The 55,486-nt window shown below is 72.0% G+C and carries 56 protein-coding genes (2 of these 56 only partly in view); 34 read left to right on the forward strand and 22 right to left on the reverse strand.

From position 1 onward, the window contains the following. Positions 1-60: the 3' portion of an AraC family transcriptional regulator gene (locus AC27IY_RS35925; protein WP_487180735.1), read on the forward strand. Its footprint begins 882 nt before the window's first position; the window shows 60 of its 942 coding nt (coding positions 883-942); the start codon falls outside the window, past its left edge; its stop codon occupies positions 58-60. Positions 61-253: 193 nt separating this feature from the next. Next, positions 254-814, forward strand: coding sequence for a hypothetical protein (locus tag AC27IY_RS35930; protein WP_344207750.1), 561 nt, complete (start codon positions 254-256; stop codon positions 812-814). Here the strand turns inward: AC27IY_RS35930 and AC27IY_RS35935 are convergent. Beyond that, the gene (locus AC27IY_RS35935) at positions 781-1,881 is read right to left on the reverse strand and encodes a hypothetical protein (protein WP_487180736.1); all 1,101 of its coding nucleotides are present in this window, start codon (positions 1,879-1,881) and stop codon (positions 781-783) included. The two genes, AC27IY_RS35930 and AC27IY_RS35935, sit on opposite strands and share 34 nt — an antisense overlap. Positions 1,882-2,090: 209 nt before the next feature. On the opposite strand from AC27IY_RS35935, the gene AC27IY_RS35940 reads away from it, so the two are divergent. The 3 genes from AC27IY_RS35940 to AC27IY_RS35950 are packed head-to-tail and all read left to right on the forward strand — an operon-like array spanning position 2,091 to position 3,361. Next, the gene (locus tag AC27IY_RS35940; RefSeq protein ID WP_364448302.1) at positions 2,091-2,393 is read left to right on the forward strand and encodes an ArsR/SmtB family transcription factor; all 303 of its coding nucleotides are present in this window, start codon (positions 2,091-2,093) and stop codon (positions 2,391-2,393) included. Next, entirely contained in the window at positions 2,383-2,913 is a 531-nt protein-coding gene (locus tag AC27IY_RS35945) for a YbaK/prolyl-tRNA synthetase associated domain-containing protein (RefSeq protein ID WP_487180737.1), read from the forward strand. The genes AC27IY_RS35940 and AC27IY_RS35945 overlap by 11 nt, the downstream gene beginning before the upstream one ends. A gap of 40 nt (positions 2,914-2,953) precedes the next feature. Next, positions 2,954-3,361 (forward strand): thioesterase family protein, encoded by a 408-nt coding sequence (locus AC27IY_RS35950; protein ID WP_435408210.1) that lies wholly within the window; start codon positions 2,954-2,956, stop codon positions 3,359-3,361. A 5-nt stretch (positions 3,362-3,366) separates the two neighbouring features. On the opposite strand, the gene AC27IY_RS35955 is transcribed toward AC27IY_RS35950, so the two are convergent. Further along, complete coding sequence (locus tag AC27IY_RS35955) at positions 3,367-4,161, reverse strand: helix-turn-helix transcriptional regulator (RefSeq protein WP_487180738.1); 795 nt, start codon at positions 4,159-4,161, stop codon at positions 3,367-3,369. Between the two features lie 83 nt (positions 4,162-4,244). Between AC27IY_RS35955 and ilvD the strand changes: the two genes are divergently transcribed. The 7 genes from ilvD (at position 4,245) to AC27IY_RS35990 (ending at position 11,290) form a co-directional block, all read left to right on the forward strand. Next, positions 4,245-6,080 (forward strand): dihydroxy-acid dehydratase, encoded by a 1,836-nt coding sequence (gene ilvD / locus AC27IY_RS35960; protein WP_487180739.1) that lies wholly within the window; start codon positions 4,245-4,247, stop codon positions 6,078-6,080. 90 nt (positions 6,081-6,170) lie between these two features. Beyond that, on the forward strand, positions 6,171-6,764 hold the full coding sequence (locus tag AC27IY_RS35965) for an RNA polymerase sigma factor (protein ID WP_364448312.1): 594 nt from the start codon (positions 6,171-6,173) through the stop codon (positions 6,762-6,764). After that, positions 6,761-7,741 (forward strand): CU044_5270 family protein, encoded by a 981-nt coding sequence (locus tag AC27IY_RS35970; RefSeq protein ID WP_487180740.1) that lies wholly within the window; start codon positions 6,761-6,763, stop codon positions 7,739-7,741. The genes AC27IY_RS35965 and AC27IY_RS35970 overlap by 4 nt, the downstream gene beginning before the upstream one ends. A gap of 54 nt (positions 7,742-7,795) precedes the next feature. Further along, positions 7,796-8,032 carry a hypothetical protein gene (locus tag AC27IY_RS35975; RefSeq protein ID WP_423449866.1) on the forward strand — a complete coding sequence of 79 codons (237 nt, stop codon included), beginning with the start codon at positions 7,796-7,798 and terminating at the stop codon, positions 8,030-8,032. 110 nt (positions 8,033-8,142) lie between these two features. Continuing rightward, positions 8,143-9,207 (forward strand): AAA family ATPase, encoded by a 1,065-nt coding sequence (locus AC27IY_RS35980; protein ID WP_487180741.1) that lies wholly within the window; start codon positions 8,143-8,145, stop codon positions 9,205-9,207. Beyond that, entirely contained in the window at positions 9,204-10,523 is a 1,320-nt protein-coding gene (locus AC27IY_RS35985) for a vWA domain-containing protein (RefSeq protein WP_487180742.1), read from the forward strand. Before AC27IY_RS35980 ends, AC27IY_RS35985 begins: the two co-directional genes overlap by 4 nt. Next, on the forward strand, positions 10,520-11,290 hold the full coding sequence (locus AC27IY_RS35990; RefSeq protein ID WP_487180744.1) for a hypothetical protein: 771 nt from the start codon (positions 10,520-10,522) through the stop codon (positions 11,288-11,290). Before AC27IY_RS35985 ends, AC27IY_RS35990 begins: the two co-directional genes overlap by 4 nt. Before the next feature lie 11 nt (positions 11,291-11,301). Here AC27IY_RS35990 and AC27IY_RS35995 read toward each other — a convergent pair whose 3' ends face one another. Both AC27IY_RS35995 and AC27IY_RS36000 read right to left on the reverse strand, forming a co-directional pair. Continuing rightward, positions 11,302-12,096: a hypothetical protein gene (locus AC27IY_RS35995; protein ID WP_487180745.1), complete on the reverse strand. Its 795-nt coding sequence runs from the start codon at positions 12,094-12,096 to the stop codon at positions 11,302-11,304. A 60-nt stretch (positions 12,097-12,156) separates the two neighbouring features. Then, positions 12,157-12,594 carry a MerR family transcriptional regulator gene (locus AC27IY_RS36000; protein ID WP_344207766.1) on the reverse strand — a complete coding sequence of 146 codons (438 nt, stop codon included), beginning with the start codon at positions 12,592-12,594 and terminating at the stop codon, positions 12,157-12,159. Between the two features lie 37 nt (positions 12,595-12,631). On the opposite strand from AC27IY_RS36000, the gene AC27IY_RS36005 reads away from it, so the two are divergent. Further along, positions 12,632-13,261 carry a class I SAM-dependent methyltransferase gene (locus AC27IY_RS36005; protein WP_423475957.1) on the forward strand — a complete coding sequence of 210 codons (630 nt, stop codon included), beginning with the start codon at positions 12,632-12,634 and terminating at the stop codon, positions 13,259-13,261. Here AC27IY_RS36005 and AC27IY_RS36010 read toward each other — a convergent pair. Both AC27IY_RS36010 and AC27IY_RS36015 read right to left on the reverse strand, forming a co-directional pair. Beyond that, positions 13,258-13,671, reverse strand: a complete 414-nt coding sequence (locus AC27IY_RS36010) for an SRPBCC family protein (protein ID WP_487180746.1) — start codon at positions 13,669-13,671, stop codon at positions 13,258-13,260. The genes AC27IY_RS36005 and AC27IY_RS36010 overlap by 4 nt on opposite strands. A gap of 36 nt (positions 13,672-13,707) precedes the next feature. Then, on the reverse strand, positions 13,708-14,265 hold the full coding sequence (locus AC27IY_RS36015; protein WP_487180747.1) for a MarR family winged helix-turn-helix transcriptional regulator: 558 nt from the start codon (positions 14,263-14,265) through the stop codon (positions 13,708-13,710). Between the two features lie 89 nt (positions 14,266-14,354). Between AC27IY_RS36015 and AC27IY_RS36020 the strand changes: the two genes are divergently transcribed. Beyond that, positions 14,355-16,403, forward strand: a complete 2,049-nt coding sequence (locus tag AC27IY_RS36020) for a tetratricopeptide repeat protein (RefSeq protein WP_487180748.1) — start codon at positions 14,355-14,357, stop codon at positions 16,401-16,403. Here the strand turns inward: AC27IY_RS36020 and AC27IY_RS36025 are convergent. The 5 genes from AC27IY_RS36025 to AC27IY_RS36045 all read right to left on the reverse strand — a co-directional run bounded on the left by AC27IY_RS36025 (position 16,323) and on the right by AC27IY_RS36045 (position 23,356). Then, positions 16,323-16,796 carry a hypothetical protein gene (locus AC27IY_RS36025; RefSeq protein WP_487180749.1) on the reverse strand — a complete coding sequence of 158 codons (474 nt, stop codon included), beginning with the start codon at positions 16,794-16,796 and terminating at the stop codon, positions 16,323-16,325. The two genes, AC27IY_RS36020 and AC27IY_RS36025, sit on opposite strands and share 81 nt — an antisense overlap. 7 nt (positions 16,797-16,803) lie before the next feature. Then, positions 16,804-21,441 carry a CHAT domain-containing protein gene (locus AC27IY_RS36030; RefSeq protein ID WP_487180750.1) on the reverse strand — a complete coding sequence of 1,546 codons (4,638 nt, stop codon included), beginning with the start codon at positions 21,439-21,441 and terminating at the stop codon, positions 16,804-16,806. A 73-nt stretch (positions 21,442-21,514) separates the two neighbouring features. Next, a complete protein-coding gene (locus tag AC27IY_RS36035; RefSeq protein WP_487180751.1) occupies positions 21,515-22,147 on the reverse strand; it encodes a GPP34 family phosphoprotein in 633 nt (210 codons plus the stop codon). Next, positions 22,134-22,400, reverse strand: coding sequence for a type II toxin-antitoxin system antitoxin (locus AC27IY_RS36040; RefSeq protein ID WP_371247863.1), 267 nt, complete (start codon positions 22,398-22,400; stop codon positions 22,134-22,136). Before AC27IY_RS36040 ends, AC27IY_RS36035 begins: the two co-directional genes overlap by 14 nt. A 5-nt stretch (positions 22,401-22,405) precedes the next feature. Beyond that, the gene (locus tag AC27IY_RS36045; protein WP_487180752.1) at positions 22,406-23,356 is read right to left on the reverse strand and encodes an SPFH domain-containing protein; all 951 of its coding nucleotides are present in this window, start codon (positions 23,354-23,356) and stop codon (positions 22,406-22,408) included. 104 nt (positions 23,357-23,460) lie between these two features. Here AC27IY_RS36045 and AC27IY_RS36050 point away from each other — a divergent pair, with 104 nt between their 5' ends. Next, on the forward strand, positions 23,461-23,991 hold the full coding sequence (locus AC27IY_RS36050; protein WP_487180753.1) for a GNAT family N-acetyltransferase: 531 nt from the start codon (positions 23,461-23,463) through the stop codon (positions 23,989-23,991). A 196-nt stretch (positions 23,992-24,187) separates the two neighbouring features. Here AC27IY_RS36050 and AC27IY_RS36055 read toward each other — a convergent pair whose 3' ends face one another. Further along, a complete protein-coding gene (locus AC27IY_RS36055) occupies positions 24,188-24,616 on the reverse strand; it encodes a PIN domain-containing protein (RefSeq protein WP_143082465.1) in 429 nt (142 codons plus the stop codon). Further along, entirely contained in the window at positions 24,609-24,875 is a 267-nt protein-coding gene (locus AC27IY_RS36060; RefSeq protein WP_487180754.1) for a hypothetical protein, read from the reverse strand. The genes AC27IY_RS36055 and AC27IY_RS36060 overlap by 8 nt, the downstream gene beginning before the upstream one ends. A 138-nt stretch (positions 24,876-25,013) precedes the next feature. Here AC27IY_RS36060 and AC27IY_RS36065 point away from each other — a divergent pair, with 138 nt between their 5' ends. From AC27IY_RS36065 to AC27IY_RS36075, 3 genes are all read left to right on the forward strand, one after another. Next, positions 25,014-25,310 carry a DUF4193 domain-containing protein gene (locus AC27IY_RS36065; RefSeq protein WP_344207957.1) on the forward strand — a complete coding sequence of 99 codons (297 nt, stop codon included), beginning with the start codon at positions 25,014-25,016 and terminating at the stop codon, positions 25,308-25,310. A 250-nt stretch (positions 25,311-25,560) separates the two neighbouring features. After that, complete coding sequence (locus AC27IY_RS36070) at positions 25,561-25,983, forward strand: hypothetical protein (protein ID WP_423475949.1); 423 nt, start codon at positions 25,561-25,563, stop codon at positions 25,981-25,983. Continuing rightward, positions 25,980-29,594, forward strand: a complete 3,615-nt coding sequence (locus AC27IY_RS36075) for a tetratricopeptide repeat protein (RefSeq protein ID WP_487180755.1) — start codon at positions 25,980-25,982, stop codon at positions 29,592-29,594. Before AC27IY_RS36070 ends, AC27IY_RS36075 begins: the two co-directional genes overlap by 4 nt. Before the next feature lie 38 nt (positions 29,595-29,632). On the opposite strand, the gene AC27IY_RS36080 is transcribed toward AC27IY_RS36075, so the two are convergent. Then, positions 29,633-31,159: an alpha/beta hydrolase gene (locus AC27IY_RS36080; protein WP_423449892.1), complete on the reverse strand. Its 1,527-nt coding sequence runs from the start codon at positions 31,157-31,159 to the stop codon at positions 29,633-29,635. Positions 31,160-31,267: 108 nt separating this feature from the next. Here AC27IY_RS36080 and AC27IY_RS36085 point away from each other — a divergent pair, with 108 nt between their 5' ends. From AC27IY_RS36085 to AC27IY_RS36100, 4 genes are all read left to right on the forward strand, one after another. Continuing rightward, complete coding sequence (locus tag AC27IY_RS36085) at positions 31,268-31,564, forward strand: hypothetical protein (RefSeq protein WP_487180756.1); 297 nt, start codon at positions 31,268-31,270, stop codon at positions 31,562-31,564. Positions 31,565-31,810: 246 nt separating this feature from the next. Next, positions 31,811-31,975, forward strand: a complete 165-nt coding sequence (locus AC27IY_RS36090) for a hypothetical protein (RefSeq protein ID WP_487180757.1) — start codon at positions 31,811-31,813, stop codon at positions 31,973-31,975. A gap of 634 nt (positions 31,976-32,609) precedes the next feature. Continuing rightward, the gene (locus AC27IY_RS36095; protein WP_423449899.1) at positions 32,610-32,945 is read left to right on the forward strand and encodes a DUF4399 domain-containing protein; all 336 of its coding nucleotides are present in this window, start codon (positions 32,610-32,612) and stop codon (positions 32,943-32,945) included. Positions 32,946-33,108: 163 nt separating this feature from the next. Then, on the forward strand, positions 33,109-33,756 hold the full coding sequence (locus tag AC27IY_RS36100) for a hypothetical protein (protein WP_423449901.1): 648 nt from the start codon (positions 33,109-33,111) through the stop codon (positions 33,754-33,756). A gap of 64 nt (positions 33,757-33,820) precedes the next feature. On the opposite strand, the gene AC27IY_RS36105 is transcribed toward AC27IY_RS36100, so the two are convergent. Continuing rightward, positions 33,821-34,474, reverse strand: coding sequence for a TetR/AcrR family transcriptional regulator (locus AC27IY_RS36105; RefSeq protein WP_487180758.1), 654 nt, complete (start codon positions 34,472-34,474; stop codon positions 33,821-33,823). Positions 34,475-34,551: 77 nt separating this feature from the next. Between AC27IY_RS36105 and AC27IY_RS36110 the strand changes: the two genes are divergently transcribed. The 8 genes from AC27IY_RS36110 (at position 34,552) to AC27IY_RS36145 (ending at position 43,982) form a co-directional block, all read left to right on the forward strand. Then, the gene (locus AC27IY_RS36110; protein WP_449957104.1) at positions 34,552-35,253 is read left to right on the forward strand and encodes an NAD(P)-dependent oxidoreductase; all 702 of its coding nucleotides are present in this window, start codon (positions 34,552-34,554) and stop codon (positions 35,251-35,253) included. 134 nt (positions 35,254-35,387) lie between these two features. Continuing rightward, positions 35,388-36,530 carry an MFS transporter gene (locus AC27IY_RS36115; protein WP_487180759.1) on the forward strand — a complete coding sequence of 381 codons (1,143 nt, stop codon included), beginning with the start codon at positions 35,388-35,390 and terminating at the stop codon, positions 36,528-36,530. Between the two features lie 44 nt (positions 36,531-36,574). Beyond that, entirely contained in the window at positions 36,575-38,086 is a 1,512-nt protein-coding gene (locus AC27IY_RS36120) for an ABC transporter substrate-binding protein (protein ID WP_423475943.1), read from the forward strand. Further along, a complete protein-coding gene (locus AC27IY_RS36125) occupies positions 38,083-38,994 on the forward strand; it encodes an ABC transporter permease (protein WP_423449908.1) in 912 nt (303 codons plus the stop codon). Before AC27IY_RS36120 ends, AC27IY_RS36125 begins: the two co-directional genes overlap by 4 nt. After that, a complete protein-coding gene (locus tag AC27IY_RS36130; RefSeq protein ID WP_487180760.1) occupies positions 38,991-39,746 on the forward strand; it encodes an ABC transporter permease in 756 nt (251 codons plus the stop codon). Before AC27IY_RS36125 ends, AC27IY_RS36130 begins: the two co-directional genes overlap by 4 nt. Further along, positions 39,733-41,133, forward strand: coding sequence for an ABC transporter ATP-binding protein (locus AC27IY_RS36135; RefSeq protein WP_487180761.1), 1,401 nt, complete (start codon positions 39,733-39,735; stop codon positions 41,131-41,133). Before AC27IY_RS36130 ends, AC27IY_RS36135 begins: the two co-directional genes overlap by 14 nt. A 36-nt stretch (positions 41,134-41,169) precedes the next feature. Then, on the forward strand, positions 41,170-42,504 hold the full coding sequence (locus AC27IY_RS36140; protein ID WP_487180762.1) for a lanthionine synthetase LanC family protein: 1,335 nt from the start codon (positions 41,170-41,172) through the stop codon (positions 42,502-42,504). Between the two features lie 32 nt (positions 42,505-42,536). Next, positions 42,537-43,982 carry an FAD/NAD(P)-binding protein gene (locus tag AC27IY_RS36145; protein ID WP_487180763.1) on the forward strand — a complete coding sequence of 482 codons (1,446 nt, stop codon included), beginning with the start codon at positions 42,537-42,539 and terminating at the stop codon, positions 43,980-43,982. Positions 43,983-44,062: 80 nt separating this feature from the next. On the opposite strand, the gene AC27IY_RS36150 is transcribed toward AC27IY_RS36145, so the two are convergent. Beyond that, positions 44,063-45,118 carry a saccharopine dehydrogenase NADP-binding domain-containing protein gene (locus AC27IY_RS36150; protein ID WP_487180764.1) on the reverse strand — a complete coding sequence of 352 codons (1,056 nt, stop codon included), beginning with the start codon at positions 45,116-45,118 and terminating at the stop codon, positions 44,063-44,065. Between the two features lie 78 nt (positions 45,119-45,196). Here AC27IY_RS36150 and AC27IY_RS36155 point away from each other — a divergent pair, with 78 nt between their 5' ends. After that, positions 45,197-45,787: a TetR/AcrR family transcriptional regulator gene (locus tag AC27IY_RS36155; protein WP_423449918.1), complete on the forward strand. Its 591-nt coding sequence runs from the start codon at positions 45,197-45,199 to the stop codon at positions 45,785-45,787. Positions 45,788-45,913: 126 nt separating this feature from the next. After that, positions 45,914-46,456 (forward strand): dihydrofolate reductase family protein, encoded by a 543-nt coding sequence (locus tag AC27IY_RS36160; protein WP_487180765.1) that lies wholly within the window; start codon positions 45,914-45,916, stop codon positions 46,454-46,456. Positions 46,457-46,773: 317 nt separating this feature from the next. Here AC27IY_RS36160 and AC27IY_RS36165 read toward each other — a convergent pair whose 3' ends face one another. The 3 genes from AC27IY_RS36165 to AC27IY_RS36175 are packed head-to-tail and all read right to left on the reverse strand — an operon-like array spanning position 46,774 to position 50,863. Beyond that, positions 46,774-47,922 carry an ROK family protein gene (locus AC27IY_RS36165; RefSeq protein ID WP_487180766.1) on the reverse strand — a complete coding sequence of 383 codons (1,149 nt, stop codon included), beginning with the start codon at positions 47,920-47,922 and terminating at the stop codon, positions 46,774-46,776. Positions 47,923-47,970: 48 nt separating this feature from the next. After that, positions 47,971-49,464: a glycoside hydrolase family 36 protein gene (locus AC27IY_RS36170; protein WP_487180767.1), complete on the reverse strand. Its 1,494-nt coding sequence runs from the start codon at positions 49,462-49,464 to the stop codon at positions 47,971-47,973. A 31-nt stretch (positions 49,465-49,495) separates the two neighbouring features. Next, complete coding sequence (locus AC27IY_RS36175) at positions 49,496-50,863, reverse strand: ABC transporter substrate-binding protein (protein ID WP_487180768.1); 1,368 nt, start codon at positions 50,861-50,863, stop codon at positions 49,496-49,498. A gap of 146 nt (positions 50,864-51,009) precedes the next feature. Between AC27IY_RS36175 and AC27IY_RS36180 the strand changes: the two genes are divergently transcribed. Beyond that, positions 51,010-52,398: a DUF4832 domain-containing protein gene (locus AC27IY_RS36180; protein WP_423475933.1), complete on the forward strand. Its 1,389-nt coding sequence runs from the start codon at positions 51,010-51,012 to the stop codon at positions 52,396-52,398. Between the two features lie 39 nt (positions 52,399-52,437). Here the strand turns inward: AC27IY_RS36180 and AC27IY_RS36185 are convergent, their stop codons facing one another. Then, positions 52,438-53,307, reverse strand: coding sequence for a carbohydrate ABC transporter permease (locus AC27IY_RS36185; protein ID WP_487180769.1), 870 nt, complete (start codon positions 53,305-53,307; stop codon positions 52,438-52,440). 22 nt (positions 53,308-53,329) lie between these two features. Beyond that, positions 53,330-54,283 (reverse strand): carbohydrate ABC transporter permease, encoded by a 954-nt coding sequence (locus tag AC27IY_RS36190; RefSeq protein ID WP_449957081.1) that lies wholly within the window; start codon positions 54,281-54,283, stop codon positions 53,330-53,332. Between the two features lie 221 nt (positions 54,284-54,504). Between AC27IY_RS36190 and AC27IY_RS36195 the strand changes: the two genes are divergently transcribed. Beyond that, positions 54,505-55,107, forward strand: coding sequence for a hypothetical protein (locus AC27IY_RS36195; RefSeq protein WP_487180770.1), 603 nt, complete (start codon positions 54,505-54,507; stop codon positions 55,105-55,107). Positions 55,108-55,317: 210 nt separating this feature from the next. Here the strand turns inward: AC27IY_RS36195 and AC27IY_RS36200 are convergent, their stop codons facing one another. After that, positions 55,318-55,486: the 3' portion of a hypothetical protein gene (locus AC27IY_RS36200; protein ID WP_423449931.1), read on the reverse strand. The gene runs 149 nt beyond the window's last position; only the last 169 of its 318 coding nucleotides appear in the window; its start codon lies beyond the right edge, outside the window; the stop codon is at positions 55,318-55,320.

Here is a 55,486-nt window from a genome sequence, read left to right on the forward strand (position 1 = left end):
CCAGGGCGATATCGGGAGGCCGCGAACCGGCGCGCGACGTCCGACGCCTCCCCACGCTGATGCGGTTCCCCGCGGACGCCGCCCGCTCGATGCGGTCGCAGCCGGTCTCGCGTTCGACAAGGTGACCGGCAAGCTGTCGCTGTGATCGGCCACCCGGCCGTGCTCCCGGACGATCAGCTGGTCTCATGAGGGCGAGTGCCGGCTGCTCGGTGTACGGCGTGTCGCAGGCCGATCACGGCCAGGGTGGTACGCCATGACGACGCGGATGCTTGCCGAGGCGGTGGCTGTGCTGCCGCAGGTCCTGGAGGCCCTGGGCTGGCAGGGCCGGCGCGTGGTCCAGGCCAGGGCTTTGAGCAGCCGGCGGTGGGTGGCCTGTGAATTGAACGAGGCCGAGCACGAAACTCGATTGCGTGAGGGACTGCCGCCCGCGGCTGACGCCTTCCTGCTGCATTGCGTCGCCCATCGCTACCCGGACTTCCTGTCGCGCCCGGCGCCGGTGCACATCGAAGGCGCGATTGCGCCGCGTAGGACCTGGGCGGCCGCGAGGAACAACCTCGGCGGGTTCGTGTCGTTCGGTGCACGGGTGGCCCTGGTGCCCACCGTTGTGGCACGAAGTCTGCCCGTTGCGGTGGATGCCGTCTACTACGGCTTCGGTGTGGTGGCTCTGGAAGAGCCTGATCGGCTGGTCCATCCGCCTGAGCCCGTTCCCGCCCAGGAGCGCACGTGGGTGAGACGACTCGTCGAGGAAGTGATCTATGACGCCGTGCTTCGTCAGGCCGGTCAGGCTCTTCCCGTCGCACTCGGCGTGGCGTAGGACTTCACCCACGCCTGCAGGTACTTGGGCACCCCCCACGACAGCCGGCGCTGGGCGTTCAACTCGTGGTGCCGGTGAATGGCGTCCTTGCATTTGGCCAGCCAGGAGCCCGGCCGCTGGTGCGGGAGCAGAGTGGTGATGCCCTCATGGAGGTGCAGCAACGGCTCGAACGTGTGGGCGGCGAGTTCGGTGGATGAGGCGGTGGCCAGCCAGTCCATCGTGCGGCTGCCGCACACGCGGCAGTCGCAGGTCCAGACATCGCGCATCAGGTCGGGATCTTCGAGAGTGGCCTGCACGCCTTCGAGAATCTTGTCCACGGTCATCAGGGCCAGGAGCGGCAGGACGAGTGTGTGCCGTCGGGGCGTCCCATCGTTTGGGGGAGGCGAGGCGCCTTCGGGATAGAGATGGCGCAACGAAGAGGTGGCGCCCATGGCAGCCCAGAGGGCGCCGTGAGCGATTGCTCCCAGTCCGGAGACGTCCGTGCTCAGCAGGCTGACCGGGACGGTGGCACGTTCCAGCAAGTGTCTGAGGCCCGAGACTGCTCGGATGGAGCCGAGAGGGTCGCTCCGGTGCTCCAGCACAAGAGCCACCGGCGTCTCGTGCGAGCAGATCTCACCGACGAGATGGTCTACCCAGGGTGTCAGCAGCCAGCTACTGTGCAGGGGCAGTACGGCGGTGACGTCGGCGCCCGCTCTCTTGGCTTGGCTGAGCACAGTCTGTAGTGCGGCCTTGTCCTCCTTGCCCACGTATCCGGAGTCGGTCAAGACGCTGGGGACGTCCAACGCGCGCTGGGCATCGAGCCAGGCGCGACTGATCGGCTCCGCCCCGGCCTTCCGGCGGGACTTGCCACCCGCGTAGCAGCGCCGGTCGATGAGCAGGGGCCCGCAGAGGCGTTCTCGTAAGGATGGGTGAAGCGCGGTGGCCTTCTCTCCTGTGAGCACGATTCCGCCGGCGGATGACGGGATGATGTCGAGCACAGCGGACATTTGCCCGGCTGGGATCTGAAGCAGGAGACGATCCGTGAGGATCGTGTTCGCGGTATGGGTTCTTTCTGGCGTGGCGTTCACGGCCTTGTCCCTCCATCCCTCGCCGGATCAACGAAGGAAACATGCCGACGACCTTGACGGTGACTGCCTGCAGGGACGGCGTCAAGGTAATGGTTGACTACAGCCGCCTGGTCGCGTCCGTACGGCGAAGGCGGCAAGCTCCGCGAGGCCGACATCCACCCTTGACTCTGGACATAGACAGGTACTTAGCTAATTGCCATAATGCCTTTGTGCTGGACGTTGATCTAGTGAAGGCGCTGGCCAACGACAAGCGGTTGCTGATCTTGGAGTGGCTGCGTGACCCTGAACGCCATTTCCCGCCGCAGCGGGACGGCGACCTGGTGCGCGACGGGGTCTGCTCCTTGTTCATCGCCCAGAAGCTGGGAGTGAGCCAGCCGACCTGCGGTGAGCATCTGAAGGTGCTCGCGCAGGCCGGGCTGTTGCGCGGCAAGAAGATCAAGCAGTGGGTGTTCTACCAACGCGACGAGGACCGCATTTCCGCGGCGAAGGAGTTGCTGAGCGGTGAATGGTGAGCTGGGCGGCGGTGTAGCCGCGCCCGAGAGTCTGGACGCGGGGCTGTACGAGCGGTTGATCGCCGATCTGGATGCAGCCGGGGCGCGCTACCGTCTGATCGACCACCCGCCCGAGGGGCGCACCGATGAGGTCAGCGCTCTGCGTGGACACGACGTCGCACAGGCCGCCAAGTGCCTGGTCGTCATGGTCAAGATCGGCAAGAAGCGGACCCGGTACGTGCTGGCCGTGGTGCCCGGTGATGCCCGCCTGGATCTGCAGGCGGTGAAAGCCCTGCTGGAGGGCACCTATGTCGCCTTCGCCGACCGTGACAGAGCCGAGGAACTGGCCGGCAGCGTCAGCGGCACCGTGCTGCCCTTCAGCTACCACCCCAAGCTGGAGGTGATCGCCGACCCGGCGCTGCTGCGGGTTCCGGAAGTGTTCTTCAACGCCGCGCGCCTGGACCGTTCGATCGCCCTGGCCACCGACGACTACCTACGGCTGGCCGCCCCTCGCGTCGCTCCCATCATCACCGCTCCCTGACTTCAGCCGACTGCGCACCCGTCAGCCACGAGGAGTCACCATGCGCGATTCACTTCAGCCGGGCTTGGCCGCACGGCTGGACTACGTGGTTCCCGCCGAACGTACGGTCCCGTACCTGCTGCCCGAATCCGACTATTTCGCCGCCTTACCGTCGGTCCTGGCCACCGGCTACCTGGTCGGCATCGTGGAATGGACCTGCATGCGCGCCCTGGACGGGCACCTCGAAGACGGCGAGCAAACGCTGGGCGTGCATGTCGACCTCAGCCACGAGGCTCCCACGCCTCCCGGCAGCACCCTGACCGTGCAGGCCGAACTCAGCGCCGTCGACGGCAGGCAGCTCACCTTCACCGTCCACGCCCACGACGACGCGACCACCGTCTGCCGGGGAACCCACCGCCGCGCCGTCATCGACACCGAACGCTTCCACGCGCGACTCCGTGCCCGGTGAGCGCGTCAACAGCTCGGGGTGTAGATGACCACGTGCAGGTCGGGGTGGTCGGCAGGGGCCAGGCGGTGGTGCTCGAACTCTCGCGTCCCCGTGATCGGGTGGTCGAAGACGCGCACGCGGGAGGCGAAGCCCTCGATGTGGTGGTCCTGCCACGCCGTACGGAAGGCCGCGCTCGTGGCCAGCAGGCGCTGGATGGCCGGGGAGGCGGCGAGGTCGCCGAGCCGGGGCCCGGCCTCGGCCCGGAACTCGGCGACGAAGCGACGGCTCGTGACCTCCCAGTCCGGCAGCAGATCACGGACGTAGGGATCGGTGAACACCAGCCACAGCAGGTTGCGCTCCTCGGGAGCGACCGTGGCGACGTTCGGATACAGGTCGACGTAGGCGGCGTTCCAGCCGGTGATCGTCCAGTCGGGCGCGATGGCGTACGCGGGACATCCGGCGAGCGCGTCGAGCAGCCGTTGCACGTGGCCGGGAGCGGTGCGGGCCGCCGGTTCCCCGGGCTCGGTGAGGGGGGCGTATCCGGCCAGGGACAGCACATAGGCATGCTCGGCGGGGGTCAGGAGCAGCGTACGGGCGAGGGCGTCCAGGACGTGCCGGGAGGGCTGGATGTCGCGGCCCTGCTCCAGCCACGTGTACCAGGTGGCGCTGACCTGGGAGAGGGTGGAGACCTCCTCGCGGCGCAGGCCGCCGCGCCGGCGGGGGCCGGCCGGGGGCAGGCCGACCGCCGTCGGGTTGAGCCGGGCTCGCCTGGCGCGCAGGAAGTCGCCCAGCTCCTTGCGCCGCTCCGCTGCCGTTCCCATGGACGCAGGATAGGTACTGGTAGCCGGACTACTAGCATTCAGGGCGTCTTCGCGGCACGCCCGCGCGCCGCGAAGATCGGGGCATGCCACAGTTGAGATCCCGCACCGTCACCCATGGCCGGAACATGGCCGGGGCGCGCGCCCTGATGCGCGCCTCCGGCGTGCCCGGCGCGGACATCGGCGTCAAGCCGGTGATCGCGGTGGCCAACAGTTTCACCGAGTTCGTCCCCGGTCACACCCACCTGCAGCCCGTGGGCCGGATCATCGGCGAGGCCATCGGCGCGGCGGGCGGCATCGCGCGGGAGTTCAACACCATCGCGATCGACGACGGCATCGCCATGGGCCACGCGGGGATGCTGTACTCGCTGCCCTCGCGGGAGCTCATCGCCGACTCCGTCGAGTACATGGTCCAGGCGCACTGCGCGGACGCCCTGGTCTGCGTCTCCAACTGTGACAAGATCACCCCGGGGATGCTGCTGGCCGCGCTGCGGCTGAACATCCCCACGGTGTTCGTCTCGGGCGGCCCCATGGAAGGCGGACGGACGGTGCTGTCCGACGGCACGGTCCGTACCGGCCTGACCCTCGTCACCGCCATGTCCGAGGCGGTCAACCCCGCCGTCTCCGACGCCGACCTGGCCGCCATCGAGGAGGCGGCCTGCCCGACCTGCGGTTCGTGCGCCGGGATGTTCACGGCCAACTCCATGAACTGCCTTCTGGAGGCTCTCGGCCTGACCCTGCCCGGCAACGGCACCACCCTGGCCACCCACACCGCGCGCAGGGCCCTGTACGAGCGGGCCGGGCGGACGGTCGTGGAGCTGACCGAGCGGTACTACGGCAAGGACGACGCCACCGTGCTCCCCCGGGCGATCGCCTCCCGGGCGGCGTTCGACAACGCGATGGCCCTGGACCTGGCCATGGGCGGCTCCACCAACACCGTGCTGCACCTGCTCGCCGCCGCCCACGAGGCCGAGCTGGACTACGGCCTGTCCGACATCGAGGCGCGCTCGCGCGAGGTGCCGTGCCTGTGCAAGGTGGCCCCCAGCAGCGCGTACCTGATGGAGGACGTCCACCGGGCCGGCGGCGTCCCCGCCCTGCTGGGCGAGCTGCACCGCGCCGGGCTGCTGCGCGAGGACGTCCAGGCCGTCCACGCCGGCTCACTCGCCGCCTGGCTGTCCGCCTGGGACGTCCGCGCCCCCTCGCCCTCCCCGGAGGCGACCGGCCTCTTCCTCGCCGCTCCGGGCGGCGTCCGCTCCGCGTCCGCCTTCGGCCAGTCGGCCCGCTGGGAATCGCTGGACCTGGACGCGGCCGCGGGCTGCATCCGCGACGCCGCCCACGCCTACTCGGCCGACGGCGGGCTCGCCGTGCTGCGGGGCAATCTGGCTCCGGACGGGGCGGTGGTCAAGTCCGCCGGCGTCCCCGACGGCATGACCGTGTTCACCGGCGCAGCCGTGGTCACCGACTCCCAGGACGAGGCGGTGGAAGCGATCCTGTCCGGGCGGGTGCGTCCGGGCAGCGTGCTGATCATCCGCTACGAGGGTCCGCGCGGCGGTCCGGGCATGCAGGAGATGCTCTATCCGACGGCCTACCTCAAGGGCCGCGGCCTCGCCCACTCCGTGGCCGTCGTCACCGACGGCCGCTTCTCCGGCGGCAGTTCCGGCCTGTCCGTCGGCCACGTCTCACCCGAAGCGGCCGCCGGAGGACCGCTGGCACTGGTCGCCGACGGCGACCTGATCACCGTCGACATCCCGGCCCGCACCCTGCACCTCCAGGTGCCCGAGCCGGAGCTCGCCGCCCGCCACGAGAGCTCGGACTACCGGCCGCACCGCCCCCGGCGGCCCGTCTCGACGGCCTTGCGCGCGTACGCGGCCCTGGCCCAGTCCGCCGACAAGGGCGCCGTACGCGCCCTGCCCAACGACTGACCGCTCCGGAACGACTCGATCAGCGCCGTTCCGCCGGTGATGCGCTCGTGGCGTCGAGAACTCGATTCGTCTCATCGGGAAACAGCAGGCATGACACGGACAACCCCACCGGAGGAGCGGGTCGAGGCGGACGACGCCGAGCTCATCCGCCGGTCCATCGACGATCCGGAGCAGTTCACCGGTGTGTTCGACCGGTACGTCGAGCAGATCCACCGCTATGTCGCGCGGCGGTTGGGCGTGCAGGTCGCCGACGACGTCGTGGCGGAGACGTTCCTGACCGCCTTCCGCTGCCGCGCCTCCTACGATCACGCGCAACCGCTGGCCAGGCCGTGGCTGTACGGCATCGCGACCAACCTCATCGCCAGGCAGCGGCGTGACGAGGAGCGGTTCCTGCGGGCGCTGGCGCGTACCGGTGCGGAGCCGCCGCCCGAGTCCATGGCCGACGCGGTGGTCGGGCGCGTGGCCGCGCAGGCCGAGGACCGTCGGCTGGCGGGGGCGCTGACGGGCCTGGCGAGCGGTGACCGTGACGTGCTGCTGCTGGTGGCGTTGGGAGACATGGCCTACGACGAGGTGGCGCAGGCGCTCGGCATCCCGATCGGGACCGTGCGCTCGCGCCTGCACCGGGCCCGCAAGCAGGCGCGGGCCGCCCTCGGCACCGGCACTCAGACGAGAGAGGACGCATGATGGACGAGTTCGGACGGTTCCTCGAGGCCACTCCGGCGATCACCGGCGAGGCGAAGGCGGCGGCGCGCACCCGGCTGCTGGAGGCCATCCGTGAGCCGGTCCCCCTGCCGCCGTCGCCCCAGCCGACGCCCCCGGCGCGGCGGCGCTGGCCGCGCCTGGCCTGGCGGCTGGCGCTGGCCGCGTCGGTCGCGCTGGCCGTCGGCGCGGGCGTCATCACGGTACGCGGCAGTGGAGAACCTGCCACCGCCCCGGTCGCCGCCGTACGGGAACTCGGCGACAAGGCGGCCAGGAGCGCCGAGACCGACCCGTACCAGATCACGCCCTCGCCGGGCCGCTGGCTGTACGTGAAGCAGACGATCGCTCCGCTCCGCCAGGAGCCGGAGCCCGAGGTGGACCGCGACAGGCGCATGACTCTGGAGACGTGGCACAGCCTGGACGGCAAGCAGCTGGTGTTGGACGACGGACGGGGCAGGCTCGTCACGGAGGAGTACGGCCCCGGCGTCACGGCCGAGGATTTGGCCAGGGCGCCGGTCACCCCCGAGGAGATGATCGCCAGGATCGGGGCGAGCGTCGATGCGACCCCGGCGACGGAGTTCGACGACCCCGGCGTGACCCGGCAGGAGCGGATCTTCCGGACGATCTCCCAGTTGCTGGGCGAGCAGCCGCTGGCCGCCGACGTACGGGCCGCGTTGTTCCGGGCGCTGCCCATGATCGAGGGGGTTGCCGTCAAGCAGGACGCGATCGACGCGGCGGGCCGTCACGGGGTCGCGTTCGCCCGCACGGGAACCTGGGAGCGCCTGGAGATCATCGTGAGTGCGCAGGACTACCGGTTCCTGGGGACGTACGGCGAGAGCGTCGCCGACCGCACCTTCGACCTCCCCGGCGGCGCGACACGCACCGTCAAGGCGGGCACCCCACTGGTGTGGAGCGCGCGGATGACGGCCGAGGTCGTCGACGAGGCCGGGGACCGGCCGTAGCGAGAGCGTCATCTTTGGTTGACGTGCGCCCGATCGTCAACCTAAGATGACGCCATGGAGCACGACCCCATCGCGGCGCTCACCCGCGCGGTGACCGCCGACGACCCGATCAACTCGCTCGCGGCCATCGCCGAGTTCCGCCGTGAGCTCGCGCGCATGGAGGCGGTGGCGGTCCGCCGGGCCCGTGCCCAGGGCGCGAGCTGGACGGAGATCGCCGCCGCGCTGGGCCTCAGCAAGCAGGCCGTGCACAAGAAGCACGGCGGCCGGGGCCTGTTCCGCGCCCAGGACTAGCAGACGGACACCACACCGAACGTCGGCGACCAAGGCCGGGCGTTCCGATGCGTGCTGCCCGGAAGCGGTCCGGGCGGCCGGCGAGGAGGACGATGATGACGGCGGCATCAGTGACACGAGACGCTCTCGCGGTCGCGGTGACGGCCAACCTGCCGGTGATCCTGTGGGGCGCGCCGGGCACCGGCAAGACGTCCGTGGTGACCGCGCTCGGCGCGGCCGTCGGCCTGCCGGTCGAGGTGGTGGTCGGCTCGATCCGCGAGCCCAGCGACTTCTCCGGGCTGCCGGTGCTGCGCGACGGCGGCACCTGGTTCGCGCCGCCGCGATGGGCCGAGCGGCTCGCCGCCGGGGGCGGCGGCCTGCTGTTCCTCGACGAGCTGACCACCGCGCCGCCGGCCGTGCAGGCCGCCATGCTGCGGGTGGTGCTGGAGCGCACGGTCGGCGACCTGGTGCTGCCGGACGAGGTACGGATCGTGGCCGCCGCCAACCCGCCGGACCATGCGGCCGACGGCTGGGACCTGTCCGCGCCGCTGGCCAACCGGCTCATCCACCTGAACTGGACGGTCTCGGCCGAGGACGTCGCCGAGGGCTTCGCCGGCGGCTTCCCCGTGCCGGAGTTCCACCTGAAGGACCCGGCCGGCCCCGCCGACGCCCGCGCGCTGGTCGGGGCGTTCCTGCGGGTGCGGCCGGAACTCGTACTCGCGGTGCCCGACAGCCCGGACCGGGCGGGCCGCGGCTGGCCCAGCCCGCGCAGCTGGGAGATGGCCGCACGGGCGATCGCCGCCTGCGAGCGCCTGGGCGCCGGCGAGCCGGTCCTGGCCGAGCTGGTGCTCGGCGCGGTCGGCGAGGCGGCCGGGTTCGAGCTGCTCTCCTGGCGCCGCAACCTCGACCTGCCCGATCCGCAGTCCCTGCTGAACGACCCGCACGCACGCCTGCCGGAACGGCTCGACCGGCTGCACGCCCTGCTCGGCGCGGTGGTCGCGTACGTACGGTCGGACGGCACCACCGACACGTGGGAACGGGCGTGGGCGGTGGTGGCCCGGGTCGCGCGCACGGCGCCGGACGTGGCGGCCACCGCGGCCCGGTCGCTGGCCCGTACCCGTCCCGAGGGCGCGACCCTGCCCAAGGCGATGCTCGAACTCGCGCCGGTGCTGCGCTCGGCGGGGCTCCTGCGATGACCGCCGACCGCGCTCCCGCCTACGAAGAGGCGGTGCGCGCCAGGATCGCCGCCGCGCGGCTGTGGGCGGCGCACCGGGCGCCGTACCTCGCCTCGGCCGTCTTCGCCCTCAACCCGGTCATCCTGGAACCGGCCCTGGACGAGGACACCGGCGTCCCCGTCGCCGACCCCGGCTTCCGCGCCTTCCCCGCCGACACCCGGTGGAACCTGTACGTGGAACCGGGCACCGCGCTGGCCACCCCGGTCGAGGAGATCGGCTGGTGGATGCTGCACCAGGTGGGCCATCTGGTGCGCGGGCACGCGACCCGCTCGCCGGTGCGGCCGGAGCCGGGCCACGAGGTGAGCCACGCCGCCGGCGCGGCCCGCGACGAGGAGGCCCACCGCTGGAACCAGGCCGCCGACGCCGAGATCAACGACGACCTGGAGGCCGAGGAGCTGCGCGGCCCGGCGGGCGTGCTGTCGCCTGCCGAGCTCGGCCTCCCCGCCCACCGCACCGCGGAGGAGTACGTGCCGATGCTCGACGTGCTCGCCTCCGCGATGGGCCGCGGCGGGCGGGCGCTGGCCGAGGCGATCGACTGCGGCAGCGCCGTGGACGGGCAGGAGCGCACGTACGAGGACGGCGGCCCCGGCGAAGGGCTCACCCGGCTCGACCGGGACCTGCTCGAACGCTCCATCGCGGCCGGCATCCAGGACCGGGTCAGCGCGCGCGGCGAGCTGCCGTCAGGATGGCGCCGCTGGGCCGAGGAGCGCCTGCGTCCCTCGGTGAACTGGCGGGCCCGCCTGGGCGCGGTGATCCGGCGCGGGCTGAGCACGGTGGCGGGGCAGGTCGACTTCAGCTACCGCCGCCCGTCGCGCCGCGCCGGCGCGTACGCCGGCATCGTGCCGCCGTCGATGGTGCGCGCGGTCCCCGACACGGTCCTGGTGATCGACACTTCCGGCAGTGTCACGAACGACGTGCTGAACCGGTTGCTCGCCGAGGTGACCGGCATCATCGACGGCGTGGCCGGCCCCGGCCGGCGGCTGCGGGCGTTCTGCTGCGACGTCCACCCGCACCCCGTCCAGCTGGTACGCCGGGCGAGCGACATCGAGCTCGTCGGCGGCGGCGGCACCGACCTGCGGGCCGGCATCGCCGCGGCCATGGCCCTGCGGCCCCGGCCCGACCTGGTCGTCGTGCTGACCGACGGCGAGACGCCGTGGCCCGAGCAGCGCCCTCCCGCCCAGGTGGTGGTCTGCCTGATCGGCGACGGCGGGGACGCGCCCGGCTGGGCGTCCGTGGCCCACGTACCGCAGCGAGTGCTCGTGAGAGGAGAGTCATGACGACGGCCTACGCCGACGAGCCGGGCCCGGAGCCGCTGCACGAGTGGCGGCGACGCGGTTTCACCATCGCCGAGGCCCGGCGGTGGATCGACAACGGCTTCTCGATCGGCAACGCGGAGCGGTGGCGCGCATCCGGCGTCTACACCGCGGCCGACGCGCGATCATGGCGCACCGCCGGAGCCACCCCGTACACCGTGGATCTGTGGCTGCGGGCCGGCATGACGCCACGGGACGCGGTGCGGTGGCGCGAACTGGGCTATCCGCCCGAGGAGGCGGCCGACCGGCACCTCGCGGGGGAGCGCCCGCACCCGCGCGGCCGGCTGTGGCGGCTGCTGCACCGGGGCGAGCAGCCGGGCGGCGCGTTCGCCGACGAGGAACGCTCCCGCAGCATGCGGGAGCTCCTGCGGGCCGGCATCCCGGCGGGCAGGGCACGCGCCTACGTCGAGTCGGGCTGGACGGGCGCCGCCGCGGCGGAATGGGCCGAACGCGACATCGAGGCGGGCCAGGCCCAGGTCTTCAGGGCGCTCGGCCTGTCCGCCCGCGAGGCCGGCCGCGTGCTCGCCGCGGGGCAGGACGCCCTCTCCCTCATGACCGAGTTCTGGCGCGCCGGAGTGCCGATCGACGAGGTGGCGGACTGGCGCGCGGCGGGTTTCACCGGCGAGGAGGCGGCCCGGATGCGGGCCGAGGGCATCGGCGTCGAGCAGGCCAAGGTGCTGCGGGCGCTGACCGAGGACGACGAGCCCAGGCCCGAAGGACGCGAAGCCTGAGCCGAGGACGTTCAGGGAGCCGTACGACTCCGAGCCGCGAGAGCGCCCGCCCCTCCCAGCGCCGCGGCGGCCACGTACGACCAGTTGACCAGCTCCAGGCCGGAGCAGCCGCGCGGTGCCGACGAGGCGAGCTGGGCGACCGGCTCGTACAGGGCGGGGACGAGCAGCACGAAGGCGGCGGACAGCGCGGCCGGACCGGACGCGAGCACGGCGCCGACGGCGGCCACGCCGACCCACACGCCGGCGGCTTCGGCGACGGAGAGGTGCGCCTGGACCAGCGCCCAGGTGTCCGTCAGTTCCGCGCGGCAGCCGAGGTCCGCGGCCGAGGAGACGGGCATGGTGGCGGCGACGTCGCGGGCGACGGCGATGACCAGGACCGCCGTCCAGGCGGCGGCGGTCGCCCGCCGCGCCGGACGGCGCGGCCGCCGGTCGCCGCGATCCAGGAGGCAGGCGGTCAGGGCGGCCGCGTAGCAGAGCAGCAACAGCCACTCGCCGCGCTGCGGCCCGCAGGGCGTGGTGTACGGGATGACGACGGTCAGCGCGCCCAGCACCAGCACGGCGACCGACATGGACGCGCCGAGCACCGCGAAGCGGCCTGGCAGCCACAGGGCGAGCAGCGCGAGCGCCACCGGAAGGAGCTCCGCGCCCCACTCGCCGAGCGTCCACACGACCGTCGCCGCAGCACTCGGCCCCGGCAAAGCCTCAGAGAGCGGCGTGTAGGCGAAGAATTCGCAGCTCTCGCCGGGGAACAGCGCCGATAAGACGGCCGGCGTCACGGCTGCCAGCATGGCCAGGAGACGGAACATGAGGCGGCCTTTCGCCGGGTCCACGCGATCATGTGGGGGCGAGGCTACCGCACGGCGCGGTCAGTGCGAATGGACTCGTGCGTGCGCCTCTTCGAGGGAGGATCCGGCGAGGAGCGCCGCGACCCCGCCGGCGAAGTTGGCGCACGCGAAGATGTCCTTGTGCGGGCAGGCCAGGCCGTGGGCGATGGCGGTGCGGGCCACCTGCGCCTGGGCGATCCGCTGATCCAGCTCGGCGAGCTTGCGCTGGTACAGCTCCCGCCAGTCGTCGCCGGCCGGCGTACGGGAGGCGAGGAACGCCTTGACCTCCCGCAACGTGAAGCCGACATCGCGCAGCAACAGCACCACACCGACCAGCTCGACCGCCGACGGCGGATAACGCCGCTGCCCCGAGACCCGGGCCGGCGCCGGCAGCAGGCCGAGCTGCTCCCAGTAGCGCAGAGCGGAGGTGGCGACACCGGTGCGGCTCGCCAGCTCGCCGATCGTCAACTGCTCGCTCATTGACTTCAAGCGTACTTGAAGCCGTTGACTGGCGATCATGCAGATTCTCAGGCAACGCGCGATCCGCTACCTGGTGAGCCAGGCCCATCGTCCCCGGGGCGTCGTCGGGTGGGCGAACGGCTGGATGTTCGCCCACCGCCCCTCCAACCGCAAGCGCAACATCTGGGCGGTGTCGTTGCTGGACGTGCGGCCCACCGACCGGGTGCTGGAGGTCGGCTTCGGCCCCGGCGTCGCCATCGCCGAGTTCGCCGCCCGCGCCACCCGGGGCCAGGTCTTCGGCATCGACCACTCGCGGGCCATGGTCCGGCGGGCCGCCCGTCGCAACGCCGCCGCCGTACGCGCCCGCCGCGTCCACCTCACGTGCGCCCCCGTGGAGCGGTTGCCGAGCTTCGGCGATCCGCTCGACGCCATCCTCGCCGTCAACTCCGTGGGATTCTGGCCCGAGCCGGTGGAACGGCTCGGTGAGCTGCGCCGCCTGCTCCGCCCCTCGGGCCGCATCGCGCTGGTCAGCCAGCCCCGCTGCCCCGGCGCCACCCGGGACACCACGGCCCGGGCCGCCCAGGAGCTCCAGGACCTGCTCACCCGGGCCGGGTTCACCAACCTCCGGGTCGAGACCCTGGAGCTCGACCCGCCCGTCGCCTGCGTGCTCGCCGACAATCCGGGCTAGCCAGATGCTGCGGCCTCGATCGCCTGCTTCATCTCCCGGGCGCCGTGTTCGACGCGCACGCGGATCTCGGCCGCTCGCGCGTGCGGGAGCACGTTGGTGATCCAGATCAGCCGGCCCGCTCCGTCGCCCTCCGGCCGAACCTCGAACGAGGCGTGGTGGTGATCGAGCGCGGGTCTCGCGCCTTCGACGACGGAATAGGCCAAGCTGCGGGACTCGTCGTCGATCGCGACGAGCAGCTCGCGGATCACGTGCCCGTCGGGAAAGGTCAGGAACCGCTGGTCGCCCTCCAGCCGGGTGTCGACGACACGGCCCGGCAGCAGGCGCTCGTGCACGGCTCCGACGTCGCGCAGCACATCCCAGATGTGCTCAGGGGACGCGTCGATGACGATCTCGTGGCGAATGGAGGCCAAGACGCCGGAACTCCCTTCCGGTTGGGACGACATCGGTCAGGGCTGTTGCCCGGTCCGGCGCAGGTGCTCGGCGAGGCGATGCTGGTTGGCGGCCAGCCGCAGGCACAGGTCGCGCAGCACGACCAGTTCCTCAGGGGCGAACCCCTGGAACATCGCCCGCATGGCAAGCTGCGACGGCTTGCGGAACGCCTCCATCCATGCTCGCCCGTCAGGGGTGATCTCGGCCAGGACCGAACGCCGATCCTTCGGATCGGGGACCCGGCGGACCAGCCCGTGGCCCTCCAGCGTGTCGACCAGGCCGGTGGCGTTGCGGGAGCTCACCCCGGCGGCGCGGGCCAGCTCGCCGATGCTGATGCCGTGCTCGCTGCCGTCGAGGCGGATCAGCAGGTCGAGCGCGCCCGCGCTGACCCCTCGCCCCTCAGCGCCGTGGGCGCGCATGCGCTCGACGGCCTGGTTCGCGGTGCGGACGGCGGCGCCCGCCTCGAAGGCGAGCAGGGTCTCGTCGCCGTCGGCGAACCGGGTCATCGCGGCCCTGACCCGAGGGTCGTAGAGGAGGCCGTCAGAGTCGCTCTCATAGATGTTTACGTCCTTCATTATGAAGCAGAAGAATAGTACGTACTTCCATATATCGTCCAGCCCCCCGGAAATCCCCCGCCGGTGAAACAATCCAGCGGGAGGTCCGTATGCGTGTCACCCCGCTCACCCTGCTGATCCCCGAGAAGCGCGCCGTGCCGTACGCCGACGACCACGGCCTGCTGGCGAGCACGGCCGCCTGGGCCACCGCCGACGAAGCCCCAGCGGTGCGCCTGGTGTCCGGCGCGCCGGGGGCGGGCAAGACGCGGCTGGCGGTCGAGCTGCAGGCGCAGGGGGTGCGCTGCGTCTGGGCGCGACCGGGCGAAGAGCCCCCCGAGCACGTGGACGGCGGGGTGATCGTCGTGGACGACGCCGACGCGCACGACGCGGTGGGGCTGGCCGACATCCTGGCGAGGGCCGCGACGACGCGGCTGCTGGTGCTGGCGCGCTCCTTCGGGCTGTGGTGGAGCTCCGCCGTCAGCAGTGACGAGTCGGGCCTGCTGGAGAGCGCCGAGCACGTCACGCTCGTGCCCGCCGTGCTCGATCAGCAGTCCGTACGGGCGGCGCTCGCCGAGCGGCTCGGGGTCCCCGTGCCGGAGGCCGCCGCCTCGCGACCGGAGACTCCCCTGCAGGCCCTGGAGTCGGCGCTGGCGGAGGTGGTCGGCGGGGAGCTGTGGCAGCGCGAGCAGGAGCTCTGGCCCGAGCCCGAAGTGCCGGCGCCGCCCGAGGTCATGCTGGATGCCCTCGCGGTGGCCGTGGTGCTGGACGGCTCGATCTACGGGGACGGGGAGCTGGAGCGGGCCGAGCTGTTGCTGCGCGTTCCCGGCCTGGTGGACGCCGACGTCGAGGTCCGCGTCGCCCTGGCGCGCTGGGTGGCCGACGCCTACCCGGAGGGCCGGCCCGAGTCGTTCATGTGGCGGATGGCGGCCCGCCGGCTGGAGCAGCGCCCCGAGCTGGCCGTACGCCTGCTGCGTGAGCTGTCGGCACGGCGTGCGCTGCGCGCGCTCATCGCCCTGGCGCGGGTCCCCGGCGTACGGCTCGGCGCGCTGATCGGGGCCGAGGTGGCGGCCTTGCAGCCCGTGCTGCTCAACGCCGCGCTGACCGGCGCCGCCAGGGTGGTGGACGAGGCGCTGGCCGAGCTGGTGGGCGAACGCATCCGCCAGGGCGCGGCGCCGTCGGACCTGCTGCCCCCGATCGAGGGGCTCGACGACGACGACAAGGCTCTGGTGCTGCCGCTGACCATGGCGGCGCTCGCCGAGCAGGACGGGCCGCCCGCCGACGCGGCGGAGGCGCGCAGGTCACGGGCCTACCGGCTGCTGGAGCTCGGGCAGCTGGAGGAGGCCGCCACCGTGCTGCGGGAGGCCGTCGCCCTGTTCCGCGTCACGCCGGGCGCGCGGGCGGGGCTGGCGGGGGCGCTCAACAACCTCTACATCTGCCTGTCGGGGCTGGGCCGCCTCGACGAGGCGCACGCGGTGATCACCGAGGAGGTCGAGCTCAACCGGGTCCTGGCCAGGAACGACCCGGGCCGCCACGACGCCGCGCTCGCCGCCTCGCTGAGCAACCTCAGCGTCTCGCTGACCCAGAGGGGCCGCGCCGAGGAGGCTCTGGAGCTCGTACGGGAGGCCCTGACGTTCTTCAGGGGCTCGTTGGAACACGGCCCCGACCTCGCCGGCGCGCTGGCCAACGAGGCGCATGCGCTGAGCAGGCTCGGCCGCGACGAGGAAGCCCTCGCCGGTCTGTTCCAGGCGCTGGAGATCCGCCGCAGGTCCGGCGATCCGGTCAAGCTGCTGCTGGTGCTGAGCAACCTGACCGGCACGCTCAGAAAAGCCGGGCGGGTACGGCAGGCCGCCGAGGTCGCGCGGGAGATCCCGCCGGTCGTCGACGGGCTGCCGCCCCACGTGGCCAGGATCAACCGGCCGCTCATCGCCGGCGCCCTGTTCAACGCCGGGACGGTGCTGCCGGAGGACGGCCTGGCCGTGATGGAGGCGGGCATCGCCGTGCAGCGCGACCTCGCGGCCGAGGACCCCGATCGGCACGGCGACCTGCTCGCCGGCATGCTGCGCGACTTGGAACGGGCCTCACTTGCCCAGCAGGTCGAGGAGCATCTGCAGGACCCTGCCGAGGTTGGCCATCCCCCTGACGTCAACGACGACCTTTAGGTCCTTCTCGTCCTTCTTCTCCTGCTTCCTGAACTCCACCCGCGGCCTGATGATCGCCACGGCCGCCGCCACGCCGACGACGGCGGCCAGCGTCTCGGCGTCGACGGGCAGGGTCGAGCGCCGGCGTACCTGCTCGATCGCGCGCTCGACCTCCTGCGCGACGTCGGGCAGCTCGGCGAGCTCGGCCAGCAGCTCGCGGGCCGAGGGCGGTTGCGCGCCCGGCTGCACCTCCAGGGCAGCGGCGAGGTCGCGTACGTAGGCGCGGTCGCGCTCCAGCCGGTCGCGCACCTCCTGCGGCGTGGTGGCCGGCTCCTCCTCCTCGTCGAAAGCGGTCAGCAGGTGCTGTAACACCCGGACGGCCTCTTCCTCGCGCAGGCTTTCGATCCCGGACATCCGGACCTCAGCTTCCGATGAGTTTGAACGCGGACCAGTGGTAGACATGCTGCCACGAGGGCTGATCGTCGTCGCGCCACATCGCGTGCTGGGCCTGGGTGATCGCCTGCCACTTGGGCACGCCGTCCCACAGCCAGCGGCGGTAGAAGTCCGCGAGCAGCTCGGTGGAGGAGGTGAGGTCGACGTCCCACAGCGGAGCCAGCACCGAGTCCGCGCCCGCCGCCAGGAACGCCCTGGTCGGACCCCACATCTCGTCGCTGCCGCCGGTGACGTTGCGGCCGAGCGAGCAGGCCTGGACGGTGACGTGGCCGGCGCGGGTGCCCACCCCGATCAGGTCCCGGCCCGTCAGCAGACCGGAGGCGAGCGCGAACCCGGACCGCATGATGTCCGCCTTGTCGCGGTAGGCGCCGTGCGCGAGCAGATGGTGCAGCACCACGGACCGGCTCGTCTCCTGGAAGGCCGCCACCGTCGCCTGCTCGCCGAACGACGCCCGCACCGCGGGGAACGCGGCCCCCAGGGTCCCGCACAGCTGCTCGTGCGCCGCCGCCATGGCCGCGACGTCGTCACCGGGCATCGGCGCCGTCGTCACGCCCGCGCGCACGAACCGCGCCAGCTGCCGGTCCCGCGCCCGCGTCATGAGGAAGTCGAGCATGCCGAGGCTGGGGGCGTAGGTCCAGCCCGGCGTGGCGCCGCGCCGCCAGAGCCGCGGCAGCAGCAGCGCGTGCACGGGCAGGTTGTGCCACTGCCGGTGCGGGACGGCCACCACCAGCTCGCTGTCCTCCAGGTACGGCACGGCCGGCGCGAGCAGCTCGCCCAGCTCGTCGAGCGGCCGGAGAAAGCGCCGGTGGTGCCGGCCGGGATCCTGGGGGTCGATGGCGCCGAACAGCCCGGCCGCCGAGAAGTAGGCCTGCATGCGGGTGGCGACCCGCTCCAGCTCCGCCGCGCTGACGGGCAGGCGCAGCGTGACCGGCGGCCGGGCGGGGTCGCGGACGATGTTGACGAACGTCTCGCTCCTGGTGGCGTAGAACGACAGCACGGCGGTCCCGCCGGGCAGGCGTTCCCACAGCTCGTGGGCCGCCCGTTCGTCGAGCGTCGCGGAGACGGCGCCGCCCCGCTCCCCGCGCCATTCGCGTTCGGCGAGATCGACGCGCGGGTCGGCCAGCGCCTCGACCGGCAGCCCCGGCGCCTCGTCCGCGGCCCGCTCCACCGGCGGGCGATGCGGCAGGCCCATCGTCAGGTCGCGCAGGAACCAGCGGCTCTTGGCGTTCTCCGCCTCCAGCACGATCTCCAGCGGGTGCTCGGCCAGCAGCAGGGGGCGCGCCGCGGCGCATCTGGCCAGCCGGCCGATCATCTCGATCGCCATCCAGCCGCCGTGCGTCTCCTCGGGACGCGGCGGCCGCACCAGGGCGGCGTAGCCCGCGTGCTGCGCCGCCCGCGCCGTCCTGAACAGCTCCATCGCCGCCTCGTAGTCGCCCCGGGCCTGACGGTCGTCGCCGACCATGGCCAGGATCGGGACCAGCTTGGCCGCGTTGACCTGCTGGAACCCCTGCACCCTGCGCAGGTGGGCGGCGGCGGACCTGTCGAACTGGTCGAGCAGGCTCGGCTCGGCGTACGCCTGCCTGCGCAGCGCGGCGATCGTGAACCAGTCGCCGGTCTGCCGCAGCGCCTCGTCCTCGGCGATGCCCGGCGTGACCCTGAGCTCGGCCAGGCGCTCCATCGCGGCGCCGTCGCCGAGCAGGTCGGCCACCCGCCACCGGTAGAGCTCGATGGTGCGCCGGGACCGCAGCGCCTCTTCGCCTTCGATGCCGTCGTAGATCTCGGCGGCCCGCTCCAGATGGGCGGCGGCGCGCATGAGGAGGGTTCGTGACTTCTCCGGCATCGGCTCCAGGTAGCGGCGCTCCGGCTCGTGGTGGGAGAAGGTCGTCGCGATGGTGATGCCGACGCTCATGTTGAGCTGTCCCTCAAGCCAGCGGTCGGCGAACGGAGCCGGATTGGCGACCGCGGCCGTGAAGTGCGTGACCGCCTCGTCGAGCCAGCCCATGTACTCGCAGGCCACCGCCGCCAGCCTGCGCGCCGTGCGGGCCTGGTCGTGCGCGCCGGTCCGCTCCGCCTGGACGGCGGTCCAGGCGGCCACCCATTCGGCGAAGTCGAGCCGGCCCTCGTCCAGCAGCAGGCCGGCCAGATGCATGCCGACGGCGATCCCGCCGCTGACCGTTTCCGGGTCGGCGAGGTCGCCCAGGTAGCGGTGGTAGGCGAAGGAACGGAAGGCCGCGAGCAGGCGGCCCTGCTCGATCGCGGTGACGGCTTCGCGCAGGTAGAGGCCGGACTCGATCTCGGAGGCGGGGCTCTCGGAGACGTCCTCCAGTTCGGTCATCAGCAACGAGGGCGGCAGTCCGGGCGCGGGCCGTACCGCGTGCATGCGCAGGCCGTACTTCTTGATCAGCTTGCCCAGGTTCCCGCCGCGCGTGGCCCACGAGGGCACCTCGATCGAGGCGACCTTCAGCGACTCCGAGCCGAACGCGTACAGCACGGCCTCGGCGTTCCTGCGGGGATCGCGGGAGATCGGCGAGATCGGGACGGTCAGCCACACACCGTCGCCCTGGGGGAGCTCCGACCAGATCAGGTCGGCCGGCCAGTCCGGCTGGGTGACCGGCACCTCGCCGAGCACTCCGAGGAAGAGCCTGCGGGCGTGCTCGGCGAAGTCGGCGGCTCCCGGGTCGGGCTCGACGTAGCACATGCGCCGCCTGCCGCCTGAGAAGTGGCCGGTCAGCATGTGGGCCCGGTAGCCGAGCCCGCGCAACCGGTACGGCCCGCTGATCCGGAGCGGCGCGGTCAGCGCCGTCAGCGCGTCCGTGGCCAGCCGCTTGGCCGTCCAGCCCGGCTGCTGGTGGTAGGGCAGCAGGGGCATCCCCTCGGCGGCGATCCAGGTGCTGATCAGCGCCGTCGTCTCGTAGGACCGCCTGGCCAGCTCGGTCAGCTCCAGCAGGTAGGGGCCGATCCGTTCCCGCAGGGACTCGCTCATCTCCTCGTCGGTGACCTGGACGAACGTCCACATCGTGCCGTCGATGAGGGCGCGTACGACGTAGGCGAGCGGGCTCCCGCGCCGCCTGAACGGCCCCTCGATCCACACCCCTCCGATGCGGGCAGGCGGGGCGGCCGTCTCGGCCGCGGCCAGGGCGGCGGCGGCGAGCTCCTCGCCCTCCAGCCCTTCGCCCTCGGGGAATTCATGAACGGTCGTCTCCCGCCCGCCGAGCACCAGCAGCGGGTCCGCAAGCTCGCCGGCCGCCGCCATGACGTCGGCGAAGAACCTCGCGTACGGGTCCTCGTTCGCCGCCGCGAGGGCGAACCCCTCCGACGCCACCAGCACGAGCGTGCGGTCCCGGCCGCCGTGCTCGCCGCGCAGGGCCCAGACCGCGCCGTCGGCGAGCCGCTCCACCGACACCCGCGGGCCGGACAGCTGGGCGCGTACGCTCAGGAAAGCCTCCGCCGCCGGATGCCGCTCGCCCAGCCCGGCCACGACCTCGTCCACCAGGGCCAGCAGCTCGGCCTTGTCCGCCTCCGCGCCGGTGATCAGGTAGCGGTGACGCAGGAGAGCGGTCAGGTCCATGGCCACGTGGAGGTCGCCGGGGGCCAGGGTCCTGGCCGTGCGCAGCAGCTCGACGGCCTCGGCGAGCTGACCCAACTCGTCGCCCCACAGGCGTCGCGACAGATCGTCGGCCAGGTTGCTCAGGCACATCACCAGGTCCGGGGGCTCGGCCTTGGCCAGGGCTCTGCGGTGCAGGTCGATGGCGCGGTCCAGGTGGCCGCGTTCGTCCTCGTGGAGGAAGCGCTGCCGCCAGGCGAGCCCGTAGTGGTTGAGCACGCGCGCGTTCAAGCCGTCGAGCCCGCCCGGGGTGCGGTCGACCACCTCCTCGTACAGGTCCAGCGCCCGGTAGAGGTCGGCGCGCCGCCGGCTCACGGTGTGCCGCTGGCGTAAGGCGTTGGCGAGATTGGCGACGATCCAGGCCGGCCGCTCGCCACCGGCTGCGGTCAGAGCGGCCTCGTGGGCGTCGATCGCCTCGTCCAGATCGCGTGGCTCGCGCGACAGCGACCAGCGGTCCTGCAACGCCGTGCCCAGCAGGGTGCTCAACCGCACGGGGGCGACGTCCTGTCCGCCGCGCAGCAGCTCCACGGCCCGGTCGACCAGGGCCAGGTCGCGCTCGGCCTCGTAGAGCCGGCGCAGCGCCTCGGCCTGGGAGGCGAGGTGGTCTTCCTCCGCCGGGTCCCACCGGAGCGCCCGGTCGAAGGCCGCCACGGCCAGGCGGGCGTCGTCGGTCAGGTGGTCGCGGTGGTGGCGTTCCAGGTGGACGAGCCCGGCGCGGTACCAGTCCCGGCCCGCGTCCAGCCCGGCGCGCTCCGCGAGGTCCGCCGCCGCCTCGGCCGTCACCGCCGCCCTGTCGAGGTCGGCGTCCCGGCCGTCGAGGTGCCAGCGGTTCATGAGCATCGAGGTGAGGGTGGCCTGCAGCTCGCACCGTCGCGCCGCGTCGCCCTCCTCGGCCGCCACCTGCTCGGCCGCGGTTATCGCCTCGTCGAGGTCCGCGCGGTCGTCGGTGCCGAGGTAGCGCTGCCACAGCTCCTGCACGTGCGCGTACGGGTCGCTCGCCATGGACGCCCCCTGTGCTCGGCCCCGACGTCATGGTAAGCGCGTGAGCCGGGGCCGGACAGGACCTCGCCTCCCATCAGCCGGCCGAGTGCGCCGCCCTGGCCGCCTCGACGCTCTTGCGCAACGCGGTCGCGATCGGCTCGACGGGGGCGGACAGCTGCTGGATCCGGTCCGAGCGCGTCTCCCGCCTGGACGCGACCACCGTGCTGAGCCGGGCCGCCGTGGCCAGCGCCGCCAGGACGCGGACGTCGTCGTCCAGGCGGCCGACGGGCCGGCCGCCGCGGATGGCCCCGCCGACGCGCTCGATGAGCCTGCGCGACACGTACGCCTTGCGCGGCGTGATCCGCTCGACCCTGAACAGCAGGACCCGGCGCCGCTCCACGCTGATCAGCCGGGCGGCCGCCAGCTCGTCGCGGACGACGCCGACCGCCTTGCCGTGGTCCTTCTGCACCCACCGCCGCCACGAGCGCGGCGGTGAGTTCGCGATCTGCTCCCAGACCACGGCCGGCAAGGAGCCCGGCTCGACGGCCGGGGCGGTGAGGGCCCGCGCCTTGCCCGACTCGTCCGCGAGGTTGCCCGCCAGCAGCAGCTCGGCGAGGGCGGCCGCGCGCAGCAGGTAGCCCAGCGCTCCCCGCTCGGTCAACCGGTCCTTCCGCAGGTCGAAGGCCAGCAGGAAGGCTGATCGGGTCAGTGACTCACTCTGCTTCACTCGCGTCTCCATCCGCCCGCTCCCGTTCCTCTCCCTGATCCGCGTGATCCGCGTCGTCCTCCGGCACCTTCCTGGGCCGCCCGCGCGGGCGCATCCGCTCCACCCCGTCGGGCAGGCGCCCGGCCTCGGAGAGGGCCCTGCGCAGCAGGAACTCGATCTGGGAGTTCGTGCTGCGCAGCTCGTCGGACGCCCACCTGGCCAGCGCGTCGTGAACCACCGGGTCAAGCCGCAGCAGGATCTTCTTCCGCTCCACGGTGATTACTGGTAGAGCGTGCCCGTGTTGACCACGGGCTGGGTGTCGCGGTCACCGACCAGCACCACGAGCAGGTTGCTGACCATGGCCGCCTTGCGCTCCTCGTCCAGCTCGACCACGTTGTGCTCGGCGAGCTTGGCCAGCGCCATCTCCACCATGCCGACCGCGCCGTCGACGATCCGCTGCCGGGCCGCCACCACCGCGCCCGCCTGCTGGCGGCGCAGCATGGCGTGGGCGATCTCGGGCGCGTACGCCAGGTGGATGATGCGGGACTCGATGACCTTGACCCCGGCGGACGCCACCCTGGCCGCGATCTCCGTGGACAGCCGCTCGTTGATCTCGTCGGCGTTGTCCCGCAGGGACAGCCGGGGCTCGCCGTGCGCGTCGTACGGGTAGGTGCCCGCGATGTGCCGCACGGCCGTCTCCGCCTGGATGGCCACGAACTCCACGAAGTCGTCCACCTCGAAGACCGCCTGTGCGGTGTCCTGCACCTGCCAGACCACCACGGTCGCGATCTGGATCGGGTTGCCGTCCGCGTCGTTGACCTTGGTCACGTCCGTCTCGTGGTTGCGGATCCTCGTGGACACCCGCCGGCGCACCGTGATCGGGTTGACCCACTGGAAGCCGGGGGTGCGCAGGGTGCCGACGTACCGGCCGAGCAGCTGCACCACCCTGGCCTCGCCCGGCGCGACCGCGGTGAGGCCGAAGTACATGAGGAACCCGAGCAGGAACACCAGGACGCTCACGACGGTCACCCAGACGCCGCCCTGCCCGGCCCCCGAGGCGAGCATGACGATCCCCACGACGAACAGCGCGATCCCGCCCAGGGTCAGCGCCGTCGCCACTCCCAGCATCACGAACCCGTTGGCCGCCCGCACCGGGCGCTCGCTCGTGCGCGGTGCCGGCATGTCCACGACAGCGGCCTCCAGTGTGGCCCCGCCCGATGTGTTCGCCATCGTCCGTCCCTTCTCGGCGATTTCACTCTGCTATCTAAGTGATATCACTTTTTTGGTGGCTGTGCGAGGCTGATTTTCACGTACGGGATTGTTAGGCTGCGCGCATGTCAGATTCAGGGCAGGTGCCTTGGCCGCCTGGGCTGATCCGGACCGAGCGGCTCCTGCTCCGTGAGCCCGAGGCGCGGGACCGTACGACGTTCATCGAACTGCTCGCCTCGCCGGAGGTGCACGCCTACCTCGGCGGTCCCCGTCCGCGTGACGAGCTTGAGCGGGAGATGCCCGAGGTGCCCGAGCGACGGCCCGGGAGTTTCGTCGTCGAGCTCGACGGGGCGATGATCGGCCAGGTCCTGCTGAGGAGAGCGACCGGGCACCGTCGCCCGGCCGCCGTGGGGAAGGCCGACCTCGGTTACCTGTTCCTGCCCGAGGTGTGGGGGCGAGGATACGCCGCCGAGGCGTGCGCGGCGGCACTCGGCTGGTTCGACGGCGTCCTTCCCGGCGAGCCGGTGGTGCTCACCACCCAGAGCGCCAACGTCGGCTCGATGCGCCTCGCGGCGAAGCTGGGGTTCACCGAGGTCGAGCGGTTCCATGCCTGGGGCGCCGAGCAGTGGCTCGGCCTGCGGCCCCCGGCCACGTGATGAAGACGAGGACGTGCCGGCCGCGGCTTCCTCCTCTCCGCCCCGTCGGTCAGCCGCCGCCCGCTCTGCTGAACTCCTCGATCAGCCCCGGGTACTGCTCCCCGCCGTGGCCTGGAACTCGTACGGTTCCACACGGTCGTGGGATGCCCGGCCTTCAGGAACGCGCCGGCGTCGTCGGAGGACACGCCTTCCGGCCTCACTCGCCGGGGTCGGCGATCTCGATGAAGTAGAGCGGATCGTCCAGGCCGGCGGCGGTCCGCTCCCATCGGGAGCGATCGAGCGTGAGGATCGGGCAGGTCGCCATGAGGGCCAGCGCCGCGACGTGCGCGTCCCACGGGTCCACGCCCGTCCGCTGGATCATCTGGGCGAGCAGGGCCGCCTGTTCGACGCCGTCGAGCGCCGCCACCTGGACGTGCTCGAACGCGGTCAGACCGGACAACAGCGCGCTCGCCTCCTCCCCGGGGGCGTCCAGCAGCGCCCCGGCGGCCGTCAGCGCCGAGATGACCAGGGGCTGGCCGATCCGGTCGTAGTCCAGGACGAGCCCGATGAGGTCGGCGTCGCCCCGCGCGATCTCCGCCAGGACGCCGGCGTCGAGGATGTACGGCGCCGGCACGTGGTCACTCACCCGCGGCCACCTCGAAGCCCGCCGCCCGGCTCTGAGCCTCGATGTGCCGCCTCATGCGCTCCACCCGTGCCGGGTCGGCGTGCGTCGCGCGCTCGCGGAGCTTGGCCAGCGCGTGCTGGTCACGCTGCCGCTTGATCGCCATGGCCTCGTTGAAGGCCGCCGACACCGACTCCGCCTTGCCCGCCTGGACGAGCTGCTCGGCGTACCCGGCCAGGTGGGGGTCCACGGTGATGGTGATCCGCTTCTTGACCTCGCTCATACCCGGATCATACTTCCTCGGCGGTCCCGCGAAGGATCTGATTTTTCTCCCGCCCGAAGAGGACTATTTCCCCGTATTTGGGCACAAGACCGGCGGCCACCGGCCAGCAGGCACGAGATGAGGAGACGGATGAACGCCATGGTGACCGACTACGACAGCCCGCGCAAGATCGACGACGCCGGGCAGGAGGGCTACGCGGACACTCTGACCCGCCGCCCCGACCTCGCGTCCGCCGCCATCGACGTCGACGAGACCGAGCTGGCCGAGTCGCTCGAGCTGCCCGGCGCCGACCTGTCGGGCGAGGAGCTGGCGGTGCGGGTGATCCCGCCCCAGCCCGACGAGTTCACCTGCTCGCACTGCTTCCTCGTACGGCACCGCAGCCAGCGCGTCTCGGAGCTGAGCGGTCAGCAGATCTGCCTGGAGTGCGCCGCCTGAACCGGTGGCCGGCGGCATATGAGGCCGTGAAACCGAGGGTCCGCCGCGATGTGCTCGTCGCCGCTCCCCGGGCGCGCCCGCGTCTCGGGGAGCAGGACCGGCCCTGCGTGGCGTAACTGATCAAGATGCCCAGGTGACCGCTCCGGGCGTGGTGGCTGCGCGGTGCGTCTGTCATCCGGGCCTTGGATGGTAAATAACGTCTTCGTCGCTTTCGGCCCTGCTTGCGTTGGTCCGGGCGCACTCTAGAGGCATGTCCAAGACAGGCGAGAGTTCCGGACGCGGGTCGATTTCGCGGGTGCGGCGCGGGGTGGGCATCGCGGCCCTGGTGGTGATGGCCGCGTTGCTGGTGGTCGGGCTGGTGGGCTTCTTCGCCGACCCGCTGCAGCTGCCGCCGGAGGTCTTGGGGGTCCTCGATCAGCGGGCCAGCGTGGTGAGCATGTTCATCGGGGCAGCCGGGCTGGTGATCGCGGCCGCAGCGCTGCGGCTGCAGCTGCGAACTGATCGCGGGCAGGCCACCGCCGAGCCGCCGGTGCAGCTTCCCCCGGCAGCGGGCACGCAGACGCAGCTGAACATGCCGGCCACGGGCGGGACCGTGAACGCGGTCCAGGGCGGCACCCTGAACATCCACAATCCCGCCGCCCCTGCCGGTGGTGGGCAGGAGCCGTCGCCGTGACCGAGCCGCCGTCCTCGGCGAGCGGTGTCCCCAAGGTGCAGGTGAATGCGCCGGCTGCGGGCGGGGTCGTCAACGCGGTCCAGGACGGGGTGCTGAACGTCTACCAGTGGAAACCCGCCTACCGCATCGAGGACTTCCCCGCGGAACCCCGGCCGGTGCGTCCGGCCCGGGTGCGGGCGCAGCCGTCCCTGCTGTTGCGGGCCGGATCGCGGGTGGTGCCCTTCACCGGCCGGCGGGAGGATCTGCGCAAGCTGGCCGGCTGGCGTGATGACGAGGACGCGCCCGGATTGGGGGTGCGGCTGTTGCACGGGCCGGGCGGCCAGGGCAAGACCCGGCTGGCCGCCCGGTTCGCCGAGCTGTCGCGCCAGGCCGGATGGCGGGTGTGGCAGGCGAGCACCAACCCGCCGGGCGCAGGACGGACCGGTGCCATCGCCGAGGTGGGGGAGCACGGGCCGGGGCTGCTGCTCGTGGTGGACTATGCCGAGCGCTGGCCGGTGCCGGCCCTGTACGAGCTGCTGCAAGAACCGGTCCTGCGCGCGGGCCGGGTACGGGTGCTGCTGCTGGCCCGCCCGGCCGGGGTGTGGTGGGACAGCATCGCCGCCTGGGCCGAACGGGTGCTGGACGTCGAAGCCGACGCCCAGGCGTTGCCGCCGCTGGTCGCCGAGCCCGCGATGCGGCACCGGCTGTTCGCCGAAGCGCGCGACCACTTCGCCGCCCAGCTCGCCCTTCCCGCCGAGCAGGCGGCGACGATCGCGCCGCCCGCCGGTCTGACCGACGACGCCGAGTACGCCCAGGTGCTGACCGTGCACATCGCGGCGCTGGCCGCGGTCGACGCCCACCGCCACGGTGAGGAGGAACCCGGCGACCCGGCCCGTGCCTCGGCCTATCTGCTGCGCCGCGAACGCGAGCACTGGGCCGAGCTGCACCGCCGCCTGCCTGAGCCCCTGGTCAGCGACCCGGTCACCATGGGCAGGGCGGTCTTCGCCGCGACGTTCACCCGGCCGCTGGCCCGCCCCGACGCCCGCCAGGCGCTACGGCACACCGATCTGGCCGAGACCGTCGAGCGCGCGAACACCCTGCTCGACGACCACGCCTACTGCTATCCGCCCGCCCAGGCGGGCACGGTGCTGGAGCCGCTGTACCCGGACCGGCTCGCCGAAGACTTCGCCGCCCTGGCGATCCCCGACCCCGCCGTGGCCGGGCCCGCTGCTGACGACTGGGCCGGCCACGCCCTGTCCGGCTTGCTCGCCGCCCCGGCCGGGCAAGCCGACCAGAGGCAGGTGCCGCCGTGGATCCGTCCGGCCCTGACCATGCTGATCGAGACCGCTCGCCGATGGCCACACGTCGCCGCCACGCAGCTGTACCCGCTGCTCGCCGCCCGGCCCGAGTTGATGCTGTACGCCGGCGGCGCGGCCCTGGCCCGTCTGGCCGGCCTGCCCGGCATCGACCCCGCCCTGTTGCAGCACATCGAAGCTCACCTGCCGGTCGGCCGGCACATCGATTTGGACATCGGCATGGCCGCGCTGTCCACCCGGCTGACCGCGCACCGCCTGGCCACCACCACCGACCCAGCCGAGCACGCCCAACTCCACGCCGGCCATGCCCTGCGCCTGACCAACGCCGGTCAACATCGAGCCGCCTTGGAGGCCAGCCAACAGGCCGTCACCCTGTATGGGGAATTGGCCGGGCTCAACCGTGACGCTCACCTGCCCAACCTGGCGATGTCGCTGAACGATCACGCCCTCCGGCTGGCGGAGGTGGGGCGGCGGGCCGAAGCCCTCGAGGTGTCTGAGCAGGCCGTCGCCCTGTACGGGGAGTTGTCCGGGCTCAACCGTGACGCTCACCTGCCCAATCTGACCATCTCACTGAACAACCACGCGATCCGGCTGGCGGAGGTGGGGCGGCGGGCCGAAGCCGCCGAGATGTCCGAGCAGGCCGTCGCCCTGCATGGGGAACTGGCCGAGCTCAGCCAGGACACCTACCTGCCCGACCGGGCGATGTCGCTGAACAATCACGCCCTCCGGCTGGCGGAGGTGGGCCGGCGGGCCGAAGCCCTCGAGGTGTCCGAGCAGGCCGTCGCCCTGCGCCGGAAACTGGCCGGGCTCAACCGCGACGCTCACCTGCCCGACCTGGCGGTGTCGCTGACCAATCACGCCCTCCTGCTGGCGGAGGTGGGCCGGCGGGGCGAAGCCGTCGAGGTGTCCGAGCAGGCCGTCGCTCTGTACGGGGAGCTGACCGGGCTCAACCGCGACGCCTACCTGCCCGACCTGGCCGGCTCGTTGAACAATCACGCCAACCGGCTGGCGGAGGTGGGGCGGCGGGCCGAAGCCGTCGAGGTCTCCGAGCAGGCCGTCGCCCTGCGCTGGGAGCTGACCGGGCTCAACCGTGACGCTTACCTGCCTGCCCTGGCCGGCTCGTTGAACAATCACGCCCTCCGGCTGGCGGAGGTGGGCCGGCGAGCCGAAGCCCTCGAGGTGTCCGAGCAGGCCGCGACCTTTTATAGGGAGTTGGCCGGGCTCAACCGCGACGCTTACCTGCCTGCCCTGGCTACGTCGTTGAACAATCACGCCAACCGGCTGGCGGAGGTGGGGCGGCGAACCGGGGCCGTCGAGGTGTCCGAGCAGGCCGTCGCCCTGTACGGGGAGTTGGCCGGGCTCAACCGCGACGCCTATCTGCCTGCCCTGGCTACGTCGTTGAACAATCACGCCAACCGGCTGGCGGAGGTGGGGCGGCGAACCGGGGCCGTCGAGGTCTCCGAGCAGGCCGTCGCCCTGCGCTGGGAGTTGGCCGGGCTCAACCGCGACGCTTACCTGCCCGACCTGGCCGGCTCGCTGAGCAATCACGCCAACCGGCTGGCGGAGGTGGGTCGGCGGGCCGAGGCAGCCGAGGTCTCCGAGCAGGCCGCGACCTTTTATAGGGAGTTGGCCGGGTTCAACTGGGACGCTTACCTGCCTGAGCTGGCTACGTCGCTGAACAATCACGCCCTCCGGCTGGCGGAGGTGGGGCGGGGGGCCGAGGCCGTCGAGATGTCCGAGGAGGCTGTCGCCCTGCGCCGCCAGCTGGCGGCGCTCAACTGGGACGCCTACCTGCCCGACCTGGCGATGTCGCTGAACAATCACGCCGCCCTGCTGATGGAGGTGGGGCGGGGGGCCGAGGCCGTCGAGATGTCCGAGGAGGCTGTCGCCCTGCGCCGCCAGCTGGCCGGGCTCAACTGGGACGCCTATCTGCCCGACCTGGCGATGTCGCTGAACAATCACGCCGCCCTGCTGGCGGAGGTGGGGCGGGTGGCTGAGGCCGTCGAGATCTCCCAGCAGGCCGTCACCCTGCGCCGCCAGCTGGTCGAACTCAACCGCGACGCCTACCTGCCTGACTACGTACAGAGTCTTGTCGTCCGCGGATGGACGCTGAGCGAGGCGCAACAGCACGGCGACGCTGTCACGCCCCTCGCCGAGGCGTTGGCCGTCGGCCAGGAGCTACCGGAGTTCGCACGAGAGATTCTCGACAACGCCGTCGCGGTCCTGCGCGAGGCACACCAGAGAAGTCCCGCAGAAGTCGACGCGGCCTTCGAGGCTCGCACGGGCCGGACCTTCACCAAGTGGATCAGCGAGTAGCCCCGCCGGTCATCCGACCGGCGGGGCGAGCTCCCGGATCAGGACGCCCAGTGGGCCTGGTCAGTCGGCCACGTCCGTTGCGTCTGCTTCTTGAGCAGGCTCTCCTCGGGCGTGCCCACCGCGCACCGGGTGCCGCGCGGCGGCACGGTCAGCGCGATCAGGTACTGGTCGATGATGTCGTCCTGGCACTTGTCCTTGCCGTAGATGCGGTGCCCCCAGCCCTCGTACGTGAGCAGCACCGCCTTCGGCCCGAGCTGCCGGGCCGCGTTCGCGGACCAGATGTACGGGGTGGCAGGGTCGTGCAGCGAGTTGCCGAGCAGGATCGGCGCCTCGCCGGTGTACCGCAGCTGGTGCGGCGGGTTGGTCGGCGTCGAGTTGAGACAGATCGGCAGGTCGTCGATCGGGTACGGGTGGTACCGCGTGTCCGGCGCCAGCACGTTGGACGCGCGCATGAGGGCGGCGTACTCGCTGTAGTTGCGCACCTTGAGGTTGTAGTCCTGGCACAGGATGCGCGTCGGCAGCTCGGCCACGTCCCCCTCCACCGGCCCCCGGCCGGGCAGCGGCGGCACCCACGACGGCTCCGCGCCGCCGCTCAGCCAGTCGATGACCTCGCTGAGCGTACGCCAGTCGGGGCCCTCGGTGCCGAGCGCGGCGTTGTAGATGACCTGCAGCTCCGTCATCTTCGTGCCGGTGCTCGGGTAGACGAGCTCGCCGCGCCGCGCCTTGGCCAGCAGGTCCTTCCACAGCTTGCGTACGTCACGCCCGTGCAGGACACAGCTCTCGTCGGCCTCGCACCAGCCGACGAACTGGTCGAAGGCGTCCTCGACGGCCAGCGCCTCGGTGGCGAGGAAGCCCGCGACGCCGAGGCTGTGGTCCATGTTGCTGTCCAGCGCCAGGGCGCGGACCCGGTTCGGGAACAGCTCGGCGTACATCTGTCCGATGAGCGTCCCGTACGAGATGCCGTAGTAGCTCAGCTTCTCCTCGCCGAGCGCGGCGCGGAGGGCGTCCATGTCCCTGGCCACGTTGCGCGAGTCGACGTGGTCGTAGAGCGGGCCGGTACGCGCGCGGCAGTCGGCGTGCAGCTTCTTGGTGAAGGCGTTCCAGGCGTCGAAGTCGGCCTGGCTGGACATCACCGTGTGCGGCATCTGGTTGTACACCGAGGCCGAGCAGATCACCGGGTGGCTGCGGCCGACGCCGCGCGGGTCGAACCCGACGATGTCGAACCGCTTCTGCAGCTCCTGGGTGTAGGAGTCGGGGGCGCCGTACACGGCTTCCACACCGGAACCGCCGGGGCCGCCCGGGTTGATGACCAGCGACCCGATCCGGGCGGCGGGGTCGGTGGCCTTGCGGCGGGCCAGGGCCAGGTCGATGGTCGGGCCGTCGGGCTTCGACCAGTCGATCGGCACGGTCAGCTTGCCGCACTCGGCGCTGGGCTCCTCCTCACAGGGCGCCCAGGCGATGCCGCCCTGCCCGGTGGCCGCCGCGGCGGCGGCGGCCGGCGGGGCGGGGAGGAAGGCGGTTAACGCCAGGACGGCGGTGGCGAGCAGGGTCGTTCTCTTCCGCAAAACGCTCCGATCCTCTGTTGACAGGGACTGACCCGTACGCGCAAGTCGGACGAGTCAATTGCTGATCATGGAGCATGCGGCGGCATTTTTGGCCGGAAATCGACAAGTTTGTCACCCGGTCGCGGTCTGGAACCAGCGCTCCTCCTCCGCGGCCTGCCGATCGTAGGCGGAGCGGGCGGCTTCTCGCTCGGGCTGGTGCTCGGGGGCCTGCCGGCCGTGCCGCTGATCCCCGCCACCCCGGAGGAACGGCCCCGCGACCGGCGCGTGGACGTGCTCGGCGCGCTCACCGTGACCGCCGCCATCATGCTGCTGGTGCTCGGCGTCGAGCGGGCCGCCCACGCGGACGCCGACTGGACCGCCGCCACGATCGCCGCGGGACTCGCCCTCGTCGCCTGTTCGTCGTGATCAAGCGCAGATCCGCCGCGCCGCTCCTGCGGCTGGGCATCCTGCGCTCCGGGCGCTGGTACGGGCGAACCTGGCTGGCCTGCTGTTCGCCGGCGCCTTCTTCGGCTTCCAGTTCATCGCGGTCCTCTACCAGCAGGAGCTGCGGGGCTGGAGCTCGCTGCAGACGAGCCTCACCCAACGCGAAGGTCATCGTGGCGGGGCTGCTGCTGGCCGCGCTGTCCTACGTCCTACACCGTCTATCTCGCCATGTTCCCCACCATGATCATCCTCGGGGTGGCGTTCTCCCTCGCGTACGAGCCGCTGACCATCGTCGCGACCGATGGCGTGGGGGAGAGAGTTCAGCAGGGGGTGGCGACCACGGCGGGCGTCACCACGGGGGACGGCATGCTCGCGGGTATCGCGCCGCGCTGACCGTGCCCATCGCCGCCGCGACCCTGGCCGCCGCCATCAACGCCTCCGGCCGGTTCAGAACACACAGTGATCTACATCGTAAAGGCGCGGAACGGCCGACCTCAACAGGGTGGACCGACCTCCTATAGGGCGGCCAGGGCCAAAGGTCCCGTGTCGGTCCGCACCTTCATCCCAACTCACTATGATCATATTGCTACTTATCGTGCGGGAGGGTGTCCTCCACACGAACCGATCACACAGTAGACATCATGCGTTCCGCTGCATTCACCACCATAGTCACCATGTCAGCGCTCGATGGGGCTCTGCCCGTTGTGCAGGACCGTGCTGGCCCACTGGTCCGTGTTGGCGGCGCCCGTTAACCTCGCATGACTGTCATGACATCACTCTTAATAGTTTGCCTCATATGGATGTTGTGATTCAGCAATCCCACGAGTTATCGCCGTTTCATCGGGGAGATGGGGCCATTTTCCCAGAAATGTAGAAATCATGCGCACCGGGTGCGACACGAACAAGAGCCGGACTTCGAAATGGCACTGAACCTGGTGTTTCGTTAGCCTGCAACCCGCACCGACTTTGCGAGAATTCGGCTGTCGAGGCCGGTGAACCGCGCCGGCCCCCATAGACGGGAGCGTTCATGAGCGGCAATGTCTACTTCCTCGAGCCGGCCGACGGAGCCGGGCTGCAGAACCCGATCCACCTCAAGTTCGCCGTCGATGGTGACCTTGAAGTCCGGCCAGCCGGCGACAACACGCCCAATACCGGCCATTTCTGTCTGATCATCGACGGCCGTCCCATTCCCAGAGGAAACGTCGTTCCCGTCAGCGAACGCTCGATTCACTTCACCAAGGGACAGTCTGAGGGTGACATTCGCCTCAACCCGGGCATGCACACCCTGACCCTGCAGTTCACTGACGGCGCGCACCGCTCGTACGGTCCCGAACTCTCCCAGACGATAACCGTCAACGTCTGACCCAAGCCGGGGTCTCCTCCGTGACAGCGTGTTACTCTCGCCGAGTCGCCGGGCTGGAGCCCGTAGAGACGGCTGTGCCCCGGGCTGCTTGCGAGCAGAGGCAATCCCGGGGCTTATGTCGTCCACGGTAGCACGCGGTGTCCGGCCGAGGGAGGCAAGGTCTGTGGATCAGCAGGAGGCTCGGCATCTGTACGGGGTGCTGACCCAGGCCAGGCTGCCCGAGTACGAGGCGTTCTGCGGGGGTGACACCGTGGCCGCGCTGCGGCTGTTCTGCTGGAACACCGAGGTCGCGGCGGCCTTCTACGGCCCCCTGCAGCACCTCGAACTCGCCTTGCGCAGCGTGCTCGACCAGCGCATGTCCCACCTGTTCGAGCGTGAGGACTGGTGGGATCACCCGCGGGCGGACCTGCACTACGGCGCCCAGGCGAAGATCAGGGAGGCCGTCCACCAGCTGGGCCGGCAGGGGCTGCGGTCCACGCCGCCGGAAGTGGTCGCCGAATTACCGTTCGGGTTCTGGGTGAGTCTGGTCGGGCGCGGCAACAACTACGACCAGCGGCTGTGGCGGGCCTCCCTGTACCGGGCGTTCCCCGGCTATCGCGGAGGGCGGCACGCGCTCCATCGGCGGCTGGACTTTCTGCGGGTGCTGCGCAACAAGATCGCTCATCATGCCCCCATCCACCATCGCCATCTGGAGGCCGACCATGAGGCGATCATCATGATGCTCGGCTGCATCGATGAGCCCTTGGCCCGACTGGTGGCCCGTTACAGCCCGGTGCCCGCCGTGGTGGCCCTGCGGCCGAGCCTGGGCTGAGCACGCCCTCGGCCGCGCCGGCCGGGAAGGCGGGTCGCCGGCGGCTCACCTGCGAACCGTCGCCTCAGTGGGCAGCGAAGCGATCGGAGCCGCGGTGCAGCAGCTCCCGGGCCAGCGCCTCGGCCCACCAGCGCTCGACGCGATCGGGTGACCAGCCGCGTTCGTCGGTGAGCGTGCGGTAGACGTCCACGTTGCACAGGCCGGCGTAGATGTCCACCGCCGTCGCCACGTCCAGGCTCTCGTGCAACACGCCGGCCGGCCACGCGGAGAACACCGCCAAGCGGGTCTGGTCGGCCTTGCGGCGGCCGTCGCGGTAGACCGCGGCCAGTTCCGGCTCGGCGCGTCCGGCCTCGCGCAGCAGCATGATGACGTCGCCGGCGCGTTCGTACAGGCGCCGGTCGAAACCGGCCATCGCTGCCAGCTGTCGTCGGGGGTCGCCGGCCGCGGCCTCCAGTTCGGCGAGTTGCCAGGCCGGGTCGCCGGACAGGTCGGCGGCGTCGGCGAGCGCCTGGGTGAGACCGTTCTTGTTGCCGTACACGGCATAGACCGTCGGCGCGGAGACCCCGGCCTCCCGCGCCACGTCGCGCACGGTGGTGGCGGCCCAGCCGCGGCTGACGAAGAGCCGGCGCGCGGCGTCGGCGATCTCGGCGCGCGTCTGCAGTGCTTGTGCCGTCCTGCGTATCGAGTCGTACGGACGCCGTTCCACCTCTGCTCCCATGCCTTGCACCTTAGCGACCTTGGTGCTTTACACTGCTTATATTGGATATAAAGCGCGTAAAACAGAGAGGCAGGCACATGAAACTCGTGATCTTCGGGGCCAATGGCCCGACCGGACGGCTCACCACCGAGCAGGCGCTCGCCGAGGGCCACACCGTCACCGCGGTCACCCGGCACCCCGAGTCCTTCCCCCTGAGTGGCGCGGCGCTGCGGGTGGCCCGGGCGGACGCGCTCGACCCCGAGGCGGTGGACCGGGTGGTGGCCGGGCATGACGCCGTGATCTCGACACTCGGCGTGCCCTACGGCTCCGAGGCGCCCACCACGTTCTCCGAGTCCGCCAGGCACATCGTCGCGGCCATGACCGCGCACGGCATCCGGCGCCTGGTGTGCGTGACCTCGACCGGCGTGCCGATGAAGCCTCCGCCCGGGGAGACCCTGCTCTACCGCACGGTGGTCGTGCCGATGCTGCTCAAGATGGGACGCCCGCTGTACGAGGACGCCGGCCGCATGGAGGAGATCGTGGCCGGCAGCGGCCTGGACTGGACCGTCATCCGCCCCTCGGGGTTGTTCGACGGCGACCGGGTCACCGGCTACACCGTCGGCGCGCCACAGATGGTGGGCCGGTTCACCTCCCGGCGCGACCTGGCGGACGCGCTCATCCGGGAGGCCGTCGAGGGACGCAACCTCCGCTCCGTCGTGGAGGTCATCACCACCGAGGGCACGCCGAGCGTGTACCGCGTGTTTCTGAAGGAGGCGCTGCGCGTCGGCGGGAAGCACTAGCTCCGCCGGCCGCATGTCGGGATTGCCATGCCATGACAGAAATGGTAATCATTTCCACGACATGAGGCCAGAGGAGAGGGCAGGGCACATCCGTTGATGAGCGAAAGCGGGCACCGGGTGGCGGTGCGGGCGGCGTGAGAGAGCTCTCCTGGCCCGTACGGTTGCTGCTGGTCAACCAGTTCGGCGTCAACACCGGCTTCTACCTGCTGGTTCCTTACCTGGCCGGCCACCTCACCCAGGATCTGGGCCTGTCGGCCGCGGTCACCGGCGTCGTCCTGGGGGTGCGTAACCTCAGCCAGCAGGGCCTGTTCCTGATCGGCGGCTCGGCCTCCGACCGGCTGGGCGCGCGTCGCGTGATCATCGCGGGGTGCGCGCTGCGCGCCGTCGGGTTCGGGCTGTTCGCGTTCGGCGTCACGCTGCCGCTGCTGCTGGCGGCGGCCGTGCTCAGCGGGCTGGCCGGCGCGCTGTTCAACCCGGCGGTCCGCGCGTACATCGCGGTGGCCGCGCCCGACAAGGCCAGGGCGTTCGCGCTGTTCAACGTGTACGCCCAGGCGGGGGCGCTGTGCGGGCCGGTGCTCGGCGGCGTGCTGCTGCTGGTCGGTTTCCGCGCCGCCGCGGTCGCCGCCGCCGTGATCTTCGTGGTGCTGACCGTCGCGCAGGCGTGCGTCCTGCCGGCGCGCGAGGTGACGCCGAGCGGCTCGTCCGTGCTCGGCGACTGGCGGCGCTGCCTGGCCGACCGCCGCTTCCTCGCCTTCACCCTGTCCCTCAGCGGCATGTACGCCCTGCAGAACCAGCTCTACCTGGTCCTGCCGCTCGCCGCCGAGCGGGCGACGGGCACGGCGGGCTCGGTGGCGCTGCTGTTCCTCGTGTCCACCGTGGCGACCCTGGCGCTCCAGGTGCGGATCACCGCGTGGCTGGGGTCGGCGGTGAGCCGGGACCGCGCGATGGCGTGGGGCCTGGCCGTGATGGGCGCGGGCTTCCTCGTTCCCGCGCTGCTCCCGGGCATCGTCCCCGTGCTGGTCGCGGCGCTGGCGCTGGCTCTCGGCCTGATGATGGCCCAGCCGTTCGTGTACGAGCGCATCGGCGCCTTCGGCGGCGATGCGCTGACCGGCACCTACTTCGGCGTCTTCTACCTGGTCTCGGGGATCGTCGCCGCGGCCAGCACCGCGTTGATCGGCTGGGCGGGCACGGCCGGGTTCGTCGTGTGCGCGGCGATCGGCCTGGCCTGCGCGGCCGCCGTCCTGACCCTGGAACGCCGCGCGGCTGTGCCCGCCTGAACTTCCCCGACCCGTACGAGACCGATCCGCGAAGGACCCCCAAAATGCGTGACCATCTCAGCCGCCGCGGCTTCCTCGCGGCGACCGCCGGAGCCGCCCTGCTCGCCGGATGCGGCACGGGCGGCGCGCCCTCCACCGGCGGGGGCAGGCTGCGTGCCGTGTTCGCCGGCGGCGGCGCCACCGAGGTGCTCGACCCGCACCTGGCCAACCTGTTCAACGAGGCCGCACGTGCCAAGGCCCTGTACGACAAGCTCGCCGATCTCGGCTCGGACGTCTCACCCCAGCCCCGCCTGGCCGAGAGCTGGGAGCCGGACGCCGGCTTCACCCGCTGGCGCGTCACCCTGCGGCAGGCGACCTTCCACGACGGCCGCCCGGTACGCCCCCAGGACGTCCTGGCCAGCTACGCGAGGATCACCGACCCGGGCAAGACGTTCCGGGCCAAGTCCAGCCTCGCCCTCATCGACCTGCGGAGCAGCCGGGCCGTCGGCGACCGGGTCGTCGAGTTCGGGCTCAGGCGGCCGTTCGCCGAGTTCCCGAACGTGCTGGCCGCCTTCGGCGCGTACATCGTCCCGGAGGGGACCACGGACTTCAGCAGGCCGGTGGGGTCCGGGCCGTTCTCCTTCGTGTCGTGGAAGCCGGGCAGCTCGGTGCTGCTCAAGCGCTACCCGGACTACTGGGAGGGCGCGCCGTCGATCGAGGAGCTGGAGTTCCTCATCGCCAACGAGGAGTCCGCGCGGGTGAACGCGCTGCTCGGCGGCCAGGTCCACTACGCCCACGACCTCTCCCCGGCCTCCGCCCGCCAGCACGCGGGACGCCTCACGATCGTCCGCGCGCCGGGCAGCTCGATGAACGCGTTCGCGATGAAGGTGGACCGCGCGCCGTTCGACGATCCGGGCCTGCGGGAGGCGATGTTCCTGCTCACCGACCGGCGGCAGCTCGTCGACACCGTCATGCCCGGCGCCGGGCAGATCGGCAACGACCTGTTCGGCAAGGGCTACCTGCACTACGCCGACAGCATCCCCCAGCGCGCGTTCGACCTCGACCGGGCCAGGGCGCTGATCAGGAAGGCGGGCGCGGACGGGCTGCCGGTCGAGCTGACGACCTCCACGGCCGCGGCCGGCTTCGTCGAGGCGGCCACGGTCTTCGCCGACCAGCTGCGCGCCGCCGGGCTGAAGGCCACCATCGTGAGCGGCGACAAGGACACGTACTGGTCGGACATCCTCACCAAGGGCTCCATCGTCAGCTTCCGCTCGGGCGCGATGCCGATCGAGACCCACATCGCGCAGCGGCTGCTGTCCACCTCGACCACGAACGCCACCAAATGGGCCAGGCCGGAGTTCGACGCCCTCTACCGCGAGGCCGTCTCCGCGCCGTCCGCGGCCGACCGGGAGGCCGCCTATCTGGGCATGCAGCGGATGCTGCACGCCGAGGGCGGGCTGCTGGTGTGGGGGTTCGCCGACTGGATCGTCGCCACTTCGCCCGGCGTGACCGGCGTGCTCCCCGCGCCCGCCAACACCCTGGACTGGGCCAGGTTCGACAAGGTGCGACTGGCGTGAACCTGGCCCGTTACGCCGCCCGTCGCCTGGCCGTCGGCGTCGTTCAGGTCACCGGGGTCGCCTGCCTGGTGTTCCTGATGGCGGAGTCCCTCCCCGGCGACGCCGCGGTGGTGCTGGCGGGCGACCAGCCCGATCCGGAGAGGATCGCGGCCATCCGCGCCGCCCTCGGCCTGGACCGTCCCCTCGCCGAACGTCTCACCTCCTGGGCCCAGGCCCTGGCGCGCGGCGACCTCGGCGTCTCGCTCGTCTCCGGCCGTCCGGTCACCGGGATCGTCCTGGACGCGCTGGCCCCCACCGCCGTACTGGCCGGACTCACCGTGCTGCTCCTGGTGCCCCTCGCGGTCGGTCTCGGGGTCGCCGCCGCCCGGCGCGAGGGCGGCGGGTTCGACCGGGCGCTGACCACGGTGAGCGCCGCGCTCTACGCGGTGCCGGAGTTCGCGCTGGCCATCGTGCTGGTGGCGGTCTTCGGCGTGGTGCTGGCGTGGCTGCCGCCGACCGGGCTCGGCGGGCTCACCGCCGCCGCGCTGGTGCTGCCGGTGTCGGTGCTGCTGGTCCGGCCCGTCTGCTCCACCGGGCGGCTGGTCCGCTCGGCGATGATCGACGTGCTGGCCTCGCCGTACGTGCGGCACGCCCGCCGCCTGGGGCTCAACGGGTTCGCGCACGCGCTGCCCAACGCGCTCGCGCCGGTCGTGCAGCACCTGGCCCGTACCGTCGACTGGCTGCTCGGCGGGGTGATCGTGGTCGAGGCCGTGTTCGTGATCCCCGGGCTGGGCCGTACGCTCGCCGACGCGGTCGGTCACCGTGACCTTCCCGTCCTGCAGGGGTTGGCGTTGCTGTTCGCGGTCACCACCGTCCTGGTGAACCTGGTCGCCGACGTCGTCTCGTTCCGGCTGGCGCCGCGCGCATGAGGTATCTGCTGCTCGCCGTGCCGCTGGTCGTGGCCTTCGCGGGGCCGCTGGTCCCGTACGAGGTGGCGCGTTCCGCCTCCTTCGCGGACGTGGGGCTGCTCGGCACGGACTTCGCCGGGCGCGACGTCTGGCACCAGGTGCTGCTGGGTGGGCGGGCCCTGGTCATGACCGCTGTCCTGGCCACCGCCGGCGCGTATCTACTGGGCACGCTGTGGGGGCTGGCCGCGGCGAGCGCGCCCAGGGCGCTCGACGAGATCATGATGCGGCCGCTCGACCTGCTGATGGCGGTGCCGTCCCTGCTGCTGCTCCTGGTGGTGGCCGCGCTGGCTCCTGACGGCGTGCTCGTCTGGATCGTCATGCTGGTGCACCTGCCCGACATCGCCCGTCTGGTCCGCGCGTGCGCCCTGGAGGCGGGCAGCCGTCCGGCCGTGGAGGCCATGCGGCTGCAGGGCGAGGGCTGGTGGCGGATCACCGTCGGGTTCGTCGCCCGGTCCCTGGCCCGCGTGCTCGCCACCGACGCGGGCGCCCGGCTGACCGGCTCGCTCTATCTCATCGCCGCCGCGAGCTTCCTCGGCGTCGCGGGGCCGCCGGACGCGAGCGACTGGGCGGTGATGGTGGACCGCAACCGGGGCGGGCTCTTCCTCAACCCGTGGGCCGTGCTCGCCCCCGCCCTGATGATCGTCATGCTCGCCGTCGGGCTGAACCTCACCGTGGACCGCGTACTGAACAGGGCCCCTCATGCTGCACGTTGACGATCTGACGGTCGCCGTACCCGGGCGGACCCTGGTGGACGGGGTCGGTTTCACGTTGCCCGCCGCTCGGACGCTGGCCCTGGTCGGCGCGTCCGGCAGCGGCAAGACCACCACCGCGCTCGCCCTGCTCGGCGAACACCCGCCCGGCGCCCGCGTGACCGGCCGCGTCACCGTGGCCGGACGCCGCATCGCCGCCGGTCAGCCTCCGCCGCCGGGAACCGTCGGATTCATCCCGCAGCATCCCGCGAGCGTGCTCAACCCGGTGCTGCGCATCGGCACCGTGCTCCGCCAGATTGCGGCGCGCCACGGCACCGCCGTGCCGGAGGCTCTGTCCAAGGCGCGCCTTCCCGGCGACCGGGACTTCCTGCGGCGCTTCCCGCACCAGCTGTCCGGCGGGCAGCAACAGCGGCTCGTCCTCGCCCACGTCCTGCTGGCCGGCCCGTCCGTGATCGTCGCCGACGAGCCCACCACCGGCCAGGACGCCGTCACCCGGGCCGAGGTCGCCGCCGAGCTGTCCGGGCTCGGCGTCGCCGTCGTCCTGCTCAGCCACGACCTCGAACTGGTGCGGGAACTGGCCGACCAGGTGGTCGTGCTGAAGGACGGCCGCGTCGTCGAGTCGGGCCCCACGGTCCTCGACCGCCCGCGTACCGCGTACGCCAGGGCTCTCGTCACCGCGCGCCCCCGTGAGCCGGAGTCCCGTGCGGAACCGGTCGCCCTCCTGGAGATCGAGGACCTCGGCGCCGGGATCCTGCGCGAGGTGACCCTCGACGTGGCGCGCGGCGAACGGCTGGCCGTGGTCGGCCGCTCGGGCAGCGGCAAGACGACGCTGGCCCGCTGCGTGGCCGGGCTGCGCCCGTGGTCCTCCGGCGTCATCCGCCTGGCCGGCCGTCCGCTGCCCCGGCGGCGCGGCCGTGCCGACCTGGCCCGCGTCCAGTACGTCTTCCAGAACGCCCTGGCCTCGTTCGACCCCTACCGCGCTGTCGTGGATCAGGTCGCCAGGACCGCCGTACGCCTGCGCGGCCTGCCCGTGCCCGCCGCCCGGGAGGAGGCCGTCGAGACCCTCGCCGCGCTCGGGCTGGACCCCGGCGCCGGCCGGCGACGGCCGCACGCGCTGTCCGGCGGCGAGCTCCAGCGCGCCGCCCTGGCCCGCGCGCTGCTCGGCCGCCCCGACGTGCTGATCTGCGACGAGATCACCTCCGGCCTCGACCCCGTCACCGAGGCCGAGGTGTTCGACCTGCTGACCGCCCTCGACGTGACCCTGATCGTCATCAGTCACGACCTGCCCTTGGCCGCGCGGATCGCCGACCGGGTAGCGGTCCTGCACGACGGCCGGCTGGTCGAGCACGGCCCTGCCGGGCAAAATTCCCTACCAAACCTACGGAAATAGTCTGCATTTGTCCGGAAGGTGTGCCATAGTCCCGGCATGAGCTTGGACGAGATCCGCCCCATGAGCGCCCGTGCTCACTCTCCCATGACGGCCGCCATCTCGACCGCGCGCTGGATCAGGTCCGCCGCCGTGGACGACGAGCACGGCAGGCACTGGCGGGCCAACCCGGACCGGCACGGCAGGCCGGCGCTGCGGCCGCGGCCCCGGTCCCTGTACTCGGGCGCGGCCGGGGTGGTGCTGTTCTTCCTGGAGCTGGCCGCCGCCACCGGGCAGGAGGCGTACCTGGAGGACGCGCGGGAGGGCGCACGGTGGCTGGCGGCCACCTGGCGGCGGGAGGACGACCTGACGCTGCACCACGGGCTGACCGGCACGATGATCGCGCTGATGGAGGCCGGCTGGGCGCTCGGGGACGACCGGCTCGACGCCGAGGCGGCGGCCATCGCCGACCTGGTCGTCGCGAGCGGGCACGCCCGGGTGGACGGCTTCGGCTGGACGTTCGACCCCGCCCAGCTCGGCGACGGGGGCATCGTGCTGGGGCTGCTGCGCGCGGCCGCCCGGTTCGGCGAGCCCGCGTACGAGGAGGCGGCCGTCAGCGCGGGCCTGCGCATCGCCGGACTGCCCGTGCCCGGCCGCCGGCACGGGGGCCTGGACGGGCTGCCCTCCGACGCGGTCGCCCCCGGTTTCCTGACCGGTTCGGCGGGGATCGCCTTCCTCATGGCCCGCCTGTACGGGGTGACCGGGGACGAGCGTTTCCTCCGCGCCGCCCGCAGCGGGGCCGGTTTCGTGCGCGAGGTGAGCGTGACGGGCGGCGACCGGGCGCTGGTCCCGCACCACGTGCCGTGCTCCGGGGAGCTGTACTACGCGGGGTTCTGCTCGGGTGCGGCCGGGGTGGCCAGGATGTTCTACGAGCTGTACCGGGTGACCGGCGACCCCGAGGACCTGGACTGGGTGGAGCGGCTGGCCCGCGGCGTGGTCGACAGCTCCGCCCCGCCGCGCCGTACGCCGGGCTACTGGAACTCGGCCTGCCAGTGCTGCGGCACGGCCGGGCTGGTGGAGCTGTTCGTGGGGTTGTGGGCGGTCACGGGGCGGTCCTCCTGCCTGGAGTTCGCCCGCACCCTCGCGGCCGACCTGGTCGCCAGGGCCGACGATCACGACGGACGCGGTTACCGCTGGTACCAGGCCTACCGCCGGGTGCGGCCCGGCGAGGTGAGCGCGGACACCGGCTACATGGTCGGCGCGGCCGGCATCGGGGCGGCCCTGCTGCACCTGGACGCGGCCGGGCAGCCGGACCGGGCGCGCCGGGTGCTGCTCCTGCCGGACAACCCGTTCCCCGCACTTCCATTTCCATGTATATCCAGTAGGGATAGTTGACTATAGGGGGAGTGGCGGGTAGCGTCGTGATCATGAGCCACGCGGTGGGCAGGATCGTGGTGATCGGCGCGGGACCGGCCGGGACGTGCGTCGTGGACAGGATCTGCGCCGGGGCCCCGCAGCCGGGCGGCGGGCGGACGGTGGAGGTCCACGTGGTGGACCCCGCCGCGCCCGAGTGCGAATCGCCGTACGGCGTCCAGGTGCACGTCCATCGCGACCGGGCGATCGGGCTCACCGAGTCGGCGGGCCGGCAGCTCGTACGCCTGCTGGACGGCCGGACCCTGGAGGCGGACGCCGTGGTGCTGGCCCAGGGCCGCCCCGGGTCAGGGGAGCATGACGTCGCCGCCCGGGACGGGCTGCTCCACCTGCCCGGCGGCCCCGGCCACGACCTGGAGAACGTCCCCGCGGGGGAGCCGGTGCTCGTGCGCGGCGCGGGACGGGCGTTCACCGACCTGCTGGCGCCGCTCACCGTCGGGCGCGGCGGCCGCTTCACCCGGGGGCGCCAGGGCGAGCCGGTCTACCTGCCCGGCGGGTTCGAACCCCTCCTGTACGTGGGCTCGCGGCGCGGCGTGCCGCACCACGCCCGTCCCGGATACGAGCCGGCCGGGGAGGCGCGGGCGCGGCGGTTCCCGTACGAGGGCGACGAGCGGCAGGCGACGGCCAAGGAGCTGGCGTACGCCTACTACCGGGAGCTGTTCACCGCCCACCCGTCCCGTACGAGAACGACGTGGGCGGCGTTCGAGCCCGCCTTCGTCCGCGCCGAGCCGGGCGGCAGGGAGATGCGCGCGCTGGTGACCAGGTCCGTGCCGCGTTTCGCCGACCGGCTGCACCTGGACCGGCTCGCCCGCCCGCTGCGCGGCATGCGCTTCGGCGACCTCGCCGGGCTGCAACGGTGGATGCACGGCTATCTCGCGGCCGACCTGGAACGGCGGGCCGACCCCGCCTTCAGCCCCGACCTGGCGCTGATCCGCGCGCTGCGGGACGCGCGCCCCCGCATGGCCGGCGATCCGTGGTTCGAGGACCTGTTCGGCCTGCTGGCCGACGGCCCGTCCCTGGCCCGCCAGGCCGAGCTGCACGCCCTGGCCAGGGCGGGGATCGTCACGTTCATCGGGGCCGAGCCGCGCATCGAGCAGGACGAGGACGGCTGGCGGGCGAGCGGCCCCACCGTTCCCGGCCTGACGCGGGCCCGGACGCTCATCGAGGCGCGGCGGCTGCCGTCCGGGCCGGACGGCTGCGCCGACCCGTTGCTCGCCGGCCTGTACGCCCGGGGCGAGGCCCGTCACGCGGCCGGCCTCCTGGACGTACGCCTCCCCGACGGCCGGCTGATCACCGGGGAGGGCTCCGTCCACGAACGCCGCTTCGCCCTGGGCTCCCTGACCGGTGCCGGTGGGTTCGCGACGCTGCTGCGCCGGGCCGACGCGGTGGCACGGGCCGTGCTCTCCCAGGTCTCCGAGGCCCTGGTGCACGCGGCGGCCTGACCAGAGCCCGGACGACGCAGCCGACGTGATCGCGGAGACCCTTCTCGCCGCGTGGCTCCACTAGGTGTCCGGCATCTCCGTCAGAGTTTCCTCCCCTGCTCACGGGACGCCTGCATCCGAGGGGGAGACGCTGGTCCGCCGTGCGCGTCGGTGAAGGTGGCGCCGATCTCCGCCAGCCGTTCGGCCGCGTAGCCGGGGTCGATCAACGCCTCGGGGGTGTGGAGACCGGGCTGCACGGGGGTGCCGCGCAGGCCGAGCAGCCGCTCGACGCCGAGGGCGACGCCGAGCGCCGTCAGGGGGCGCTGCCCCTCCGGGTGGAGGAGGTAGTGGCTCGTCCTGAGGGGTGCGCCGGTGCGATCCACGCCTTCGAGGTCGATTCTGACCTCCGCGGACGCGGGCCCGCCGTGCCGTCTGCCTGCCGATTCGCCGATCGCGAAGGCGACGCGGACGTTGGCCGCGCCTGTCGCTACGGCCAGGCTCGGTACGTCGAGGATGGGGACGAGCTGGCCGGGCAGCACGGTGCCGTCGACGCTGGTGACCTCCACCTGCGCGTCGGGGCCGCTGAGCCAGTCGAAGACGCCGTCGCGGCGGACGGGTGCCGCCGAAGCGGCGGCCAGCAGGCGTGCGACGTCAGCCACGGCCGCGGGCCCGCCGCCGTCCTGTTCGTCCAGCACGCCGGTGACCTCGATGGTGTCGAGCCGGTCGAACTGCCTGGCGAGGGCGAGCGTGGCGAGGACGACGGTTCCCGCGTACCAGTGGCTGGCCAGCAGGATCGGCGCAGCGCCGGCTCGCTGGCCGGCGGCGGCGACCTCGGGTCCGATGTCGTTGAGGCCGTTGGAGATGCTGACGTACGGCAGGCCGTGGTCTTGTGCGTAACGCAGTCCGTTCAGGTGGCTGTCCCACAGCGCTGCCACGACCGCGGAGTAGCCGTCGGTCTGCTGGAGGCCGAGGCCGTCCCGACGCACGTCGATGGTCACGGCGGTCGCGCCGCCGAGCTCGTCGGCGACCCGCCTGGCGCGGCCGAGATCGCGGGCCGCGATCGTCAACGGCAGCTCCGGGTGCCACCGGCGCAGGAGGGCCGCGGTCTCCGCGCCCACCTCGCCGGACCCGCCCAGGATCAGTACGGAGTGCTCCACAGTGATGTCCTCTCTCTAACCTACATTCTGTAAGTTACATTTTGTAGCTTACGATGGGAGGTAACGCAAGGGAGGACGATGACCACGGGATCGACGCGCCTGTCCAGGCCGGCCAGACGGGAGCAACTGCTCGACACCGCCATGACGATCGTGCGCGCTCACGGCACCGACAGCCTCACGCTGCTCAGCCTGGCGGAGGCCGCCGGAGTGAGCAGGCCGATCGTCTACGACCACTTCGGCACCCGCCCCGGCCTGCTGATCGCGCTCTACCGGCGGCTCGACGAGCGGCACCGGGCCGCCCTGGAGGAGGCCCTGCGCGACGCCCCGGCCGTCCCCCGCGAGATCGCCCGCGTCCTGAGCGCCGCCTACTTCGCCTGCGCCACCGACATGCCGGAGTGGACCGCCATCTCGGCCGCGCTGAAGGGCAACCAGGAGATGGAGGCAATCGAGCGCGAGTTGCTCGACGGCTTCACGGACCTGATGGCCACCGCCCTGCGGCCGTACTCCGGGCTCACCCAGGAAGCCCTCCGGCTGCGCTGCGTCGGCGCGCTGGGCGCAGCGGAGGCGATCGCCGCGGAGCTCAACCGGGGGCGGGCCGTCGTCGCCGATGCCGTCGCGGCGCTGACCGACCTGATCCTCGGCGGCATCGACGCCGGAGCCCGGGACTGACACTGACGCGCCGCAGATCCTGTTGCATGCTTGTTTTGACAAAGCGTGGTTGTAAAAGAAAAGCTTGCTGCTCGTTCGGCCACTCGGCCACTCGGCCGGTCCGCCTGGCTGTCGAAGGAGCTCCCCATGCCTGCCCGCAAGATCACCGCTGGCCTGTTCGTCGCGCTGGACGGGGTCGTGGAGGCGCCGGAGACCTGGCACTTCCCCTATCTGAACGAGGAGATGAGCGCGGCGGTCGGCCAAATGTACGCCGAGGCCGACACGTTGCTGCTGGGCCGCGTCACCTACGAGACGTTCGCCGCCGTCTGGCCGTACCAGACCGGGGAACTGGCCGGAGCGATCAACGGCATCCGCAAGCTCGTCGCCTCCACCACCCTCACGACGGTCGCATGGAGCAACGCGGCCCTCATCGAGGGCGACGTCGTCGCCGCGGTGAAGGAGCTCAAGGGGCAGCCGGGCGGCACCGTCACCCTGGCGGGCAGCATCAGCCTGGTCCGCGCGCTCCTGCAGGCCGGGCTCCTGGACGAGCTGCGTCTGCTGATCCACCCGCTCGTGGTCGGCACCGGGGAGCGCTTGTTCCCTGAGGGCACCGCCCCCGTGCCACTGAAGCTCACCCGGTCGGCCACCTTCACCACGGGCGTGCTCGACCTGACCTACCAGCCCGCCTGACCCACCCCCTGATCAGAACGGAAGACCCCGATGAACGACGTCCGGACCGGGACGCTGCAGGTTCCCGGCGCATGCCTGCACTACGAGGTCAGGGCATCGGGCCCGTGCTGCTGATGATCCCCGGCGCGCGCCCGCCGCCGGCGCGGCGAGGCGGAAGTTCGTCGTCACCGTCCAAGGAGAGACTGGAACGCCCCGCGATGCCCGACCCCGCCCGGATGCCGCCCGAGGCGCTGGAGATGATGGGCCGCATCCAGCGGAACCTCGACCGCCTGACCCCGCAGCCAGGCATGCGGACGCTGATAAGGGGGGTGATCCGCTCAGGCGTGGAGGGTGGGCAGCCCGTCGGTGAACACCCGTGCGTCGACCTGGTCCAGGGCGACGCGCAGCGCGCCGAGTGCGACGCTGTCGGCGCCGAGGACGGAGGCCCGGATCTCGGGGACGCGCAGGCAGAGGCGGCTGAGCTCCCGTTCGAAGGGCTCGATGAGCAGGTCGGCGGAGCGGGAGTAGCCGCCGCCGAGGATGACGACCTGCGGGTCGAGCGTGAGCACGAGGGCCGCGGCGCCCACGGCCAGGTCCTTGACGTAGCGGCGCAGCGCCTGGCGGGCGTGGCGGTCGCCCTCGCGGGCGCGTTCGAAGACCCAGGCGGCCTTGTCGTTGGGGTGGATGCCCTCGGGCACCCCCGGGCAGTTGTCGATGTGGGAGGGCGCCGCGAGCCAGCGGACCGCCTTGAGCGCGCCGATCTCGCCGGCCGCTCCTCCGTAGCCGCGCCGCAGGGTGCCGTCGAGGATGAGGCCGGCGCCGGTGCGCATGCCCGCGAGCAGGTAGACGATGTCGTCGGCGTCCTGGGCGGCGCCTTTCCAGCGTTCGGCGACGGCGGCGAGCTTGCAGTCGTTCTCGACCAGGATCGGGCAGGTGAAGCGGGCCGACAGGTGCTCGGCGGGCGAGACGCTCGCCCAGCCGGGCAGCGGGGTGAACAGCGTGGTGCGGCCGGTGGCGTCGACCGGGCCGGTCACGCCGACCGTGACCGCCCAGATCTGATCGGGCCGCATCCCCGCGTCCGACAGGCACTGGGTGATGGCGGTGTCGAGGGCCTGGAGCCGCGCGGCGGGGTCGGCGTCCGGCTCGACCGGGAGCCGGTGGCTGTGCAGCACCTGCCCTTCGAGGTCGGCGAGCAGGACGAGGATCTTGTGGCCGCCGACGTCGACGCCGAGCACGTGCCCGGCGCCGGCGTTGAAGCGGTAGCGGCGGGCGGGGCGGCCGACGCTGCTGCCGTCGGGCTCGACGACCTGCACCCATCCGTCGGTGACCAGCCCGCGGACCACGACGTCGGTGCCGGGCCGGGACAAACCGGTTCGGTGGGCGAGCTCGGTGACGGTCACGGGTGGCTGGCCGCGCATCGCCCGCAGGATGCCGAGCGAGTTGATCTCGCGCAGTCTGCTGACGTCCGCCCCGGCCGCCTCCGGCACCCCTGCACCCCCGATTATGCTTCGTTTCAGCGAAATTCTAGCGCTTCGTCAGGAGATCGGATACTGCTGCCCCGGCCCCAGCGCGGGCGCGAAGTCCACGGTACGGCCGTCGATGACGAAACTGTAGCGGCCCGTACGGACGATCTCCGGCTGCTCGGCCAGGTAGGCCGTCAGGTGCGCGAGCTCGTCGGCGCTCAGCCAGGAGGGCGGGTCGGAGACCGCCTTGAAGCCGCAGATCGTGGCCAGGTCCCGCAGCCAGCCCATCTGCGTCTCGGTGAGCAGGTTGAGCCGGCTGCGGAAGTACACGATGTCCGGGTCGACCTGGAGCAGGGGTGACTGCCACAGCCGGTGCAGCGTGTTGACCAGGGCGTTGTAGGCCATGGCGTCCGAGGGGTCGTCGGTGGCGTAGTTGGTCCACAGCGGGGCGACGTCCGGGCCGCTGCGCAGCCCGTCGGCCAGGCCGAGCGAGGGCAGCAGCGGGGCGCCGCTGCCGAGCAGGTAGACCTCCGGGCCCGCGACGCGCCGGATCAGGGCGAGCGCGTCCCGGTAGGCCCGCTCGCGGGGCGCGCCGGAGTGCCGGACGCCGGGGACCGCTCCCGCGTTGACGAAGTCGAGCTTGAGGTAGGTGAAGCCCCACTCGTGCACGACCCGGTGGATCAGCTCGGTGAGGTGGTCCTGTACGGCGGGGTGGGTGAGGTCCAGGGCCCAGTAGGAGGTGCCCCAGTTGTGTCCCGCGACGACCGGCTGCCCGTCGCCGTCGCGCAGCAGGAACTCGGGGTGCTCGCGGGCGGTCCGCGACGTGGGCAGCACGATGAACGGGGCCAGCCACAGGCCCGCCCTCATCCCGGCGGCGGCGATGCGGTCGGTCAGGGCGCGCATGCCGGAGGGGAACTTGTCGTTGGGCTCCCAGTCCCCGACGGCCACCTCCCAGCCGTCGTCGATCTGGGCCACGTCGTACGGCAGGCCCGCCAGCGCGGCGAGATCCTTGTTCAGCACCTGCTCGCTGACGCCCTCGTAGTAGGCGTACCAGGTGCACCAGACGTTGCCGGCCTGCCGGTCGCTGCTGCCGAGCCGTGCCGCGAGCTGGTCGGTGTAGCGGGCGAAGACCTCCTGTTCGGGGCCGTAGGCCAGGAACCAGGGGGCGCCGTCGTCCTCATACCAGCCGGCCAGGGTGTCGAGGTCGGCGGACAGACGGGGGGTGCCCAGCCCGAGCGAGCCCAGCAGCAGCACCTGCCCGTCGTCGCCCTGCAGCGCGGCCACGGCCGAGGAGTGGTGGCGGGCGGGGTCGTCCCAGATCGTGTCGTCCGCGGTCAGCCGCCGCCGCGGGTCGGCGATCCGCAACGGGGGCTCGCTGAGGCGGCGCCACCCGCACGGGCTCCAGGAGTTCTGGCCATGCCGGTAGAACAGGGCGTCGGCGAGACCGTGCAGGATCGCGACCCGCCCGGACGGCAGGACGAGACCGCCGGCGACGGGCGTGGGGGGCTCGGAACTGGTGAGCTCGATCGCGAATTCACGACCGGCCAGGTCGACGAGCAGGGGCATGGTTCTCCTTCGAGCAGCAACTGGTGAAACGTCAGGCGAACAGGGCGTTGACCTGCTGGTTGGCCTTCTTCAGCGCCTCGGCGGGCTCGATCTGGCCGAGGATGACCGCCTGCAGGGCGTCCTGGACGATCTGGCTGATCTCGGTGCCGTGGTCGGTGATCGGCAGCAGGAACGTGCCGCCCGGGGTCTTGGTGTAGTCCACGTACACCTGCACGTCACGGCCCTTGGCCTGGTGGGCGGCCAGCGCCTTCTCCGCCGAGGTCTTGATCGCGGGGAACACGACGGCGTTGGCGGCCACCACGTCCTGGCAGGCGGCCGAGCCGAGGTACTTCACCCACTTCCACGCGGCGTCCTTGTGCTCGGTGCCCGCCCAGATGGCGTCCGAGAGGCCGTTGATGGCGCTCTTGCGGGTCCCGGCCGGGCCGACGGGCAGCGGCGCGAGCGCGAACTTGTGCTGGGCGCCGTCACCCATGTACGTGTTGATGGTCCAGGAGCCGGCGATCGTGAGCGCGGCCTTGCCGGAGTTCATCACGGCGTCGATGCCGAGCGTCGACTGCTTGTCGAAGCGGGGCGCGTACCCCTTGTCGGTCATCGCCTTGTACCAGCCGATGGTCTCGATCAGCTTGGGGTCGTCGTACTTGTACCGGGTGCCCCAGGGGTTCTTGTCGAGGTAGGTGAAGCCGTTGGCGGCGGCCAGCTCGCCCCAGCCGTTCTGGCCCTGGGAGCCGTCGTTCCATTCCGGCTGGTATCCGTGGACGGCGACGTGGTTCTTGTCGAAGTCGGGGTCCAGGCCGTTGCGGCCCTTGTCGTCGACGGTGAGCTTGGCGATGACCTGCTCGAAGGTGCCGCCGTCGGTGGGGTTCCAGGTCAGGTCGGCCAGTTCCTCGGGCTTGACGCCGGCCTTGGCGAGCAGGTCGGCGTTGTAGACGATCGCCTCGGTGTCCCAGTCCTTGGGCAGGCCGTAACGCTCGCCGTCCTTGGTCCACAGGTCGGCGAGGCCGTCCTGGTACTGGGTCAGGTCGACCTTGTCGGCCTCGACGTAGGGCTGGATGTCGAGGATCTGCCGGCTGGAGACGAACTGCGGGTAGTACGACACCTGGTTGGTCCACACGTCGGGGGCCTCGCCGGCGGCCAGCTGCGTGGTCAGGTTCTGCCAGTACTGCGCCCAGGCCGTCTGGGTGATCTTGATGGTGATGTTCGGGTTCGCCTTCTGGAAGGCGTCGGCGCAGGCCTGGTAGGAGGCCAGCTGGTTGTCGTCCCACAGCCAGTAGTCGAGGGTGACCTGGCCGCCCCCGTCGCCGCCCGCCTGCCCGCCGGTCTCCGAACCGCCGCAGGCGGTGAGCGTGGTACCCGCCAGCAGCGCGCACAGCGCCGCTCCTGCCAGCTTCTTGTTGATCATGGGAGGTGCCTCTTCCTGGGGGGTGGGGCCGAGGGTCCAGAAGTTGCCTCTTGCCTTGATGGCTCTCTCGAATAATGATGTGGCTCATCGAATATTTGTCAAGGCCGACTCATAATTGCCTTGGCGATCATCCTGTGGAGGCTTCGATGGTCCACACCCCGACCGGCCGGCCCGCCCGGATGGCGCTCGCCGCCCTCCTGGCCGCGACCGTCACGGCGCTGCCCGCCCCGACCCCGGCCTCGGCCGCCGGACCGGGCTGGCGGAACCTGGCGGCAGGGCAGGCCGCGGACGCCAACCCGCTGAAGGGCTTCATCCCCTACGCCGGCGCCTACACGACGTTCCCGCACTCGATGGAGTGGTTCTACCTGCCGCTGAACGCGGTGATGACCGGCGCGCACCGCTTCGACTGGCGGGCGCTCGACGAGCAACTGGACGCGATCGCCGGCCGGGGCCACCAGGCGGCGTTCCGCTTCTACCTGGACTATCCGGGCAAGCCCAGCGGCGTCCCGCGGTTCCTGCTCGACCAGGGCCTGCTGACCCGGCCGTACGACGACTTCGGCAACGACGGGCAGAGCGTGTCGCCCGACTACGACGACCCGAACCTGGCCGCCGCGCTCGACCGGTTCATCGCCGCGCTCGGCCGCCGCTACGACGGCGACCCGCGGATCGGGTTCGTCCAGCTCGGCCTGCTGGGCTTCTGGGGCGAATGGCACACCTGGCCCCACAACGGCGACCCCGGCACGGAGAACTGGTTCGCCTCCCAGGCCGAGCAGCTCAGGGTGCTGAACGCCTACGACGACGCCTTCGACCGGACCCGGCTCATGGTCCGCTACCCCGGCGCCGACAACAAGGCGCACGACCTGGGCTATCACGACGACTCCTTCGCGTACTCCACCCTGCCGGGCCCCGGCTGGCACTTCATGGACCTGATGCGGCAGGCCGGCACCACCGACAAGTGGCGCACCAACCCCAACGGCGGCGAGCTGCGGCCCGAACTGCAGGGCTGCCTGTTCAACACGCCGATGGACTGCCCCGGCGACGGGGACAAGGACTTCGGGGCGAGCGTCGCCCAGACGCACGCCACCTGGCTGCTCAACCACCACGCCTTCAGCCCCGGATACACCGGCGCCGCCTACGACCAGGCGCTGAAGGGCGCGAAGTCGCTGGGTTACGAGCTGAGGGTCACGGCGGTGCGGACCGGGCAGCGGGGGCGCGGCCTCGACCTCGCCGTACGGATCAGTAACGACGGCGTCGCCCCGTTCCCCTACGACTGGCCCGTCCAGGTGGCCGCGGCCGGTCGGGACGGGCGGATCGCCCGGACCTGGACGACGTCATGGAAGCTGACCCGGGTCATGCCCGGCGAGCCCGCCGAGCTCACCGCGTCCCTGCCGCTCGGGCTGCCGAAGGGCGACCACACGCTGGTCCTGCGGGCCGCCAACCCGTTGCGGAACGGGGTGCCGCTGCGCTTCGCCAACGCCGACCAGGACACGACCGTTCCCGGCTGGCTGACCCTCGGGCGGATCAACGTCTCCTGACCACGAAAAGGGGTGCGGCTCCGGCCGCACCCCGCTCCGTCACTTGATGCCGGAGAAGTTCATCGACTGGACCAGCCGTTTGCCCAGGAAGACCAGCAGGATGAGCACCGGGATGACGGACAGCACCGACCCGGCCATGATCCCGGTCCAGTCCGGCCCCCGGTTCGGCGACTGCTGGAGGAACACGCCCAGCCCGACGGTGAGCACCCGGGTGGCCTCGCCCTTGCCCACCAGCAGCGGCCACAGGTAGTCCTTCCAGCTCCACACGACCGTCGTGAGCCCGATGGTGATCAGCGGGCCGCGGCTCATGGGCAGCACGATCCTCCAGAACATCCCCCAACGGCCGATGCCCTCCAGCGTCGCGGCCTCCTCCACGTCCCGGGGGATGGACAGGAAGAACTGCCGCAGGAAGAACACCGCGAACGGCGTCATCAGCAGGCTGGGCAGGACCAGCCCCGGGATGGTGTTGAGCAGGTCCAGCTGCTTGACCAGCACGAAGTTGGGCAGGATCGTGAAGATCGGCGGCACCATGAGCGCGGCGACGATGACGGCGAAGGCCACGTCCCTGCCGGGGAAGCGCAGCCGCGCGAAGGCGTAGCCGGCCATGGCGCAGCAGAAGGTCTGCACGACGGCGATCAGGCCGCTGTAGATGAGCGAGTTCATCGTGTACAGCAGGAAGTTCAGCTGCGCGCCCGACCCGCCCGCGGCTCTGGCCGTCCCGGCGTCGACCAGCCCCAGCACCCGCGCGAAGTTGATCAGGGTGGGGTGGTCGGGCCACAGCCCGATCGAGTCGGTGTAGAGGTCGCCCGCCGGGGTCAGGGCGGTGCGGACCATCCAGTAGAAGGGGAAGACGGTGAGCACGACCGCGACGAGGAGGGCGAGCCAGGCGGCCCTTCTGCCGATCTTCATGCCGGAGAACATCCGAAGCTCCTTAGCCCAGGTCCGAACGCGACGCGCGCAGCATCCGCAACTGCAGGGTCGTCAGCACGCCGAGGATGACCACGAGGACCATCGCCAGGGCGGAGGCGTATCCCATGTCGAAGTAGGTGAAGGCCCGCTGGTAGATGTAGTAGTAGATGACCCGGGTCTCCGGGATCGGCGCCTTGCCGCCGTACACCACCGCGACCGTGTCGAAGATCTGGAACGAGCCGATCAGCGACACCACCAGCACCAGGGCCAGGATCGGCCGCAGGAGCGGCAGCGTGATCGAACGGAACATGCGCCATTCGCCCGCGCCGTCCATCGCCGCGCCCTCGTAGAGGTGGGGCGGGATCTGCAGCATCCCCGCGTAGAGCAGCAGTGCCGTGTAGCCGGTGAAGGTCCAGGTGTTGACCAGGGCCACCAGGGGCATCGCCCAGTCCGGCGCGTTGAAGGACAGGGTCGTGTCGAGGCCGGTCAGGCCGATGAGATGGTTGACGAACCCGAGGTCGGGGTCCAGCAGCCAGGCCCACAGCAGGCCGATGGTGACGTTCGGCACCAGCCAGGGCACCAGGAGCGTGGCGCGCAGCACGACCGACCGGGTCAGCCGGTGCATCAGGGCGGCCAGGCCGAGCGCGAGCAGCGTCTGTGAGGCGATGTTCACGACGACGTAGTAGCCCGTGACCTTGAGGGCGTTCCAGAACTGGCCGTCGCTGACGAGCCGGCGGTAGTTGTCGGCGCCGACGTACTCGGGGTCGGCGAGCAGGCTGTAGTCGGTGAACGAGTACCAGACGCCGCGGGCCGTCGGATAGGCGTAGAAGACCGCGAAACCGACGATCACCGGCAGCAGGAACAGCCACGCGGCGCGGCGGTCGTCCCGTGGTCGCCGCGGGGAGCGGCCATGCCGGCCGAGAAGCCCCTGGCGCTGGCCGGTCCCGGCATCGAGTCGTGTCCCCACCGCTTGCATGGACGCTCCCTGTCGACTGCCACTGGCCGGCGTTCCGTGCGGCCGGTCTGGGTAATAATGATGCGTTCTAGCGATAGTTTGTCAAGGGCTCATCATATTTACGGGCGCAGCGGCGGAGTGGGGTTCTTTCGGGGTGCTTACGTCTCCCGGCGCGCTCTTCGGGCGGGTGCCGGGCGGGCGCATCATGGCGAGCACCAACACCAAGAGAAGGGCTTGTCGCGATGGGACTTCATCGGGTCGCCGCGGTCGCGGGGTTCGTGTCAGGGCTGTTGATCGTGGTCAACGCGGCGCGCAGGGGCGGGCTGGTCGCGGAGACGGACTTCACGCACGCCATCGCGCCGTTCGGGGCGCTGACGGGGCTGCTCGCCGTCACCGGGATCTACCTGGTCATCCGGCACCGGGCCGGGGCGCTGGGGCTCGTCGGGTACGTGCTCAACTCGACCGGGCTGGCCGGGGCGTTCGCGGTCGAGTACATCCTGCACTACGTGTTCCCGTACCTGGGCGCGGGAACGGTGGCCGCGCTGCTGACCGGCATGACCGGGACGGCGTTCCTGGTCACGTCCGCGGTGCTGGTGATCGGTGTGGTGGTCTTCGGGGTGGCCGCCGTCAGGAGCGGGATGATGCCCGTCGTGGGGGTGGTGCTGTACGTCGCGGGGATGCTGCCCGGGTCGCTGCGGAGCCTGGTGCCCGTGCCGCTGTATCTGGGCGGGCTGGTCGTGGCGGCCGTCGGGGTCGTCTGGATGTCGGCCCGGCTGTGGTCCGTGGGGGCGGCGGGGGAGACGGGCACGCTGCGGCGTACGACGCGGCGGAGCGTCACGCCCTGACGCCGACCCCCGATCGGCCGGGCAGGAGGCATTCGGGGGTGAGCCGCATGTCCTCGCCGGGACAGAGGCCGCGGCCGGGGTCGCGACGAGGGCCTTCCGCAGGTGCGGTCGGCTCTTGTCGGCGTCGTCGGCGTCGTCGGCCCGCGCGTCCGGGAGCGGCGCGGACCTCGGTGTGAAGCTCGCCTTGGAGCTTGCGGCCGGTCTGCTCGGTCAGTTTGAAGACGGCTGCGACAGAGCCGTCAGAACCCGGTCGAGCTTGTCGTCCATCTGCGCAAATCGGGTCTCGACCAGGGCTTTCAGACGATGCTCAAGCTGGTCGAGGTCCTCCTTGGTAGCCAGCGAAGCCTTGCCGGCCATGATTTCCCCGAAAACCGGCTCG

The organism is Nonomuraea sp. B208, assembly GCF_057536035.1.

Bases quoted from the DNA above. Each gene is read 5' to 3' on its own strand.
- AC27IY_RS35930 (WP_344207750.1), top strand. From the start codon at position 254: ATGACGACGCGGATGCTTGCCGAGGCGGTGGCTGTGCTGCCGCAGGTC.
- AC27IY_RS35950 (WP_435408210.1), top strand. From the start codon at position 2,954: ATGCGCGATTCACTTCAGCCGGGCTTGGCCGCACGGCTGGACTACGTG.
- AC27IY_RS35955 (WP_487180738.1), bottom strand. From the start codon at position 4,161: ATGGGAACGGCAGCGGAGCGGCGCAAGGAGCTGGGCGACTTCCTGCGC.
- ilvD (WP_487180739.1), top strand. From the start codon at position 4,245: ATGCCACAGTTGAGATCCCGCACCGTCACCCATGGCCGGAACATGGCC.
- AC27IY_RS35965 (WP_364448312.1), top strand. From the start codon at position 6,171: ATGACACGGACAACCCCACCGGAGGAGCGGGTCGAGGCGGACGACGCC.
- AC27IY_RS35970 (WP_487180740.1), top strand. From the start codon at position 6,761: ATGATGGACGAGTTCGGACGGTTCCTCGAGGCCACTCCGGCGATCACC.
- AC27IY_RS35975 (WP_423449866.1), top strand. From the start codon at position 7,796: ATGGAGCACGACCCCATCGCGGCGCTCACCCGCGCGGTGACCGCCGAC.
- AC27IY_RS35985 (WP_487180742.1), top strand. From the start codon at position 9,204: ATGACCGCCGACCGCGCTCCCGCCTACGAAGAGGCGGTGCGCGCCAGG.
- AC27IY_RS35990 (WP_487180744.1), top strand. From the start codon at position 10,520: ATGACGACGGCCTACGCCGACGAGCCGGGCCCGGAGCCGCTGCACGAG.
- AC27IY_RS35995 (WP_487180745.1), bottom strand. From the start codon at position 12,096: ATGTTCCGTCTCCTGGCCATGCTGGCAGCCGTGACGCCGGCCGTCTTA.
- AC27IY_RS36000 (WP_344207766.1), bottom strand. From the start codon at position 12,594: ATGAGCGAGCAGTTGACGATCGGCGAGCTGGCGAGCCGCACCGGTGTC.
- AC27IY_RS36005 (WP_423475957.1), top strand. From the start codon at position 12,632: ATGCAGATTCTCAGGCAACGCGCGATCCGCTACCTGGTGAGCCAGGCC.
- AC27IY_RS36015 (WP_487180747.1), bottom strand. From the start codon at position 14,265: ATGAAGGACGTAAACATCTATGAGAGCGACTCTGACGGCCTCCTCTAC.
- AC27IY_RS36020 (WP_487180748.1), top strand. From the start codon at position 14,355: ATGCGTGTCACCCCGCTCACCCTGCTGATCCCCGAGAAGCGCGCCGTG.
- AC27IY_RS36025 (WP_487180749.1), bottom strand. From the start codon at position 16,796: ATGTCCGGGATCGAAAGCCTGCGCGAGGAAGAGGCCGTCCGGGTGTTA.
- AC27IY_RS36030 (WP_487180750.1), bottom strand. From the start codon at position 21,441: ATGGCGAGCGACCCGTACGCGCACGTGCAGGAGCTGTGGCAGCGCTAC.
- AC27IY_RS36045 (WP_487180752.1), bottom strand. From the start codon at position 23,356: ATGGCGAACACATCGGGCGGGGCCACACTGGAGGCCGCTGTCGTGGAC.
- AC27IY_RS36050 (WP_487180753.1), top strand. From the start codon at position 23,461: ATGTCAGATTCAGGGCAGGTGCCTTGGCCGCCTGGGCTGATCCGGACC.
- AC27IY_RS36060 (WP_487180754.1), bottom strand. From the start codon at position 24,875: ATGAGCGAGGTCAAGAAGCGGATCACCATCACCGTGGACCCCCACCTG.
- AC27IY_RS36065 (WP_344207957.1), top strand. From the start codon at position 25,014: ATGGTGACCGACTACGACAGCCCGCGCAAGATCGACGACGCCGGGCAG.
- AC27IY_RS36070 (WP_423475949.1), top strand. From the start codon at position 25,561: ATGTCCAAGACAGGCGAGAGTTCCGGACGCGGGTCGATTTCGCGGGTG.
- AC27IY_RS36090 (WP_487180757.1), top strand. From the start codon at position 31,811: ATGTTCCCCACCATGATCATCCTCGGGGTGGCGTTCTCCCTCGCGTAC.
- AC27IY_RS36095 (WP_423449899.1), top strand. From the start codon at position 32,610: ATGAGCGGCAATGTCTACTTCCTCGAGCCGGCCGACGGAGCCGGGCTG.
- AC27IY_RS36105 (WP_487180758.1), bottom strand. From the start codon at position 34,474: ATGGGAGCAGAGGTGGAACGGCGTCCGTACGACTCGATACGCAGGACG.
- AC27IY_RS36110 (WP_449957104.1), top strand. From the start codon at position 34,552: ATGAAACTCGTGATCTTCGGGGCCAATGGCCCGACCGGACGGCTCACC.
- AC27IY_RS36120 (WP_423475943.1), top strand. From the start codon at position 36,575: ATGCGTGACCATCTCAGCCGCCGCGGCTTCCTCGCGGCGACCGCCGGA.
- AC27IY_RS36130 (WP_487180760.1), top strand. From the start codon at position 38,991: ATGAGGTATCTGCTGCTCGCCGTGCCGCTGGTCGTGGCCTTCGCGGGG.
- AC27IY_RS36135 (WP_487180761.1), top strand. From the start codon at position 39,733: ATGCTGCACGTTGACGATCTGACGGTCGCCGTACCCGGGCGGACCCTG.
- AC27IY_RS36140 (WP_487180762.1), top strand. From the start codon at position 41,170: ATGAGCTTGGACGAGATCCGCCCCATGAGCGCCCGTGCTCACTCTCCC.
- AC27IY_RS36145 (WP_487180763.1), top strand. From the start codon at position 42,537: ATGAGCCACGCGGTGGGCAGGATCGTGGTGATCGGCGCGGGACCGGCC.
- AC27IY_RS36155 (WP_423449918.1), top strand. From the start codon at position 45,197: ATGACCACGGGATCGACGCGCCTGTCCAGGCCGGCCAGACGGGAGCAA.
- AC27IY_RS36160 (WP_487180765.1), top strand. From the start codon at position 45,914: ATGCCTGCCCGCAAGATCACCGCTGGCCTGTTCGTCGCGCTGGACGGG.
- AC27IY_RS36170 (WP_487180767.1), bottom strand. From the start codon at position 49,464: ATGCCCCTGCTCGTCGACCTGGCCGGTCGTGAATTCGCGATCGAGCTC.
- AC27IY_RS36175 (WP_487180768.1), bottom strand. From the start codon at position 50,863: ATGATCAACAAGAAGCTGGCAGGAGCGGCGCTGTGCGCGCTGCTGGCG.
- AC27IY_RS36180 (WP_423475933.1), top strand. From the start codon at position 51,010: ATGGTCCACACCCCGACCGGCCGGCCCGCCCGGATGGCGCTCGCCGCC.
- AC27IY_RS36185 (WP_487180769.1), bottom strand. From the start codon at position 53,307: ATGAAGATCGGCAGAAGGGCCGCCTGGCTCGCCCTCCTCGTCGCGGTC.
- AC27IY_RS36190 (WP_449957081.1), bottom strand. From the start codon at position 54,283: ATGCAAGCGGTGGGGACACGACTCGATGCCGGGACCGGCCAGCGCCAG.
- AC27IY_RS36195 (WP_487180770.1), top strand. From the start codon at position 54,505: ATGGGACTTCATCGGGTCGCCGCGGTCGCGGGGTTCGTGTCAGGGCTG.